This is a genomic window from Methyloversatilis sp. NSM2, assembly GCF_038066675.1.
GTDB classification, from domain to species: Bacteria; Pseudomonadota; Gammaproteobacteria; order Burkholderiales; family Rhodocyclaceae; genus Methyloversatilis; species Methyloversatilis discipulorum_A.
Genome location: NZ_JBBUKV010000002.1, coordinates 1 through 48359, shown reverse-complemented (window position 1 = coordinate 48359; position 48359 = coordinate 1). Strand labels below are relative to the sequence as shown.

The following is a 48359-nucleotide window of genomic DNA, read 5'->3' as shown; positions in this document are numbered from 1 at the left end:
GATAAGCCCAAGGAGGGGTGCGGCATCCACCTGCTCGTCCCGAGGTGCCCCTCGGGAGGTAAAGACAATACAAGGAGCGGTCTTCTGACCGCGACGGAGCCTGTGATCGCGCGCCGACTCCTTGACCTTCGCTGCGGTCGCGGTCAGACGACCGGTCCTACAGCGCCACCAGCTGATGCCGCGCGGCGAAGCTCACCAGTTCGACCGGGTTCTTGATGTCGAGTTTTTCGAACAGCCGCGCCCGGTATGTGCTGATGGTATTCGCCGACAGCGACAGTTCCCGTGCGATATCACCGACCGTCTGACCGCTGGCGAGCAGCTTGAGCACCTGCATTTCCCGATTGGACAGACTGTCGAGTGGACTGGCCGGCGTGTCGGCGCGCACGCCGAAGGCGAGGCGTTCGGCCAGTTCCGGGGTGACGAACAGATGGCCGGCGGCGACGCGGGCGATGGCGTCGAACAGCTGGTCCGGCGAGCAGCCCTTGTTCAGGTAGCCGGCGGCGCCACTCTTCAGTGCGCGCACGCCGAACTGCGATTCCGGGTAGGTCGACAGCATCAGCACGGCGACCTTCGGAAACTCGGCGCGCAACTGCTTCAGCACGTCGAAGCCGTCGCGGTCGTTCAGTGCGATGTCGAGCAGCACGACGTCGGCGCCGTCGCCGCGCAGCAGGCGCATCAGATCGGGCCCGCCTGCCGCTTCGCCGACCACGGAGATGGCCGGGTTCTCGCCGAGGATCTGCGCGATGCCCCGGCGCAGCATCAGGTGGTCGTCGACGATGATCACGCGCACCGGCTTCATCGCGTCGACTCCGGTACCCGCAGGTGCACGGTGGTGCCGGCGCCCGGCGTGCTGTCGATGCGCAGTTCGCCGCCGAGTGCGCGGGCGCGTTCGTACATGCCGAGCAGGCCGAAGGAGGTCGGTTGCGCCGGCACTTGCATGCCGCGGCCGTTGTCGCGGATGCACAGTTCGATCGCGCTGGCCTGGCCGGTCACCTCGACATTCACCTCGCTCGCCTCGGCGTGCCGGGCGACGTTGGTGAGCACTTCCTGAACGATGCGATAGACGGCGATTTCGGCGCTGCGGCCGAGGCGTCGTTCGGGCTCAGCGTCGTTCAGCGTCAGCGTGCAGCGCAGGCCGCGGCGCGACTGCATTTCCTGCAACTGCCATTCGATCGCGGCCCACAGGCCGAGGTGGTCGAGAACGCCGGGGCGCAGGTCGGTCAGTATCCGCCGCACCGCGCCCAGCGCCTGCTGGGTGACCGACATCATGTCGTCGAGCTTGTTCTCCAGCGCATCGTCGTGCGCGAGGCGCGGGCGCAGCCAGTTCAAGTCGAACTGCAGCGCGGTCAGCGAGGCGCCCAGTTCGTCGTGTACCTCGCGCGCGATGTGCGTGCGCTCGTCTTCGCGCACCTGCTGCAGGTGCGCGGACAGCCGTTGCAATGCGCTGTGCGACTGCTGCAGTCGCGCGTTGGCGTCCTGCAGCGCGGCGGTGCGCTCGGACACGCGGCGCTCCAGTTCAACCTGGTTGGCACGCAGCACCGCCTCGGCGCGCTTGCGTTCGGTGATGTCGGCGAAGGTGACGACGGCACCGACGATCTGGCCGGCGTCGCGTATCGGGTAGCTGGTGTATTCGGCCGGGAAGGCGCTGCCGTCGCGTCGCCACAGCACCTCGGATTCGATGCGCACGCCCTGGCCTTCCTGGAAGGCGCGGAAGATCGGGCACTCATGGACGTCGTAGTTGCGACCGTCGGAATGCGCGTGGTGGATCAGGTAGTGCATGTTGCGGCCGAGCACCTCGTCCGGCTCGAAGCCGATCAGCTCGGCGCCGGCGCGGTTGATGAAGATGCAGCGGCCGTTCTGGTCCACGCCATAGATGCCTTCGCCAGCCGACTCGAGCAGCATTTCGAGCTGATGGCGCCAGGCGGCGTGGTGCGACAGGTGGTGAAGGTTGGCGAACACGTCGTTGCGTCGGCACAGGGGTGCCGCAGCCTTGCATCAAGCGTGCCACGCGGTTCGCCGCGCGGACAGCACCGCGTGGCGCGGGTTTGCGCGGGGCGCGACCGGCTGGTGCCGGTGCCGTGCCCCGTTGTGGTGCGCTCAGGCCGGTACGTCGCGCACGCGCAGTGCGCCGTCGGCCTCGTCCGCTTCGATCAGGCCCTGTTCTTCGTAGCGGCGCAGCTTGCGCCACAGCGACACGCGGTCGATGCCGAGCAGGCGGGCGGCCAGCGCGCGGTTGCCGCCGACACCGGCCAATACGTCGAGGATGTGGTTGCGCTCGACCGCCTCCAATGTGCGCACCTCGTTGCCGCCGCGACCGGCGGCGTGGCCGGCCGGGGTGCCGAGGCCGGGCGGCAGGTCCTCCTCGGCCAGCATGGTGCCGCCGGCCAGCGCGACGCCGCGCTCGATGATGTTCTCCAGCTCGCGCACATTGCCCGGGTAATCGTAGGCGCACAGCTTCTGCATTGCCGGCGGCGCGATGGCGGTGACTTTCTTGCCCATGGCCTGTGCTGCGCGGCGCACGAACTGCTGGGCCAGCAGCGGAATGTCGTCGCGCCGGTCGCGCAGCGGCGGCAACTGCAGCGTCACGACGTTGAGGCGGAAGTAGATGTCCTGCCGGAACTGGCCAGCCTCGACCGCGGCGCGCGGTTCGCGGTTGGTGGCGGCGAGGAAGCGGACGTCGGCGCGCACCGGCTCGGTACCGCCGACGCGCAGGTATTCGCGCTCCTGCAGAAGACGCAGCAGCTTCACCTGCATCGCCGCCGACATTTCGGTCACTTCGTCGAGAAACAGCGTGCCGCCCTGGGCCGCCTCGACCAGACCGCCGCGCGACTGCTGGGCGCCGGTGTAGGCGCCTTTCTCGTGGCCAAACAGTTCGTTGGCCAGCAGTTCCTCGTTCAGCGCGCCGCAGTTGATCGCGACGAAGGGCCCGCTGGCACGGCGGCTGTGCGCATGCACGTGGCGCGCGAGCAGTTCCTTGCCGGTGCCGGTTTCGCCGACGATGAGCACATTGCAGTCAGTGGGCGCCACACCGCGCGCGATGTCGAGGATGGCGCGCATGCCTTCGTCGCGCGTGATGATGCGTTCGTCGGCGGCGTGCTCGACCAGCTGGCGCAGGCGCTGGTTCTCGGCGCGCAGCTGCGCCTTGTCGGCCGCCTCGCGCACCAGCTTGCGCACTTCGCCGAGGCGGAAGGGCTTGGATACGTAATAGAAGGCGCCGGTGCGCATCGCCTCGACCGCCGATTCGGTGGTGGCGAAGCCGGTCACCACCAGCACCTCCATCGCGGGCCAGGCCTCTCGCGCGCGACGCAGCAGTTCCAGCCCGTCCATGCCGGGCATCTTGACGTCCGTCAGCAGCACCTCGTAATCGTTCTGGCGCAGCAGCGCCAGCGCGGCGTCGCCGTTGTCGGCGGTGGTGACGTCGAGGCCGTCGCGGCGCAGCGCGGTGGCCAGGCCCTCGCGCGCAACCGCTTCGTCGTCGACCAGCAGGACATGTGCAGTACTCATGCTTTCTCCTCCGCCGGTATCCAGAGCGTGACGCAGGTCCCGCCGTCCGGTTCGTTGTGTATGCCTGCTTTGCCGCCGTGTTCGGCGGCGATTTCATGCACCACGAAAAGCCCGAGCCCCGAGCCCTTGCCGACCGGTTTCGTGGTGAAGAAGGGGTCGAACACGCGCGGCAGGTTGCGTGGTTCGATGCCGGGGCCGTTGTCGCACACCGAAATTTCGGTGCCGCCGTCACGCGCGCTGCCGCGCACCGTGATGTGTGGCGCAATGCCTGCCTCGACGCAGGCTTCGAGCGCGTTGCGGATCAGGTTCAGCAGCGCCTGCTGAATGCGCTGGCCGTCGGCGTGGATGTGCAGCTCGGGCGCGATCTGCAGCGTCACGGCGTCGGCGGCGTCGGGCCGCTCGGCGCGCAGCAGTGCGACGGTTTCCTCGACCAACGGCCGCAGCGGCTGGCGCACCAGCGCGAAGCGGCTGTCGCGCGCGAAGTCGAGCAGGGTGCGCACGATGCGTTGCGCGCGTTGCACCTGGTCGTCGATCTGCTCGACGAAGCCATTGATCTGCGCCGGGTCGCACACGTCGCGCTCTTCCAGCAGCAGCTGCGCGTTCAGCGAAATGTTGGAAAGCGGATTGTTCAGCTCGTGCGCGACGCCGGACAGCATGGTGCCGAGCGAGGCCAGCCGTGCCGTGCGCAGTACCGCGAGCTGGCGCTCCTCGAGGTCGCCGAGCGCGCGGTTGAAGGCGGCGACCAGCGCGGCGATCTCGTCGTCGCGGTCGCGCGGCGTCAGGCGCGCGAGATTGCCGGTGCCGATGCGCGCCAGATCGCTTTCGACCTCGCGCAGCGGTGCCACGACGCGCCGCGTCACCAGCTGGCCTATCACCAGCACCAGCGCGACGGCGGCGATCATGATCGTGTACAGCTGCGATTCCTGGCCGGACAGCGCGCGCCGCATCGCCTCGCGCGCCTGGTCGGACAGGCGCTCGCTTTCTTCGAACGCCTGCTTGCCGACCTCGGTCATGCGCTCTTCAAGCGGTGAGATCGGATCGGTCGGGCGGATGCGGCGCTGCAGCCGGTCGTCGAGCAGGTCGCGCCAGTCGTGCAGCGACTGTTCCAGGTCCTCCAGCGAGAAACCGGGCGCAGCGCGCTGCATCAACGCGCGGTCGCGCGCGATCAGCGTGAGCGCCTCTTCCGCCTTGCCGACCGCCGACTTGAGTTCGGACGGCTTGCGGAACAGCAGGTAGTTCTTTTCCAGCCGCCGCGCTTCGCGCACCACGTCGTGCATGCGCGTGACGTGGTGTTCGTCGTCAACGCGCGACAGCAGCAGGCGCACCTGTTCCAGCGCGGCGAACACCAGCAGCACGAACAGCGCGCCGAGCACGATGTAGCCGAGCAGGATCTTGCCGTGCAGGGAACGGGGCAGCAGTTTCATGAATTGCATGCTGCAACGTCGCGTTGCGAATTTCAACAGCGACCACATGCGCGCAAGCGCCTGTTTCATGTGGACTTTCGGCGGGCGGTCGCAGGGGCGAGCGTGCACGCGCTGCAAGTTGCAACGAGTGCTGGCGGTCCATACGAGGGGTGGGTTGTAAAGCATAAATAAATCAATGCTTTGCGTTTTTCGCTAGAGGTGGCACAGCGCCTGCTAGGAAATCTGTGCCAGTCTCGCAGTGACGATTTTGAAGGCTCCTCGGGTCGTTGCTGTGGCGAGGCTTGCAATGGGGAGGCCGGTCGACCTAGCGGACAGCACCGGTTCTTTTGGCGGCTCGCGAGCAATCGCGAGCCGTTTTTCTTTGCGCCGCACGCCGCCTGGCGGATTCGGCGATAATTCGCCGCCTTTCAACGCCCCGCACCCCGCCTCCCGCATGGCCGATCCCGCTGTTCCGCTGATTTCTACGCACGCACTGGCCTGCACGCGCGGCTCGGCACGCCTGTTCGCCGGGCTGGATCTGGCGGTGGGCGAGGGTGAGTTGCTGCACGTGGCCGGCGCCAACGGCAGCGGCAAGACCAGTCTGCTGCGCATCCTGTGCGGGCTGTCGGAAGCCGAATCCGGCGAGCTGCGCTGGTGCGGCCAGCCGGCGCGTAAGGTGAAGGACGACTGGCGCGCCGGCCTGCTCTATCTCGGTCACCGCAACGCGGTGAAGGACGATTTCACGCCGCTGGAGAACCTGCGGGCCAGCGCGGCCATCGCCGGTGAGGCCATGGAAGAGGAGACGGCGCTGCGCGCGCTGGTCGACATCGGCCTCGGCGCACGCCTCGACGTGCCGGCGCGCAGCCTGTCGCAGGGGCAGCGCCGTCGCGTCGCGCTGGCCCGCCTGCTGTGCGGCACACGCGCCCGGCTGTGGATACTGGACGAGCCGTTCACTGCACTTGACGTGCGCGCGGTGGCGCAGCTCGCTGAGGCGATGGCCGCGCACATCCGTCGCGGCGGCGCCGTCATCTACACCACGCACCAGCCGGTGGATATCGACGTGCCGCGCCGCGCGCTGCTCAATCTGGACGACTACTCATGCTGAGCGTGTTCGCCGCCGTGCTGCGTCGCGACCTGCTGCTGGCCTGGCGCCGCCGTTCCGACGTGCTGACCGCGCTCGGCTTCTTCCTGCTGGTGACCAGCCTGTTTCCGCTCGGCGTCGGGCCGGAACCTGACCAGCTGGCGCAGATCGCGGCCGGCGTCATGTGGGTCGCCGCACTGCTTGCCACGCTGCTGTCGGTCAGCCGGCTGTTCGAAGCGGATGAGGCGGACGGAACCCTTGAGCAGATGCTGCTGTCCGTGGAGCCGCTGGCAGTGATCGTGCTGGCCAAGGTGTGCGCCTACTGGTTGCTGACCGGATTGCCGCTGGTGCTGATCGCGCCGCTGATCGCGCTGCAGTTCAGCCTGACGCCGGACGAGACGCTCATCGTCTGCGCGACGCTGCTGATCGGCACGCCGACGCTGTCACTGCTCGGCGCCGTCGGCGCGTCGCTGACGCTGGGCCTGCGCGGCGGTGGCGCGCTGATCGCGCTGCTGGTGCTGCCGCTGTACGTGCCGGTGCTCATCTTCGGTGCGGGGGCGATCGACGCCTGGCGCGCCGGCCTGGGCATCGCGCCGCACCTGGCCTTGCTCGGTGCCTGCCTGCTGGTGGCACTGGCGGTGGCACCGCTGGCGAGCGCGGCGGCGTTGCGCATCGCCCAAGATTGATAGGGGGCCAAACCGCACTCGGTTAAACTTGCGGTTTTGCCGTCGGCCCCCGCCGAGACACGCGCGTTATATCTGCGCACACCGAGTAATCAGAACCTGGGCTAGCCGCTTCGTTGATGTCCCAATCACAGTCTTCCGCCGCGCGCGCGCCGTCGTCCGGCTTCAGCTTCTTCCACTACGCCAGCCCGCAGACCTTCTTCCCGCTCGCCGGCAAGCTGCTGTGGCCGAGCTGGATTGCCGCCATCGTGCTGACGCTGGCCGGCCTCTACATCGGCTTCTTCGTCGCGCCGACCGACGCGACGCAGGGCGACAGCTACCGCATCATCTTCATCCACGTGCCGGCGGCCTGGATGTCCATGGTGGTCTATCTGGCGATGGCCTTCTGGTGTGCGGTCGGGCTGGTGTTCAACACGCGTCTGTCCTTCATGATGTCGACCGCACTCGCGCCGACCGGCGCGATGTGGGCCTTCGTCGCGCTGTGGACCGGCGCGCTGTGGGGCAAGCCGACCTGGGGTACCTACTGGGTGTGGGACGCGCGGCTCACGTCCGAACTGATCCTGTTCTTCCTCTACTGCGGCTACATGGCCCTGCAGGCAGCCATCGACGACCCGCGCCGGGCCGATCGGGCTGGTGCTCTGATCGCCATCGTCGGCGCGGTGAACGTGCCCATCATCTATTTTTCGGTGAAGTGGTGGAACACGCTGCATCAGGGCGCGTCTGTAAGCCTGACGGCGGCACCGACCATGGCCACCACCATGCTGACCGGCATGCTGGTGATGGCGCTGGCCGCCTGGGCCTACACGATAGGCGCGGCATTGGTGCGCGTGCGCGCCATCATGATTGAACGCGAGCGGAACACCGACTGGGTGCGCCAGCTCGCCAGCAACGGAGACAGCAAGACATGAACTGGGAAAGCGCCAGCCATTTCTGGGCGATGGGCGGCTACGGCTTCTTCGTCTGGGGTTCCTACGGCGTGACCGCCGCGGTCATTGCAGCCGAGCTGTTCGCGCTGTCGCGCCGCATGAAGAAGGCCCGCGCACAGGCCCGGCGCGATGTTGCGCTGGAGCGCATCGACGCCGACAAGCGGGGCCGCGCATGAAACCCCGCCACAAACGTTTCGCGCTGGTCGCCGCCGGCGTCGCGCTGCTGGTCGGCGCGGTCACGCTGGTGCTGAACACCTTCAGCGACAACATGGTGTTCTTCTTCAGCCCGACCCAGGTCGCCGCGAAGGAAGCGCCGCAGGGCCGCACCTTCCGCATCGGCGGCATGGTGCAGGATGGCAGTCTGGAGCGCGGTGCCGACGGCACGTCGGTCCGCTTCGTCGTCACCGATACCGCCAACACCATTACCGTCACCTACAAGGGCGCGCTGCCGGACCTGTTCAAAGAAGGCAAGGGCGTGGTCGCGCAGGGCAAGCTCGGCGAGGACGGCGTGTTCGCCGCCAGCGAGGTGCTGGCCAAGCACGACGAGAACTACATGCCGCCCGAGGCCGCGCACGCGCTGGAACAGGCAAAGAAGGCGCAGAGCACGGTCGTTCAGTAAGCCGCATCCACTCCGCTTCGGCGCCTCGGGCCGGAGCACCACGTTTCACGGGCAGGAGCCATCATGTTTCCCGAACTGGGCAATTTTTCGCTGTCGATCGCGCTGGCGCTGTCGGTGCTGGTCGGCATCATTCCGCTGGTCGGCGCGCAGCGCGGCGACGCGCGGCTGATGGCGGTCGCGCGACCGCTGACGCAGGGCGTGTTCGTGTTCGTCGCTTTCGCCCTGTACTGTCAGATCCAGTCCTTCGTGCTGAACGACTTTTCGGTGCTGAATGTCGCTACCAATTCGAATTCGACGCTGCCGCTCGAATACCGCGTCGCCGCCGCCTGGGGCAGTCACGAAGGTTCGCTGCTGCTGTGGACCTTCATGCTGGCGCTGTGGGCGCTGGCCGTCAGCGTGTTTTCGCGCCGTCTGCCGCCGGACATGGTGGCGCGCGTGCTGGCCGTGCTGGGCTGGGTCGGCGTGGGCTTCCTCGCCTTCATGCTGGCCAGTTCCAACCCCTTCGACCGCCTGCTGCCGGCGGCCGCCGATGGCCGCGACCTGAATCCGCTGCTGCAGGACCCGGGCATGATCTTCCACCCGCCCATGCTCTACATGGGCTACGTCGGCTTCTCGGTCGCCTTCGCCTTCGCCATTGCGGCGCTGATCGGTGGCCGGCTCGACGCCGCTTGGGCGCGCTGGTCGCGCCCGTGGACCACGGTGGCCTGGATGTTCCTGACGCTGGGCATCGCGCTCGGCAGCTACTGGGCCTACTACGAACTGGGCTGGGGCGGCTGGTGGTTCTGGGACCCGGTCGAGAACGCGTCCTTCATGCCCTGGCTGGTCGGCACCGCGCTGATACATTCGCTGGCGGTGACCGAGAAGCGCGGCGCGTTCAAGAGCTGGACCGTGCTGCTGGCCATCGCCGCCTTCTCGCTGTCGCTGCTCGGCACCTTCCTCGTGCGTTCGGGCGTGCTGACCTCGGTACACGCCTTCGCGACCGATCCGGAGCGCGGTGTGTTCATCCTTGCGCTGCTGGTGTTCGTGATCGGCGGCTCGCTGCTGCTGTTCGCGATCCGCGCGCCGTCGGTCGGCCTGGGTGGCGGCTTCGCACTGCTGTCGCGCGAAACTTCGCTGCTCGCCAACAACGTGCTGCTGGCCGTGGCGACGTCAGCGGTGCTGCTCGGTACGCTGTACCCGCTGTTCCTCGACGCGCTGGGCATGGGCAAGATTTCGGTGGGCGCGCCTTACTTCGACGCGGTGTTCGTGCCACTGATGACGCCGGTGCTGTTCCTGATGGCCATCGGTCCCTTCGTGCGCTGGAAGAAGGACGAGGCGCCTGGGCTGGTGGCGCGCCTGCGCTGGGCCTTCGCGGTCAGCGTCGCCGCCACGCTGGTGATGATGGTGGCGACCGGGCATTACACGCCGATGCTGGGGCTGGGCGCCTTCACCGTCGTGTGGATCGCTGCCACCAGCGTGCAGCATCTGGTCGAACGTCTGCGCGGTCGCAATGGCGAGGGCAGCTGGATGGCCCGCGCCCGCGCGTTGCCCGGCGGCTGGTGGGGCATGTGGCTGGCCCACCTCGGGGTGGCGGTGAGCATCGTCGGCATCACGCTGGTCAAGGGCTTCGAACAGAACGCCGACCTCAAGATGGCGCCGGGCCAGACGGCGACGCTGGCCGGCTATACCTTCAAGTTCCACGGCGCCTTCGAGCACGCGGGCCCGAACTACGACGCCGCCCGCGGCCGCATCGAAGTCACGCGCGACGGCAAGCCGGTGACGATGATGCATCCGGAAAAGCGCATGTACCGCGTGTCGCAGATGCCGATGACCGAAGCGGCCATCGACTCCGGTTTCACCCGCGACGTCTATGTGTCGATGGGCGAGCCGCTGCCCGATGGCCAGGCCTGGATCGTCCGCATCTTCTACAAGCCCTTCGTGAACTGGATCTGGGTGGGCGCCCTCATCATGGCGCTGGGCGGCATCATCGCCGCTGCCGATCGCCGCTACCGCAAGCTCGCCCAGCGCGACGCGAAACAGGGCGCGCGCGACGGTGTGGCGCCGCCGGTGCGGGAGCAGCACGCATGAAACGCTATCTTTGGCCGCTGGGCCTTTTCCTGGTGCTGGCGGGTTTCCTGTTCGCCGGCCTCTACCTGAACCCGCGCGAAGTGCCCAGTCCGCTGATCGGCAAGGCTGTGCCGGCCTTCTCCATCCCCCAGCTGGCGGCGCCCGACAAGACCTTCTCGCCGGCTGACATGAAGGGCAAGGTGTGGCTGGTGAACGTGTGGGCGTCCTGGTGCGTGTCCTGTCGGCAGGAGCATCCGCTGCTGGTCGAGCTGGCGAAAACCGGACTGGTACCGATGGTCGGCCTGCACTACAAGGACGAGCGCGATGCCGGCATGAAGTGGCTGGCCGAACACGGTGACCCCTACCTGCTGTCTGCACATGATCGCGATGGCCGCGTGGCCATCGATTTCGGTGTCTATGGCACGCCGGAAACCTTCATCGTCGACAAGACTGGCGTCATCCGCTACAAGCACACCGGCCCGCTGACGCCGCAACTGCTGCGCGACGACATCCTGCCGCGCGTCAAGCAGCTCGAGGCATCCTGACATGCGACGTCTGATGGTGTTGCTGGCAGCGCTGATGCTGCCGCTTTCCTCACTGCATGCCGAAGAGGCGAAACCGCTGGCTGACGACCCGGCAGTCGAGGCGCGTGTGCAGAAGCTGGGCGAGGAACTGCGTTGCCTGGTCTGCCAGAACCAGAACATCGCCGATTCGCACGCCGATCTGGCGATGGACCTGAAGAAGCAGTTGCGCGAACAGATTGCCGCCGGGCGCAGCGATCGCGAAATCAAGGACTTCATGGTCGAGCGCTACGGCGATTTCGTGCTCTACCGCCCGCCGCTGAAGGCCACCACCGTGCTGCTGTGGGCAGGCCCCTTCGCGCTGCTGCTGATCGTCATCGTGTTGCTGCTGCGCCGCCTGCGCAGCCGTGCCGAACGTGCGGCCGTCGCCAACACACTGAGCGCCGATGAACACGAGCGCGCCCGCGCGCTGCTCGCCGGCGAGGAGAACAAGGTTTGACCACATTCATGATGGGCGCGGCGGCGATGCTTGCCGTCGCGCTGGCTTTTGTCGTCCTGCCGCTGCTGCGCGGCCGCAGCACTCAACCGGCGGACGCGCAGCGCGCGCTGACGCTCGCCATCCACCGCGATGCGCTGGCGGAACTGGACCGTGATCTGGCGGCCGGCCTGATCGATGACGCGCAATACCGCATTTCCTGCGCCGAACTGGAGCGCCGGGTGCTCGACGAGGCCGGCGTTGCGCCGTCGGCCCCAGCGAAGGGCAGCGGCCGCTGGGTGGCCGTCGTGTCGGCGCTGATGGTGCCGGTGATCGCTGTTCCGGTGTATCTGGCGCTCGGTCACCCGCAGGCCATCGATGCACCGCGGAGCAGCCCCCCGCAGGCCGAGGGCGAGGTGACACCGGAACAGATAGAGGCCATGGTCGCGCGACTGGCCGAGCGGATGAAGGCGGAGCCGGACAACGCCGAGGGCTGGTCGATGCTGGCGCGTTCGTACTTTGCGATGGGGCGCTTCGACGAAGCTGCTGACGCCTATTCCAGACTGGTGAAGATCGTCGACGGCGACGCCCAGGTGTGGACCGATTATGCGGACGCAGTCGCCATGAAGCAGGGGCGCAATCTGGCCGGTGAACCCGAGCAGATGCTGAAGAGGGCGCTCGAACTGGACCCGGACAACGTGAAGGCGCTGGCACTGGCCGGTAGTGCAGCGATGCAGCGGGGTGACGCTGCCGCCGCGCGTGTCCATTGGGAGCGTCTGCTGAAACTGCTGCCGGCGGATTCGCCGTTGATCCAGCCCATCAAGGAAAGCATGGGAGAGGTTGCCGCGGGCGCTGCGGCGAAGTAGGTGCCCGGGTAGCGCTGGCCGCGGCGGGCGAACGCTGCGGCGATGCGAAAAGGTCTTGCGATGACTGAAGCACAAAAGAAAAAAGCCGGCTTGCGCCGGCTTTTTTCATGCTCGCGGAGAAGGATTACTTCTTCTCTTCAGCCGGGGCAGCCGGAGCAGCAGCGTCAGCCGGAGCGGCCGGAGCAGCGTCAGCCGGAGCAGCCGGGGCAGCGTCAGCCGGAGCGGCCGGAGCAGCATCAGCCGGAGCAGCCGGGGCAGCGTCAGCCGGAGCGGCCGGGGCAGCAGCCGGAGCGGGTTCGGCGGCCGGAGCCGGAGCTTCTTCCGGCTTCGAGCAAGCGGCCAGGGCAGCGGCGAGGATGGCGGCGAGGAGGAGGGACTTTTGCATTTTGATTTCCTTGGCTGTTGGCTACAACGTGAATTCGGTACAACACCCGATCGAGCTAGCGACCTCGATCAGCCCAAAATAGTAGCACGAGCGTCACGGATCAAGTTGCAGCGCTGGAAACAAGGTCTTACAAGCCAAGCTTTGTTGTGCTTATGCAACATGAACAATTGTCCCAGATCTCGGCGAATCGACCGCTGTAGCCGGCGATCTCGGCGGCATCGGCGCGCACGTGCTTGCCGCGCCAGTGCGCGTGATGAGTCCGGATCACCGCGTCAGCCGAGCCATTCAGCATGAAGGTTTCGCTCAGATGCCGCAGCGTACGCGGCAACTGACGGATGTGCAGACGGTGCGATTGTGCGGCGCACAGCGCCCACAGGCGAGGCATGTGGTGCTGCAGCGGTCCGGCGTCGAGCAGCACGATGCGCACCGCGGCGCGCGGCGACTGTGCCAATGCCCGGGTCAGGGCGTCGACCGCGAGGCGCGAATCGAGTGCGGTGGCGCGCAGATCGGTGTCAAAGATGTCGAGCGATCGATCGATCTGCGCGATCAATGCGCCGATCGCCGCCTGGTAGCCGGCGCGATCGTCGAAACGGAAGACACCCGTTTCCTCAGTCAATGGCGGCTCCGGTGTGCAGGAAGCCGTCGCAATACCAGTCGTAGAGCAGGTCAAGCGTGCCTTCGTGGTCGGCGATTCGGGCGACGCTGCGGGCGCTTGCCAGCTCGCGCAGGGTGTCGGTACTGCCCGCCGGCAGTTCCACCGGTTCGCCGTTGATCCAGAACTGGCGGCCACTGCGCAGCAGCAGCGTCCGTCCGTCCAGTCGCACGCCGTGCTTCGACACCTGCTGCGCAAAACGCTTCGGTGACAGCGGGTCGTCCAGCGGATCGAAGAACACGTGCGGCTTCGGTTCGCTCAGATAGCCGCCAAGGAAGGCCTCGACGTCCTTGCGCGACCATTTGATGGTGTTCAGCACCGCCTCGACCCTGTCTATCATCGCCGCCGGCAGCTGGGCCGGATCAGCCTGCAGTGCGAGGTCGGGGTCGGCGTACATGCCGGGCATGCAGATCTCGTCGCGCAGGTAGTCGAGGAAGCCGGTCGCCAGTTCCTGCATCGACGGCGTGCGGAAGCCGATCGAGTAGGTGGTGCATTCGCCCTCGGCGATGCCGTTGTGCGCGCACTTGGGCGGCAGGTAGAGCATGTCGCCCGGTTCCAGCACCCATTCGTGTTCCGGCACGAAGTTCTTCAGGATGCGCAGCGGTGCGTCCTCGATCAGCGTGAGGTCGGTCTGTTCGCTGATCTGCCAGCGGCGGCGGCCGGTGCCCTGCAGCAGGAACACGTCGTAGGAATCGAAGTGCGGACCGACGCCGCCGCCGTCAGTGGCGTAACTCACCATCACGTCGTCCAGCCGGGCATAGGGCACGAAGCTGAAACGGCGCATCAGTGCGTCGGCTTCCGGCAGCAGCATGTTCAGACCCTGCACCAGCACGGTCCACGGCTTCGTTTTCGGTCGCCGGATCAGCGAGGCCGGCAGCGGGCCGCGCTCCATTTCCCAGTTGCGGCCGTCGTGCGCGATGAAACGAGATTCGACGTCTTCGTCGCGCGCGAGATCGAGCAATTGTTCGCGCGGCAGCAGGCCGTTGAAGCCGGGAATGGCGCCGCGGATGAGCAGCGGTCTCTTCTGCCAGTAGTCGCGCAGGAAGGTACGCGGGCTCAGCCCGCCGAGCAGTGTCTTGTCCATGGGTGCGGATTATCCGCGATGGCGCGGCCGCGGCGCACGCAGCAGGTAAAATCGCGCCCTTTCGCTCTCGCAGGACACGTCATGCCGGTCGCCCGCATCGAATCGCTGGACCACGAAGGTCGCGGCGTCACCCATTACGAAGGCAAGGTCATCTTCGTCGATGGCGCCTTGCCGGGCGAAACCATCGATTTCTCTCCCTACCGCAAGAAGGCGTCCTACGAACTTGCGCAGATCAGCCGCATCGTGAAACCGAGTGCGCAGCGCGTGACGCCGCGCTGCCGTCATTTCGGCAATTGCGGCGGCTGCAGCATGCAGCACCTCGATGTCGCCGCGCAGGCGTCCGCCAAGCAGCGCGTGCTCGAGGACGCGCTGTGGCACGTCGGCCGGGTGAAGCCTGAAACCGTGTTCGCGCCGCTGGTCGGGCCGGGCTGGGGCTATCGCTACCGCGCGCGACTGTCGGTGCGCTACGTACCCCGCAAGGGCGGCGTGCTGGTCGGCTTCCGCGAGAAGAAATCCAGCTACGTGGCCGACATGGATTCCTGTGAGGTGCTGCCGCCGCACGTGTCGGCGCTGCTGCTGCCGTTGCGTGCGCTGATCGATGGCTTCTCGTTGCGCGACCGCCTGCCGCAGATCGAGATCGCCATCGGCGGCGAGCGCGAGGAACAGATGACGGTGCTGGTGTTCCGCATCCTCGAGAAGATGACCGCCGACGACGAGGCTGCACTGCGCGCCTTTGCCGACGCGCACCGGCTGCACATCTACGTGCAGCCGGGCGGCCCGGACACGGTGCTGCCGTTCTGGCCGATTCCGATGCCCGAACTGGCCTACTCGCTGCCGGATTTCGGCGTGAAGCTGGCGTTTGCGCCGACCGAATTCACCCAGGTGAATCACGGCATCAACCGCTCGTTGCTGCGTCGCGCGATGTCGCTGCTGGCGCCACAAAAGGGCGAGCGCATCGCCGACATGTTCTGTGGTCTCGGCAATTTCTCGCTGCCGATTGCCTCGCTAGGCGCCGACGTGGTCGGTATCGAAGGTGCCGATGCGCTGGTGAAGCGCGCAGCGCGCAACGCCGCGGCCAACGGGCTGGCCGAGCGGTCGAGCTTTGCCGTGGCCAACCTGTTCGAAATCACGCCGGAGTCGTACGCCGCGCTCGGCCGCTTCGACAAGATGCTGATCGATCCGCCGCGCGAGGGCGCGATGGAACTGGTGAAGTCGCTGCCGCATTCGGCCGACGATGCGGCACCGTCGCGCATCGTCTACGTGTCGTGCAACCCGGCCACGCTGGCGCGCGACCTCGAAGTGCTCATCGTGCAGAAGGGCTACCGCCTGCGCGGCGCCGGCATCGCCAACATGTTCCCGCAGACCTCGCACGTCGAGTCGATCGCACTGATCGAGCGCGCCTGAGGCCTCGGCCGGACGGTGCGGGCGTCGGGCGCGATTCGCGTCCGCCGTAAAAGCAAAAGCCCCGGAGGCGTGAGCCCCCGGGGCCTTCGTTCAGGGCACGCGGTGATCAGTCGCGCTGACCGGTCAGTGCCATCAGCAGGTGCAGCAGGCTGATGAACATGTTGTACAGGTTCAGATACACCGACAGCGACGCCGACACGTAGTTGGTTTCGCCGCCGCGCACGATGCGCTGGATGTCATACAGCATCCAGGCGGCCGAGATCAGCACGATGGCGGCCGAGATCGCCAGTTGAAGGCCGGGCATCTGCAGGAAGATGTTGGCGACGATGGCCAGCAGGATGACGACCATGCCGATCATCAGGAAGCTGCCCATGTTCGAGAAATCGCGCTTGGTGGTCGCTGCGACCGACGACAGCACGAGGAAGGTGACTGCGGTACCGCCGGCGGCCATGGCGATGATGGACCCGCCATTCGAGAAACCCAGCGCCACCTGCAGGATGCGGCTCAGCATCAGCCCCATGAAGAAGGTGAAGCCGAGCAGCAGGGCGACACCGAGGCCGCTGTTCTTGTTCTTCTCGATCCCCCACATGAAGCCCCAGGCGATGCCGAGGAAGAGCAGGAAGGAAATGAGCGGGCTGCCGGAGAAGAAGCTGAAGCGCATCTGTATGCCGACCAGCGCGCCAAGCAGCGTCGGCACCATGGACACCGCCAGCATCATGTAGGTGTTGCGCAGCACGCGGTTCTGGCCGGCGGACAGCGAACCGGTGGTCTGCATGCTCTGGAATTGCGGTTGCATCAAGGTCTCCCGAAGGATGATTAGTGTTCTAAAGACTATCGCACAGGGTGCGAAGTTTCAACGCTGCTCATCATGCTAGACTGCGCGCCTCATCCGTAACCCTTGTCTGGCGCCATTGTGCGCATGACAGGCGGCATCCAGGAAGCGTGGCAGAGTGGTTGAATGCACCGGTCTTGAAAACCGGCAACGTCGCAAGGCGTTCGTGAGTTCGAATCTCACCGCTTCCGCCAGCACCATAGAAAACGGCGCCATCGGCGCCGTTTTTGTTTGATTCCTCGTCAGCGTTTCCCGCTGCCGCCGAGCAGTGCGGCGACCTGACGCTTGCCGCTGCGCTTGGCCGGCGTCGGTGCCGATGTGCCGTCGCCACCGTCAGCGGGGGCGTCAGGCGTCGACGATTCGTAGGGCTTGCTGAAGTCGAAGCCGTCGGCAGCGACCGTCGATGCACTGGCGCGGGGCGCACGCGGGGCGCGTGGCGCGTCGCTGGCTGACGGGCGGCTGCGGCGTTCGCCACGCTCACCGCGTTCGCTGCGCGCTGCACGTTCCGGACGCTCTGAACGCGTTTCGCGTGCTCGCGCACGCGCCGGGTCGAAACCTTCGGGCACGACGATCTCGATCGGCTTGCGGATCAGCTTTTCGATGTCCGCCACACGACCCTTCTCTTCCGGAGCGGCCAGCGAGATGGCTTCACCCGAGCGGCCGGCACGACCGGTACGGCCGATGCGGTGCACGTAGTCTTCGGCGTTGTGTGGCAGTTCGAAATTGATCACGAAGGGCAGGTCTTCGATGTCGAGACCGCGGGCGGCGACGTCGGTCGCCACCAGCACGCGCACGCTGCCGTTCTTGAACGCTTCCAGTGCTTCGGTGCGTTGCTGTTGGCTCTTGTCGCCATGGATGGCGTCGGCGGCCACGCCCTGGCGTACCAGGTGGTGGGCGAGGCGGCTGGCGCCGAACTTGGTGTTCACGAACACCAGCGCCTGGCGGTCGGCGTAGCTGTCCTGCGTCAGCAGATGGGTCAGCAGCGCGCGCTTGTCATCGGTGCTGCAGGCGTGCACGCGGTGGGTGATGGTTTCCGCGGTGGCGTTGCGGCGCGCGACCTCGATCAGCTGCGGGTCGCGCAGCATGGCCTGGGCGAGTTTCTTGATCTCTTCCGAGAAGGTGGCCGAAAACAGCAGGCTCTGGCGTTGCGCAGGCAGCAGCGCAAGGATGCGCTTGATGTCCGGGATGAAGCCCATGTCCAGCATGCGGTCGGCTTCGTCCAGCACCAGCATCTGCACCTGGCTCAGGCTGATGGTCTTGCCTTCGACGTGGTCGAGCAGGCGGCCCGGGGTGGCGACGACGATCTCACGGCCCTGGCGCAGTTCGGCGACTTGCGCCTTCATGTCCACGCCGCCGTAGATGCAGACCGAGCGCAGCGGCAGGTGCTTCGAATAGGTCTTGACGCTCTCGTGCACCTGCATCGCCAGTTCGCGCGTCGGGCAAACGATGAGTGCGCGCACCGGGTGGCGGGCGGGCGAGGGCGAGCTGCTGGCGTGCGGCGCGAGGCGCTGCAGCAGCGGCAGCGTGAAGCTGGCGGTCTTGCCGGTACCGGTCTGGGCGCCGCCCATCACGTCACGGCCGGCGAGCACGATGGGGATGGCCTGCGCCTGGATGGGGGTGGGCGTGGTGTAGCCGGTATCGGCCACGGCACGCAGCAGTTCGGGAATCAACCCGAGTTCTTCAAACGACATGGATGCGAAGCTCTCTTGTGCAGAAGCGCGCGCCGGGCACACTGCCGCGGTACGTGTTGCTTCTGTGGACTTCCGCCTGGCATGCCGGTTCAGGCTGGGGAAATCGGTTCCGGAAAACCCGGCGCGAGGCGCGCGGCGAGGGTGCCTGCGCGAATGTCGTGCCCGGGGGCGCAGGCGCCAGGGCGGGGGAAGTGGGGATCGGCCGTGGATTCATGGCCGGATCGGAAACTCCGGGCCGCGCCATAACCGGCGAGGCGACTGCGCGCGCATTATCGCACAGCCGGGGCGGGCGCTTGTGGCTGATCTTGCGGCCGGGCGGCCGCCCGGCCGCAGAGCGGCTCAGCGCTTGCGCTTGCGGCCGCCGCCTGCCTTGCCCGGCACGCCGAGGTAGCAGGTCACTTCCTCGCGGTCGTGGTAGAGCTGGCGGCAGCGCAGTTCGTGCTTCTTGTCGACCGAGGCCAGCGCTTCGCCGATCAGGTCGGTACAGAGCTGCAACTCGTCATAGCGCCGCTTCATCGGCAGCTTGAGGTTGAAAATGGCGTGCTGGCACAGGCCCTGGGCAATCCAGCGCGCCACCAGCGCAGCGACGCGGCGCGGCTGTTCGACCATGTCGCAGACCAGCCAGTCGACCGGCTTGCGCGGCACGAAGCGGAAGCCGTCTTCGCGCTTGTGGATCACCAGGCCCGATTCCAGCAGTTCCGGATTCATGCGGCCGTTGTCGACAGCGGTCACGTGGATGTGGCGCGACACCAGCTGCCAGGTCCAGCCGCCGGGGGCCGCACCGAGGTCGACGGCGGTCATGCCCGGTTTGAGCAGGCGCTCCTGTTCGTCCTCGCTGAGCAGGGTGTGGAAGGCTTCGGCCAGCTTCAGCGTCGAGCGCGACGGCGCTTCGCGCGGCATGCGCAGGCGCGGAATGCCGTTCAGCCATTCGCTGCGGCGGTTCGGCCAGCTCAGCGCGACGGTGGCCCGGTCGGCCGCGGTGAACAGCACGTGCAGGCGCGGCGCCGACGGATCGTCGGTGAAGGCGCCCGCCTGTTCCAGCGCCTCGCCCATGTGCGGCTCCAGCTTCTTGGTCATCGACGACAGCGACTTCGCGCCGTCGGTGTCCGGCGTTTCGATCAGGAAGTCGCTGTAGCCGTCGCACAGCGCGCGCGCCGCGTCGACGACCGGCGTCACGCGGTCGCCCGGGCTCATGCCTTCCACCGTGCGGCCGGACCACAGCAGCTGGCGGGCGAAACAGAGATCCTGCCAGCGCAGTACGCGGGTCAGCGCCCACAGCGCGCCGCCTTCGGCACGCGCTTCGACCCAGCCACTGTTGGCTTCTGCCTGCACCTCGACCAGATGGCCGGCCTCGCCGCAGCGGTCGGCGATTTCCTGTGCGCATTCGCGCTCGAAGCCGGGGCGGCAGTACAGCAGCAGGCCGTGAAGATTAGTTTTCAAGGTATTTCCGATCAGCGGGAATCGACGCCGCGGGCCGTGGTCTGTGGTACATGTCTGGCCTTCGCCGGACGACACAGCGTTTCACGACACGCAACGAAATGAACAGCAAGGATATCGCGCGACGCCAGCTCGGGCGCTCCGCGCTCAGGGTGCCGGCCGTCGGCCTGGGCACCATGACCTTCGGCCAGCAGGTCGACGAACGCAGCGCACACGCGCTGATGGACGAAGCCTTCGAAGCGGGCATCGATCTGCTCGACGCGGCCGAAATGTACCCGGTCCCGGCGCGCGCCGAAACCTCCGGCGCCACCGAACGCATCGTCGGCAGCTGGCTGGCGAAGAAGCCGCGTGACAAGGTGATCGTCGCCACCAAGGTGGCCGGACCTGCGCGCGGCATGCCGTGGATACGCGGCGGTCCGCTGGCGCTGGACGCGGCGAACATCCGCGAGGCGGTGGAAGGATCGTTGCGCCGGCTGGGCACCGACTACATCGACCTCTACCAGATCCACTGGCCGGCGCGCAACGTGCCGATGTTCGGCCAGTACGAGTACGACCCGTCGGCCGAGCGCGAGGCGTCGCCCCTGCGAAGCCAGCTGGAAGCGCTCGCGAAGCTGATCGACGAGGGCAAGGTGCGCCACGTCGGCGTGTCGAACGAAACGCCGTGGGGTCTGATGAGCTGCCTGCAGCTGGCCGACGAAGGCCTGCCGCGCGTGGTCAGCATCCAGAACGCCTACCACCTGATGAACCGCACCTTCGACATGGGTCTGTCCGAAGTGTGCGAGCGCGAACAGGTGTCGTTGCTGGCCTATTCGCCGCTCGGCTTCGGTCATCTCAGCGGCAAGTACATCGATGACGCCGACGCCGCCGGGCGCATCACCGCCTTTCCGCAGTTCGGTCAGCGCTACTTCAAGGAGAATGTCGCGCCGGCTTCACGTGCCTACGCCGAACTGGCGCGCGCGCGCGGTCTGACACCGGCGCAGCTCGCGCTGGCCTTCTGCTACCGCCGGCGCACCGTCGCCTGCACGTTGATCGGCGTGACGTCGGCGACGCAGTTGCGCGAAAATATAGGTGCGTGGACAGTGGCGCTGACCGATGACGTCATCGCCGCCATCGACGCCATTCATCTTCGCTACACCAACCCGGCACCCTGACCGGGCCCAGCAGCCGTGTCGCACGGCTGCGAACAGGAGAACAACTGATGCTCAAGAAGTCGTTTGCCGCGCTGCTCGCGGCCAGCGTCGTGTCGTGGCCACTGGCGGCCGCGGCAGCTACCGAAGTGAAGAAGCCGGCGGCCAAGTCGACCAAGTCGGCGACCAAGCCCGCCGCCAAGTCGACGGCAAAGTCGGCCGCGAAGCCGGCGGCGCCGCAGGAACCGGCCGAGATCGAACTGGCGCACGGGCTGGACGAAGCCGGCGCCTCCGCGCTGCAGACGCTGGTCGATGAATTCAACGCCAGTGGCAAGGGCAAGCAGAAGATCGTGCTGGCGCCGCTGGGCGGCACCGGCGAGAAGCCGCCAGCGATGCAGGTGCTCGACGATGAGGCGCGCCAGCTCTTCCTCGAAGGCAAGCCGCGCTATACGCCGCTGCACGAGGTGATGACCAAGGCGAAGGAGAAGTTCGCCGCCGTACCGATTCCGGCGCCGATGCCGCCTTACCTCGCCGGCACCAAGGGCCGTCTGAATGCACTGCCTATCGGTCTCACCACGCCGGTCATGTTCTACAACAAGGACGCCTTCGCCCGCGTCGGCCTCGACCCGGCCGCGCCGCCGGACCACTGGTTCACGCTGCAGGCCGCACTCGGCCAGCTGCGCGACGGCGGTTACGCCTGCCCCTACACCAGCGCACGGCCGACGCAGATCCACGTCGACAACATCAGCGCCTGGCACAACGAGCCCTTCGCCCGCAAGAACGGCAAGAAGGGCGAAGCGCTGGCGATCAACGGCCTGGTGCAGGTGAAGCATCTGGCGCTGATGTCGTCCTGGTACAAGAGCCGCTACCTGCACATCTTCGGCCGCGGCGACGAGGCGGTGCCGATGTTCTCCGGCGGCCAGTGCCAGGTGCTCACCGCGCGCTCGTCGGCCTGGCCGCAGATCAAGCGCGACGCCAAGTTCGAGGTCGGTGTCGCTGCGCTGCCCTACCACGACGACATCCGTCAGGCGCCGCGTCACACGCTGGCCGACGGCGCCAGCCTGTGGGTGAGCGCCGGCCGCAGCGCCAGCGAAACGCAGACCATCGCGCGCTTCGTCACCTTCGTGCTCGACCCGGACCGTCAGGCCCAGTGGGCGCGTGCCACCGGCTTCATTCCGCTGAACCGTGCCGGCATGGTGGCGATCAGCCCGGTCGACGCGCCGACGATAGACGGCGTTGCGCGCGTGGCGCTGCGCCAGCTCGCCAGCAAGCCGGGCACCGCCGAGTCGCACCAGAGTCCGGTGGCCGACAACCCGAAGGTGCGCGCTGTGCTCGACGAGGAACTGGAAGAGCTGTGGGCCGACCGCAAGCCGGCCAAGGCCGTTCTCGATACCGCAGTGCAGAGGGTGGGCCCATGTGCGGCAGCGACCAGCTTGTCCTGCTGATCCGCGCAGCGCGCGAGGACGCGTCGGTGCGCGAGCCGCTGCTCAAGCTGCTCGCGCTGGATGATGCCGCCCGCGTGCGGGCGATCGAGAAGTGGGTGAAGGAGGGCGTGGCCGCCGGGCAGTCGATCGAACTGCTGTCGGCCATCGCCTGGCTGACCGACGACGACGTGGCGCGTGAAGCGCGCGACGTACTGGCGCAGTCGTGAGCGCCTGGCCCCGGCCGCTGTGGATCGCCCACCGCGGCGGCGGGGCCGCCGCACCCGAGAATACGCTGGCCGCCATCCGCGCCGGCGCGACGGCGGGCTTCCGCATGGTCGAGTTCGACGTGATGCTCAGCCGCGACGGCGTGCCGTTGCTGATCCACGACGAGACGCTTGAGCGGACGACCGATGGCCACGGTCTGGTGTGCGAGCACGATTTTGCAGTGCTGCAGCGACTCGATGCGGGCCGCTGGCATGGTCCCGCCTTCGCCGGCGAACGCCTGCCCGCACTCGAACAGGCACTCGACCTGTTGCTGGCGCTGGATCTGGACGCCAATATCGAAATCAAGCCTGCCCGTGGTTTCGAGCGGGCGACCGGCGAAACGGCAGCGCGACTGATCGCAGCGCGCTGGCCCGCAGACCGCCGTCCACCCCTGCTGTCCTCCTTCGACTTTCCGGCGCTCGACGCCGCCCGTCGCGTCGCACCGCAGTTGCCGCGCGGCCTGCTGTTCGAGGAAGTGCCCGCGGACTGGCGTGCGCAGATGCAGGCGCACGAGGCGGTGTCGCTGCACTGCGACCACAGCCGGCTGAGCCCAGAGCGCATGCGCGACATCGTGTCGGCCGGTGTGCCCGTACTCTGCTACACCGTCAATGACGCCGCACGTGCGGCGGCGCTGGTTGCGGCCGGCGTCAGCGGGCTGTTTACCGACCGCCTCGATCTGCTGACCTGACGCTTACAGCGGCGGCATGCGCGTAACCGCGTGCTGCTTGAAGATGCGGTCCAGCGTGCCGTCGCGCTCCATGTCCGCGAGCGCCGACTGCAGCGCCTGCGCGAGCGCCTCGTCACTGGCGCCGACCGCCAGCCCGAGCGCCCATCCGGCCTGCGGCAGGCCGGGCAGCGCCGGCGGCATGCTCATCGTGAAGCGCTTGCCGGTCGCAGCCATCATCGGCTCGATCTGGCTGCGCATGCCGAGAAAGCCGGCGATGCGCCCTTCCTCCAGCGCACGGCGCGCGTCGTCCATCGAGTGGAAATGCTGCACCTGACTGCGCAGTCGCCCGCCATCCGACGACAGCAGCGCCATCGACATGATGGATTCGCTCTCGGCCCCCAGTGCCTGTCCGTCGATGTCGGCCACTTTGTCGAGCTTGGGCAGCAGCTCTGTCGAGCGGATGGCGGCCAGGGTTTCGCGGTGGTAGGCGCCGAAGATCTTCACCTGCGGATTGCGTGCACTCATCGTTGCATCGACCGGCACGTGCATCATCACGTCGGACACGCCAGGACCGAGAACGGTGCCTTTCCAGACGATGTTGCGCAGGTCGTCGTTCATATTCTCGTCAGCGTCGTAGCTGCGCACGTCAGGCTTCACGCCCAGCCGCTCGGCCAATGCACGGCCGAGGTCGACGTCGATGCCGCGGCCGGCGTCGGCGTAGGGCGAGAAATCCTTGTAGACCCCGATGCGCAATGTGCCGCTTGAGCGGACTTCGGCGAGGTCGCGCGCCTCGGCGCTTGCGCTGGTGAAGGCGCAGGCGGCGACGATCAGTGCGGTGGCGAGGGGCAGGGCAGACATCGGCAGACTCCAGTGGTGAGGTAGCGCGAGCTTATGGGCCCGCCCGCCCGCCGGCACCGGCGTTCTGCAGTGCGCCAGCCAGTCAATTTGCCCGCAGTGCGTTCGGAGCGTCCGGCCTATCATTGCCGCCGCTGCCGCCCTGTGCGCCGACAGCGTGCCCCGGTCACCCTCTCGATTGTCCCTGCCGATGAAACGCGTCGACCTCAAGCGCATCCTGCTGATGCGCATCACGCTGTTCGCGCTCGTGCTGCTGTTCTGCGCCATCGCGGTCACGCTGAAACAGACCCGAGATCGCCTGCATGCGGATATCCCGCGTACCGGCGGCACGATGAAGCAGCTGATCGAAACCGAGATCGCGCGCGCGACGCCGCCCTTCGTGCGCGATCTGCACGGCATCGAGCTGACCGGACTGGAAGGCATAGGCCGGCTCGTGCACTTCTGTGCTGCGGTGACCGACATCTACAGCCGGCCGGTGGTGCAGCGCTGCTTTGGCGACGCCGAGGCGCCGCGCTGGCTGCCGGCCTCGCTGATGCGCAGCGTGGTCGGCGAGGAGGCGCGCTATATCGGCCCGGTCGGCAAGTATCCGGGCATCAAGGTGGGCGAACTGACGGTGACGCCCAATTTCGCCAGCGTCGCCCAGTCCGTGTGGTCGGACATCCGCAACCTGCTCATCATCACCGCCGGCGTGCTGCTGCTCAATGTGCTGGTCTATCTGCCGGTGCGCCGCGTGCTGCGGCCGACCGACGACATCCTGCGCGGGCTCGGGCGCATGGAGGCGGGTGACCTGTCGGTGCGCTTGCCGTCCTTCGAGCTGATCGAACTGCAGCGCATCAGCGATGTGTTCAACCACCTTGCCGAGCGGCTGGAGAACACGATGGGCGAGCAGCGCGAACTGGCTCGCCGGTTGCTCGAAGTGCGCGAGGAAGAGCGGCGCCGGCTGGCGCGCGAGCTGCACGACGAACTGGGACAGTGCCTCACCTCGATACAGGCCGAGGCGGCCTACGCGCGCGAACTGGCGCACGACCAGCTGCCGGCGCTGACGCCCAGTGCCGAGGCGATTTCGCGCATCACCGCGCACATGATGGAGGTGCTGCAGCTCATCCTGCGCGAACTGCGGCCGGTCGGGCTGGAAGCCTTCGGCCTGGCGGCCAGCCTGGAACAGCTGATCGACAGCCGCAACCGCAGCAGTCACGGCCGCTGCCTGCACACGCTGACGATTGATGGCGACGTCGGCGGTCTGGCCGACAATCTGAACGTGAGCCTCTACCGCATCGTTCAGGAAAGCCTGACCAATGCGCAGAAGCATGCCGACGCGCGCCACATCGCGGTGACGCTGCGCTGCGACGGCAACGAACTGCGGCTGTGCGTGGACGACGACGGCCGCTCGGAACCGGGTTCGACCTTCGACGGCGGGCTGGGCGTGCTCGGCATGCGCGAGCGCGTGCAGGCCCTCGGTGGACGGCTGACACTGACGCTGCGCGATGTGGGCGGGCTGCGCGTCGAAGTCGTGGTGCCGGCCGATGCAGGGCGGCCGAGTCCGGCCGCGAACGTACAGGAGATGCACGCATGATCCGTCTGCTTCTGGTCGATGACCACGCCGTGGTGCGCGAGGGCTACCGGCGCCTACTCGAACGTCGGGCCGACCTGCGCATCGAGGCCGAGGCGGCCACTGCGAATGAGGCGCTGACCGCTTTCCGCGCGGTGGCGCCTGACGTCGTCATCCTCGATCTCGGGTTGCCCGACATGGGCGGTGTCGAACTGGTGCGCCGGCTCGTGCAGCGCGACGCCCGCGCGCGCATTCTGGTGTTCAGCATGCACCGTGACCCGCTGTTCGCCTCGCAGGCGCTGCGCGCCGGTGCGCTCGGCTACGTCACCAAGAGTTGCGCCCCCGACGTGCTGATCGACGCCGTCTATCAGGTCGCGGCGCGGCGCCGTGTGCTCAGCCCGGACATCGCGCCGGAACTGGCGCTGGCGCTGCTGAATGACGCCGACAATCCGCTCGACGCGCTGTCGCCGCGCGAATTCGAGGTGCTGCGCATGCTGCTCGACGGCCGTTCGGCCGACGAGATCGGCCAGGCGCTGCACATCAGCCCGAAGACCGCGCAGAACACGCATTACCAGATCAAGGCCAAGCTCGGCACGCGCACCGACATCGATCTGGTGCGGCTGGCGATGAAGTGGGGGCTCGGCGCCTCCGAGGGGGCGTCCGAGCCGTGAGCCGCCGTCAGCCGACGGCGCGCGCGTAGTCCAGCGTGGCGGCGATGGCCGCCTGCCAGCGCGGTGCCAGGCGCGCGTACAGGTCATCCGCCTGTGCAGTGAAGTCGCGGCCCTCGCCCTGTGGCAGCGCCATGTCGACGCCGCAGCCGCGCGCCGCCAGCAGGGCGGCGCCGAGCGCCGTCGTTTCCTGTGTCGGCGCCACGCGCACGGTGCAGCCCAGCAGGTCGGCCTGCATCTGCATCAGCAGCGCATTGGCGGTGCCGCCGCCATCGACGCGCAATTCGCGCAGTGCGGCGCCAGCGTCCGCTTCCATCGCCCGCATCACGTCCAGCGTCTGCAGCGCAATCGATTCGAGCGCGGCGCGCGCGATGTGCGCCCGCGTCGTGCCCCGGCTGAGGCCGAACACGGTGCCGCGCGCCGTGGCTGACCAGTGCGGCGCACCCAGACCGGTGAACGCCGGCACCACGGTGACGCCGCCGCTGTCCGGCACGCTGGCGGCCAGTGCCTCGACATCGCCGGAACGTGCGATCAGGCCGAGGCCGTCGCGCAGCCACTGCACCAGTGCGCCAGTGACGAACACGCTGCCTTCGAGCGCGTACTCGATCGTGTCCGCCGTCTGCGCGGCGCAGGTGGTGAGCAGGCCGTGGCGCGAAACGATGGCCTTGCGGCCGGTGTGCATGAGCATGAAGCAGCCGGTGCCGTAGGTGTTCTTGGCCAGACCGGGTGATGCGCAGCCCTGGCCATACAGCGCCGCCTGCTGGTCGCCGGCGATGCCGCAGACAGGCAGCGCGCGCCCGAACAGCGCGGGATCGGTTTCGGCAAGTTGGCCGCTCGAGGGCACGACCTCGGGCAGCAGCGCGCGGGGCACGCGGAACAGCTCGAGCAGGGTGTCGTCCCAGCGGCCGCTGCGGATGTCCAGCAGCTGGGTGCGGCTGGCGTTGGTCAGATCGGTGAGGTGGCGGCGACCACCGGTGAGCTGCCACACCAGCCAGCTGTCCATCGTGCCGCAGGCCAGTTCGCCGCGTTCCGCCCGGTCGCGCGCACCCGGTACGGTGTCGAGCAGCCAGGCGATCTTGGTGGCCGAGAAGTAGGGGTCGAGCACCAGGCCGGTCTGTTCGCGGATGCGGTCCTCATGGCCGTCGGCGCGCAGGCGTTCGCAGATGTCGGCGGTCCGTCGGTCCTGCCAGACGATGGCCGGGCCCAGCGGCGTACCGGTCGCGCGTTCCCACAGCAGTACGGTTTCGCGCTGGTTGGTGATGCCGATGGCGGCGATTCCGTCGGCCTTCACCGCGGCGCGCATCAGGGCTTCGCGCGCGCAGGCCAGGGTGTCCGTCCAGATGCGCAGTGCGTCGTGCTCGACCCAGCCTGGCTGCGGATAGCTTTGCGGCAGCTCGCGCTGCGCCATGCCGACGACGTGTCCGTGCGGATCGAACACCAGCGCACGCGAACTGGTCGTACCCTGGTCGAGCGCAAGGATGAAGCGCTGTTCAGTGACAATGTCCGGAGAGGCGGTCACGGCAGAAATCCTCCATCCGCGGGTGGATGTGACGGGGGGCGGGGGTGTGCGTGCTGACGACAGCCTCCGACGATACCGGCCCGGCCCGCGCTTGCAAACGTCCGCGTCGCCCCGATATGCAGTGTCATGCCGTCATGCCGCCCCGGCAGGTCGCTGCGTGCCATTCCCATTCTCGTCGCACCATATTCAAGCTGGAGTTCCGATGTCCGAACCGTTCAACATTCCGCTGTCCATGCTCGATCTGGTGCCGGTCCGCCACGGCGGCAGCGTGGCCGATGCGCTGCAGGAATCCGTCGCACTGGCGCGCCACGTCGAGCAACTCGGCTTCCAGCGATACTGGCTGGCCGAGCACCACAATATGGACGGCATCGCCAGCGCGGCGACCGCGGTGCTGATCGGCCACGTGGCGGGCCAGACCTCGCGCATCCGCGTCGGCTCGGGCGGCGTCATGCTGCCCAATCACGCACCGCTGGTGGTGGCGGAAAACTTCGGCACGCTGGCGACGCTTTACCCGGGGCGCATCGACCTCGGGCTCGGCCGTGCGCCGGGCGCTGACCGCGCGACCATGCGCGCCCTGCGCCGCGATCTGGCGGGCAACGGCGACGACTTCCCGGAGCAGGTGGCGGAGCTGCGTGCCTTGCTGGCCCCGGCGCAGCCCGGTCAGGCAGTGCGCGCGATGCCGGGCGAGGGCACGGAAGTGCCGGTGTGGCTGCTGGGCTCCAGCCTGTTCAGTGCGCAGCTGGCGGCCCAGCTGGGCCTGCCCTATGCCTTCGCCGCCCATTTCGCACCGCGCATGATGCTGGAGGCCGCACGCCTGTACCGCACGCTGTTCCGGCCGTCCGCCGTGCTCGACCGCCCGCACCTGATGCTGGGCGTGCCGGTGGTCGCCGCCGACAGCGACGACGAGGCACGCTGGCTCGCCACCTCGACGCAGCAGCGCGTGCTGGCGCTGATGCGTGGCGAGTCGCTGCGGCTGCGCCCGCCGGTGGCCGACATGACGCCGCTGTGGGCCGGGCACGAGAAGGCGTCGGTCGATGCCTTCCTCGCCGAAGCGGTGGTCGGCGGGCCGGATACGGTTCGCCGGGGCCTCGAATCACTGGTCGAGCGCACCGGTGCGGACGAGCTGATGGTGGTGACCGACATCCACGACTTTGCGCTGCGGCTGCGTTCCTGCCGCATCGTCGCCGAGGTGGCCGGGGTGAGCGCGGAGCCGGCCGCCGCCTGAACGCTGCTGCGGTGATCCGGCCGGTGGCGGCGCGAATGCTAGAATCCGCGACTGTTTTCGCGCCGCAGCGCGCGCCCTGAAATCCTGATTGCCGACCATGAACAGCGCCGATATCCGCTCCGCCTTCCTCAATTTCTTCGCTTCCAAGGGCCACCATATCGTGGCTTCCAGCTCGCTGGTGCCGCACGAGGACCCGACGCTGCTGTTCACCAACGCCGGCATGAACCAGTTCAAGGACGTGTTCCTCGGCTTCGACAAGCGCAGCTACAACCGCGCCACCACCTCGCAGAAATGCGTGCGTGCCGGCGGCAAGCACAACGACCTGGAAAACGTCGGCTACACCGCGCGCCACCACACCTTCTTCGAAATGCTGGGCAACTTCAGCTTCGGCGACTACTTCAAGCGCGACGCCATCGCGTTTGCGTGGGAACTGCTGACCGAAGTGTTCAAGCTGCCGAAAGACAAGCTCACGATCACTGTCTATGCCGAGGACGACGAAGCCTTCGACATCTGGACGAAGGACATCGGCGTGCCAGCCGAGCGCGTCATCCGCATCGGCGACAACAAGGGCGCGCGCTACGCCTCCGACAACTTCTGGATGATGGGCGACACCGGCCCGTGCGGCCCGTGTACCGAAATCTTCTACGATCACGGCGCCGACATTCCGGGTGGCCCGCCGGGTTCGCCTGACGAGGACGGCGACCGTTTCATCGAAATCTGGAACAACGTGTTCATGCAGTACAACCGCGACGAAGCGGGCGTGCTGCATCCGCTGCCCAAGCCCAGCGTGGACACCGGCATGGGTCTGGAGCGCATCGCCGCCGTGCTGCAGGGCGTGCACAGCAATTACGAGATCGACCTGTTCGTCGCACTGATCGCGGCGGCCGCGCGTGAAACGAACACCACCGACCTCGACACGCCGTCGCTGAAGGTGCTGGCCGACCACATCCGTGCCTGTTCCTTCCTGATCGCCGACGGCGTCATCCCGGGCAACGAAGGCCGCGGCTACGTGCTCCGCCGCATCATCCGCCGCGCCATCCGCCACGGCTACAAGCTGGGCGCGCGCGCCGCCTTCTTCCATCGCATGGTGCCGGACCTGGTGGCGCAGATGGGCGCCGCCTACCCGGATCTGGCGGCGGCGCAGCAGAAGGTGATGGACGTGCTGCGACAGGAGGAAGAGCGCTTCTTCGCCACCATCGCCAACGGCATGGACATCCTCGAATCCGCACTGGCCGCGCTGGCGCAGGGCGCAGCGCTGGATGGCGAGACCGCGTTCAAGCTGCACGACACCTACGGCTTCCCGCTCGACCTGACCGCCGACATCTGCCGCGAGCGCGGCGTGACGGTGGATACCGAAGGCTTCGACGCCGCGATGGCGCGACAGAAGGAACAGGCGCGCGCCGCGGGCAAGTTCAAGATGGCGACCGCGCTGGAATACGACGGCGTGCAGACCACCTTCCGTGGCTACGACACGCTGGAAGCGGCGGGCAAGGTGGTCGCGCTGTACCGCGACGGCGCGCCGGTGAATGAGCTGCACGAAGGCGAACTGGGCGTCGTCGTGCTCGACGAGACGCCGTTCTACGCCGAATCCGGCGGTCAGGTTGGCGACCGCGGCGAACTGCGCGCGGCACAGGGCATCTTCAAGGTCGAGGACACGCTGAAGATACAGGCGGCGGTGTTCGGCCACCACGGAGTGGTGGGCACCGGCCGCATCGCGGTCGGCGACAGCGTCAGCGCGCGCGTCGATGTGCGCGCCCGCGCCGCGACCGCACGCAACCACTCGGTCACCCACCTGATGCACAAGGCGCTGCGCGAGGTGCTCGGTGATCACGTGCAGCAGAAGGGCTCGCTGGTCGATGCCGACAAGACCCGTTTCGACTTCGTGCATAACGCGCCGATGAGCGACGACGAGATCAGCCGCGTCGAACGCATCGTCAATGCCGAAATCCTCGCCAACGCGGCCACCCAGGCGCGCGTGATGGGCATCGAGGACGCGCAGAAGTCGGGCGCCATGATGCTGTTCGGCGAGAAGTACGGCGACGAGGTGCGCGTGCTCGACATCGGTTCGTCGCGCGAACTGTGCGGCGGCACCCACGTCGCGCGCACCGGCGACATCGGCCTGTTCAAGATCACGGTTGAAGCCGGTGTGGCCGCCGGCGTCCGCCGCGTCGAGGCGATCACCGGCGAGAACGCGGTGGCTTTCGTGCAGCGTCAGGACAGGCTGGTGTCGGAAGCGGCCGCCGCGTTCAAGGCGCCGGCCAACGAACTGCCGGCCAAGATCGCCCAGGTGATCGACAACGTGCGCGCGCTGGAAAAGGAGATCGCCCGCCTGAAGAGCAAGCTCGCCGCCAGCCAGGGCGACGAACTGGCCGCGCAGGCGGTGGCGATCGGCGGCGCCAAGGTGCTGGCCGCGGTGATGGAAGGTGCCGACGTGCCGGCGCTGCGCGAAACGCTGGACAAGCTGCGCGACAAGCTCGGCTCGGCCGCCATCGTGCTGGCGGCCGTGAACGACGGCAAGGTGAGCCTGATCGCTGGCGTCACGCCGGATCTGACGGCGAAGGTGAAGGCCGGCGAGCTGGTCAATTTCGTCGCTGCCCAGGTCGGCGGCAAGGGTGGCGGCAAGCCGGACATGGCGCAGGCCGGCGGCACCCAGCCGGAAAACCTGCCGGCAGCGCTGGCTGGCGTCGGCAAATGGGTGGAAGGAAAGCTCGGATGAAAATCGCTGCAGTGTTGCTGATGGTGCTGGCTTCGGCCGGCGCGCTGGCCGGCGAGGGCGCGGTGATCGAGGCGACCACGGCCAGTGGCGACAAGGTCGAACTGATGCCGGACGGCCGCTGGCATTTCGTCGATCAGGCGAAGCAGGCCGAGGCGAAGAAGGTGGCCGACACCTACCCGCAGAATCACCTGCGGCCCGAAGGTGCGCAGGGCGGCTGGTTCGGCACCCGCACCATCCTGCCCGGTGACAAGGACTACAACCGCGGCACGCTGAACCCGAAGATGCGCTGAACGCCTTAACGAAGATGCCGCCCTCGGGCGGCATTTTTCATCGCGGGGCGGGCCGGATGCCTTCAGTCCGCCTGTTCGTCACTGGCCGCGCGCTCCGCGCAGCTGCGGATGTCCTGCAGGATGCCGGCGGGGTCGAGTCCACACATGTCGGTCACCGTGTTGTCGAGCCGCTGCACGATGTCCTCGGGCGCGGTCTGCTGTTCGAGTTCGAAGGCGCACTGCGCGGCCAGATGGGCCAGACGGGCGAGCAGACTGGCGTCCGGATTGCGCGGCTGGCAGTAGTACTCGAGCGCGGCTGCAATATCGTCCGGGAAGTTCCAGCGCATCGCCAGTTCGGCACCGACCTCGCAGTGATGGGTGTTCAGCTTGTGCTGTTCCACCGTCGCACGCTCGGTCATGCCCAGCCCCTGGCACTCGCGCAGGATTTCGTCGGCGACGCGCGGGAAGGCGATGTGGATCATCAGCTGGCCGACGCGCAGCATCAGGCCGGCGCTGTAGGCGCGCTCGGCGTTCTCGCCGGCGCGTCGCGCCAGCTGCGATGTGATCGATGCCGTCAGCAGCGCGTGGCGCCAGAACGACTGCAGGTCGACGCCCGGCACTTTGGGGAAACTGCTGCTGACGCCGGCCGAGATCACCAGCGTGCGCATCGCGCGGGTGCCGATCAGCGACACCGCTTCGTCGATCGACCCCACCGCGCGGCGGCTGCCGTAATAGCCCGAGTTGGCAAGTTTCAGCACACGCGCGGAAATGGTCGGATCAGTGCGGATCTCGCCGATCAGCGGCAGCAGATCGGCGTCTTCGTCGCGCAGCGTCTCTATCATCTTCTGCACGACGCGCGGAATGCTCGGCAACTGGCCAGCCGCGGCGAACAGGCGTTCGATGGCATGTGTTCGGGAAATCATTGCTGCGTCTTTCCGGCAGTCATTGTCCGAGGCCGGCGGCCCAGCCCATGGCTTCGGACACGGCAAGGGTGAAATCTTCGCCGGTCAGCGGCGGCAGAGCGGCCAGCTTGGCGGCGAAGTCGGTCGTGGCGTCTTCCTCCCAGCAGCGCAGCAGCCGGAGCAGTGCGCCCAGCGTGCCCGAGCCGTCGGTCAACGCGCTGTGGATGCAGCGATCGACAGTCAGCGTCTTCAGCACTTCGTCCATCGACACGCCGAGCAGCGCCGGCAGCAGCGACAGGATGCCGGTCAGGAAAGCGCTGTCGGGGTCACCGTCACGCATGTCGCAGCGTTCGGCGAGCAGTTCCATCGTGCGTGCGCGGGTCGCCACCATGTTGAGCAGCGGCGTGTGCGCCTTGCCGCTGCCCTGCGTACAGAACAACAGCAGTTGCAGCCAGCGCTGAAGCTGACGCCGACCGAGCAGCGTGATCGCCTCGCGTGCGGTCGATATCTGGCGCTTGCTGCCACTGCCGACCGAATTGGTGATGCGCATCAGGTTCACCAGCAGCGCCGGCTCCTGCTTGATCAGCGGTTCCATGGCCGACGTGTCGGCGTCGCCGATCACCATGCCGAGCAGGCGCAGCAGGGTCGTTTCGCCTGCGCTCAGCGTGCGGGTGCTCAGCACGCTCGGACGGGCGAAGAAATAGCCCTGGAAATAGGCGAACCCAAGTTCGTGGCAGCGCCGGGCCTGTTCGGCGCTGTCGACCTTTTCGGCCAGCAGCTTGGCCGAATAGGGCCGGAAGCGTTCGACCAGATCGGGCAGCGCGTCGGGGGCGACGCCCAGCAGGTCGATCTTGATGAAGGAAGCGATCTCGATCAGTGGCTTGTAGTCCTCTTCCAGATCGAGCACGTCGTCGAGCGCCAGCCGGAAGCCTTTGCGCACCAGTTCGCGCGCCCGCGCGATGACTGCAGGTTTTGGCGGAACGGTTTCAAGCAGTTCGATGACGATCTTGTCCGCCGGCAGCAGTTCGAGCGCCTCGGACATCAGCATGTCCTCGCTGACGTTGATGAAGCCGAAGGCGTCGCCGAGCGCCTGTTCGAGACCGAGTTCGTTGAACACCGAGGTGATCACCCGCGCGGTGGCGCTGACGTCGCAGTGAAATTCGGCCTGTTCGACGTTTCCGGAGCGGAACAGCAGCTCGTAGGCGTAGATCGCCTGACTCCGGTCCAGTATGGGCTGGCGGCCTACGTAGATGTTGTTTGTGGCGGCAATGAGCATGCTTCTGTTGTCGGCATGCCGGCCGCCACATTTAGGGTGCGAGCGGGGTTTATTTCATGGCGATGACGGCGTCGGCCGAGCGCCGGAAACCGGCACCCGATCAGGTGCCGGGGGAGGGGGCCGTCAGAAGGGCAGGGCGAGGTCCGGGCGGGCGCTACCGAGCACGCGGCGGAAATCCGCCTGGATGCGTTCGAGCGCCTTGGCGTCGTCCGCCTCGAAGCGCAGCACGACCACCGGCGTCGTGTTCGACGCCCGCATCAGCCCGAAGCCGTCGGCGTATTCGACGCGCAGGCCGTCGATCTTGATGATGTCGCGCGCACCGTCGAACTGAGCGGTCCGCTGCATCTCGGCGATCAGCGCGTGCGGTTCGCCCTCGTTCATCTTCAGGTTCAGTTCGGGCGTCGAGGTGGCGGTCGGCAGCGCCTTCAGCACGGCATTGCCATCCGGCGCGGCGGACAGGATTTCCAGCAGACGGGCTCCGGCGTACAGACCGTCGTCGAAACCGAACCAGCGCTCCTTGAAGAACATGTGGCCGCTCATCTCGCCGGCCAGCGCGGCGCCGCTCTGCTTCAGCTTGGCCTTGATCAGCGCGTGGCCGGTGTTCCACATGACCGGTTCGCCGCCGTGCTCGCGGATCCACGGTGCCAGCAGGCGGGTGCATTTGACGTCGTAAACGATCTGCGCGCCGGGCTGGCGCGACAGCACGTCGGCGGCGAACAGCATGAGCTGGCGGTCCGGGTAGATGATCTCACCATCGCGGGTGACCACGCCCAGGCGGTCGCCGTCGCCGTCGAAAGCGAGGCCGATCTCGGCGTCGCCGGCGGCCAGCACGCGGATCACGTCTTCCAGGTTTTCCGGCTTGGACGGGTCCGGGTGGTGGTTGGGGAAATTGCCGTCCACTTCGCAGAACAGTGGCACGACTTCGCAGCCCAGCGCTTCGAACAGGCGCGGCGTGATGTCGCCAGCGACGCCGTTGCCGCAGTCGATCACCACCTTCATCCGGCGCTTGAGCTTCACGTCGCCTGTGACGCGGGTGATGTAGGTATCGCGCACGTCGGCGTGGCGCGTCGTGCCCTGGCCGTGAACCAGATCGTTGTCGAGGATGCGGCGGCGCAGGTCCTGAATCATGTCGCCATACAGCGTCTGACCGCCCAGCACCATCTTCAGGCCGTTGTAGTCGGGCGGGTTGTGGCTGCCGGTCACGCTGACCGCGCTGTCGGTGCCGAGGTCGAAGGCGGCGAAGTAGGACAGCGGCGTCGGCACGCAGCCGATATCCAGCACATCGACGCCCGCGGCATTGATGCCTTCGGCCAGCGCACCGGCCAGTTCAGGGCCGGACAGGCGGCCGTCGCGGCCGACGGCGATGGTGCGCTGGCCGCGCTTCACCGCCTCGGAGCCCAGCGCGTGGCCGATGGCGCGCACCGCGTCGGCGGTCAGCGTCTTGTCCACGATGCCGCGGATGTCGTAGGCCTTGAAGATTTCGGGTGCCGGGAAGGACATCGGTTTTCCTTTCTGCGTTCTGTTCTGTTGTAGGCCCGCACGGATGCGGCATTGCATCAATTATCCCGTGCGAACGATGACGGCCGCGCGGCATTGTTTTGCAAAATATCAACGACCCGTGATCAGGTTGGCGATGAACTGGCGTGCCGCCGCCGGTCTCGCCGTGTCACGCGGCACATCCATCATGCCCAGGCCGAACACATAGGCATACAGCAGCAGGCTGCGATTGGTCGCTTCGTCGGCGTCGCAGCCGGCGGCGCGGAACAGCGCGGCAGCGCATTCCAGCCGCACGCTGTCCACGGCATCGACCGCCGCGCGCGCCGCTTCGTCGTGGCGCGCCCAGTCGCGCAGTGCCAGTTCGATCTGCATGCCACGGCGGTTGCGCGCCAGACTGTAAGTGTCGATCACATGCTGCAGTTGCGCGATTTCGTCGCCGGGCGCAGATTGCGTGCGGCTGCGGATGTCGTCGATGCGGCCGTCGCGCCAGTGCTCCAGTACGGCGTCGAGCAGGGCGCGGCGGTCCTTGAAGTGCCAGTAGAAACTGCCCTTGGTCAGACCGAGACCGCGCGCCAGCGTTTCCACCCTGACGCCGTCGACACCGCTGTCGGCCAGGGTCTGGGTGGCCGCCCGCACCCAGGTGTCGCGGTCGGTCTGCGGGCGGGCGTCGGCGTCGGGCATGGTGGTATTCCTGCGGCGTGGTTGACCTCTAACGGAAGCATACGGTAGCGTATGGCCTGAACATACGCATCCGTATGGGTGCGTGCAACCGTGCAGCGGCACACAGGAGACACAGGCATGAAGATTGTGGTCCCGGTCAAGCGGGTGATCGATTACAACGTGAAGATCCGCGTTGCCGCCGATGGCAGCGGCGTCGAAACTGCGAACGTGAAGATGTCGATGAATCCGTTCGACGAGATCGCGGTGGAAGAGGCGGTGCGGCTGAAGGAGGCGGGTGTGGCGACCGAGGTGGTCGCGGTGTCCTGCGGCGTCGCCGGCTGCGTCGATACGCTGCGCACTGCACTGGCACTGGGTGCCGACCGCGCGATCCATGTGAATACCGATGTCGAACTGCAACCGCTGGCGGTGGCCAAGCTGCTCAAGGCGGTGGCCGGTCGCGAACAGCCGCAGCTGGTGATCTGCGGCAAGCAGGCGATCGACGATGACGCCAACCAGACCGGCCAGATGCTGGCCGCGCTGCTCGGCTGGGGGCAGGCCACCTTCGCATCCAAGGTCGGCGTTGCAGACGGCCGTGCGACCGTGACGCGCGAAATCGACGGCGGCCTGGAAACGGTCAGCGTGGCGCTGCCGGCGGTGGTCACCACCGACCTGCGGCTGAACGAACCCCGCTTCGCCAGCCTGCCCAACATCATGAAGGCGAAGAAGAAGCCGCTCGACACGGTGACGCCGGACGAACTGGGCGTCGATGTCGCGCCGCGCCTGAAGGTGCTGAAGGTGGCCGAGCCACCGAAGCGTCAGGCCGGCGTCAAGGTGGCCTCGGTGGTCGAACTGGTCGCCAAGCTGCGCGACGAAGCCAAAGTGCTGCGCTGAGGAGCCCGTCATGAGCATTCTGGTCATTGCAGAACACGACAACGCCGGCCTGCGCCCGGCGACGCTGAACACGCTGGCTGCCGCGGCGAAGATCGGCGGTGACATCACCGTGCTGGTCGCCGGCAGCGGCTGCGCGGGCGCCGCTGCCGCCGCTGCCGCGGTACAGGGCGTTGCCCGGGTGTTGAGCGCCGATGCCGCCCACCTGGCGCACCCGACCGCGGAAGACCTCGCCGCAGTGGTGCTGGCGGTCGCCGCCGGCCACAGCCACGTGCTGGCTCCGGCCGGCAGCTTCGGCAAGAACTTCATGCCGCGCGTCGCGGCCACACTCGACGTGGCGCAGATTTCCGACATCGTCGAGGTGGTGTCGGCCGACACTTTCGTGCGCCCGATCTACGCCGGCAATGCGCTGGCCACGGTGCAGAGCGGCGATACGGTCAGGGTGATCACGGTGCGCGCGACCGCCTTCGACCCGCTGCCGGCGAGCGGCGGTGCGGCGCCGGTCGAGGCGGTGACGCCGCCGGCGGCGACCGGCTTGTCTGCCCACGTGTCGCAGGAACTGTCGCAGTCGGCCCGCCCGGAACTGGGTGCCGCGCGCGTCGTCGTGTCCGGCGGACGCGGGCTGGGCAGTGCCGAGGCCTATCACCGCGTGCTCGAACCGCTGGCCGACCGGCTCGGCGCCGCACTTGGCGCCAGCCGCGCTGCGGTCGATTCCGGTTACGCACCGAACGATTACCAGGTCGGCCAGACCGGCAAGATCGTCGCGCCCGACATCTATATTGCAGTCGGGCTGTCGGGTGCCATCCAGCACCTGGCCGGCATGAAGGATTCCAAGGTGATCGTCGCGATCAACAAGGATCCGGACGCGCCCATCTTCCAGGTGGCCGACTACGGTCTGGTTGGCGACCTGTTCGAACTGGTACCGCAGCTGGTGCAGGCACTGGACTGATCGACAGCGGGCGGCACTCGCCCGCTGCCGTCATCGATCAATTTCGAGGGCCGTCAGAGCCCGATGGAGGAGAGGCTCATGAGCGAATACGTCGCGCCGCTACAGGACATGCGTTTTGCGCTGGAACTGGCTGGCCTGAACGAAGTGGTGACCTTGCCCGGCTACGAGGACGCGAGCCCGGACGTCGTTGACGCGGTGCTCGAAGAGGCCGCCCGATTCACCGGCGAGGTGCTGTCGCCACTGAATCGGGTGGGGGATCGCGTCGGCGCGAAGCTCGGAGACGACGGTCGCGTCGCCATGCCGGACGGATTCGCGGAGGCTTATCGCGCCTATGCCGACAACGGCTGGAACGGCATGGGCTGCGATCCGGCGCACGGGGGCGCCGGCATGCCGCACCTCGTGGTGGCGCAGATCCAGGAGATGGTGATGGGCGCCAATATGGCGTTCTCGCTGTGTCCGCTGCTGACCGCCGGCGCCATCGAGGCGCTGGCGCTGTGCGGCTCCGACGAGCAGAAGGCGCTGTACCTCGAACGCATGGTGAGCGGCGAATGGACCGGCACCATGAATCTGACCGAGCCGCAGGCCGGTTCCGATCTGGCCGCCGTGCGCAGCCGCGCCGAACCGCAGCCTGACGGCAGTTACCGCGTCTTCGGGCAGAAGATATTCATCACCTTCGGCGAGCACGAACTGGCGTCCAACATCGTGCATCTGGTGCTGGCGCGCACGCCGGGTGCGCCCGACGGGGTGAAGGGCATTTCGCTGTTCATCGTGCCCAAGTTCATTCCCGATGCCGACGGCAATCCGGGCGCGCGCAACGACGTGCGTTGCGTGTCGCTCGAACACAAGCTGGGCATACATGCCAGCCCGACCTGCGTGATGGCCTTCGGCGATGCCGGCGGCGCGACCGGCTGGCTGTGCGGCGAAGAGAACCGCGGCATCGAGTACATGTTCATCATGATGAACGCCGCGCGCTACGCGGTCGGCCTGCAGGGCATCGCGGTGGCCGAGCGCGCATTTCAGCAGGCGCGCGAGTACGCCAACGAGCGGCGTCAGGGCGGTGAGGCGGGCGTGAAGGGCGGCGGCAGTGTGGCCATCGTGCGCCACCCGGACGTGCGCCGCATGCTGCTGCGCATGAAGTCGCAGGTCGAGGCGATGCGCGCGCTGGCCGCGGTCACCGCAGCGGCACGCGACCGCGCGGCGCGCCACGCGGACCAGGACGAACGGACGCGCGCCCAGGCTTTCGTCGAGCTGATGATTCCGCTGGTGAAAGGCTGGAGCACCGAAACCGCGAACGAGATCGCCTCGCTCGGCGTGCAGGTGCACGGCGGCATGGGCTATGTCGAGGAAACCGGCGCGGCCCAGTACCTGCGTGATGCGCGCATCACCAATATCTACGAGGGCACGACCGGCATACAGGCGAACGATCTGGTCGGCCGCAAGATCGCGCGCGACGGCGGTGCGGCCGCGCGCGCGGTGATCGCCGACATGCGCGATGTCGTCGCGGCGCTCGATGCTGCACGGCTGCAGGCGTTGTCCGCGCCGCTGGGCGAGGCGGCGTCGGCGCTCGAACGCAGCGTCGATTTCGTCGTCGCGCACTGGCGCAGCGATGTGCGCGCCGCGCTGGCCGGCGCAGTGCCCCTGCTGATGCTGTTCGGCCGCGTGGCGGGCGGTTGGCAGCTCGCGCGTGGCGCCCTGCTGGCGCAGCAGCGTCTGGCCGCCGGTGACGGCGATGCCGACTTCCTGCGCTCCAAGATCGTCACCGCGCGCTTCTATGCCGATCACGTGCTGAGCGAGTGCGGCGGTCTGGCGCACATGGTGTGCTGCGGCGCCGCGGCCACGCTGGACGACGCGGCAGGTCTGTAGTCTGGTCGCCATCCCGGAACCGGGATGCCGTGGGGGGGCTTATGACCCCGATACCGGCGGTGGGCTGGGCGCGGGGCCTCGCACTGGCCCGAAGCGAAGACCTTGGGAGCGAGCTTGCTCGCGATGGCGGCCTTTATCGAAGCCAGTGGGCCACGACGGCCGTGTCGCGGCCAAGGCCGCTCCCACAGGGGTTGCGCCCGCCTCGCCGCCGGAGCCTGGACGGGAATTCTGTGGGAGGGGTCTTCTGACCCCGACAGGTACCTGCATCGAAGCTGGCGGACTGCAGCGGCCCTGTCGCGGCCAAGGCCGCTCCCACAGGGGTTGTGCCTGCCCCCCGCCGGAGCATGGACCGGAATTCTGTGGGAGGGGTCTTCCGACCCCGACAGCAGCGGTGAATGTGCGCGGCGCTACTTCCTCGCCGCCAGTACCTGCGCCAGTTCCACCGCAGACCGCACGCCCATCTTCTCGAAGATGCGGGCGCGATGGACCTCGACTGTGCGCATGGTGACGCCGAGGTCGCTGGCGATCACCTTGTTCATCTGGCCGGCCAGCACGCGCTCCATCACTTCGATCTCGCGCTGCGTGAGCTGGGCGACGCGCTCATCGATGGCCTGTGCGGCGGCGCGTTTCGACAATTGCTGCTGATGCATGGCCAGCGCGGCCAGCGCACGGTCCACCAGTTCGTTGTCGTTGAACGGTTTCTCGACGAAATCGAAGGCGCCCTGCTTGATCGCGCCCACCGCCATCGGCACGTCGCCGTGGCCGGTCAGGAAGATGACCGGCATGTCGTGGCCGTGCTCGTGCAGCCAGCCGAACAGTTCGAGCCCGCTCATGCCGTCCATGCGGATGTCCAGCAGCAGACAGCCGCAATGCGCGATCTCGCCACTGCCGATCAGCGCCTCGGCCGAGGGCCAGGTACGCACCGCGTGGCCGCGCGAACGGAACAGCCAGCCCAGTGCGTCGCGGATGGCTTCGTCGTCGTCGACGATGAAAATCTGGCTCATCGGCTCACTCCCCGGCTGGCAGCTTCAGGATGAACACGGTACCGCCGCCTTCGGCGGATTCGAACCACAGTCGGCCGCGGTGCAGTTCGACGATCGAGCGGCAGATGTTGAGGCCCATGCCCATGCCGTCCGGTTTGGTGGTGAAGAAGGGCGCGAACAGCTTGTCCGCCACCTCGGGCGGGATGCCGCTGCCGCTGTCGCGCACCGACACCTGCACGCCCTCGGCGTCGGCGCTGGTCTGGATCAGCAGGCGCCGCCGCTCGGGCGGGCAGGCGGCCATTGCGTCCATGCCGTTGCGGATCAGGTTCAGCAAGACCTGTTCGATCATGACGCGATCGGCGCTGACCGCGGGCAGGGCGCCGGCCAGTGAGCTGGAGATGCGGATGTCGCGCTTGCGTGCGTCGGCCTCGATCAGGCCCAGCGCTTCCTCGACCACGTCGTTCAGCGAACAGGCGACGCGCTTCGGCTCGGAGCGGCGGACGAATTCGTGCACGCGGCGGATGATGGTGCCGGCGCGGCGCGCCTGCGCGTTCATCTTTGCCAGCGGTTCCTTCAGGTCGGCCAGCGTGCCGCTGCCGTTATCGACCATGTTCAGACAGGCGGTGCTGTAGCTGGCGATGGCCGACAGCGGCTGGTTCAGTTCGTGCGCCAGCGTCGATGCCATTTCGCCCATGGTGATCAGACGGCCGGTGAACTGCAGCTTTTCCTGCTGCTGCCGGTACAGCTCCTCCGCCTGCTTGCGTTCGGTGATGTCGAGCACCGAACTCATCCAGCCAACGTGACGGCCGTCGGCGTCGACCAGCGGCGCCTCCGAAATGAGCACGTCGAAGCGCTCGCCATTGCGGCGGATGAACTTCAGTTCCAGCGCTTCGTGCGAGGTCGCGCCGCCGGCCAGGATGCCGTCGTGCAGCGCACGGATGTGTTCGGCCTCTTCCGGCGCCCAGTAGGGCATGGGCGGGCTCATCGCCATCAGTTCCTCGGCGCTCCAGCCGACCATGCGACAGAAGGCCGGGTTCACGTGGGTGATGCGGCCGCTCAGGTCGCGCGCGCGCAGACCGATGCTGAGCGAATTTTCCATCGCCGAACGGAAGGTGTGTTCCTCGCGCAGCGCCTGTTCAGCCTCCAGCCGGCGCACCAGGTGACGGCGCAGCGCCCACAGGCTCCAAAGCATCGTGAATGCCAGACCGACGATGGTGACCACGAGCAGCGCCGGCAGCAGTCGGGTGTCGCTGCGGTAGGCGGTGACACGCAGCCGCAGGCCGTGGCCGGGCGGGTCGAACACCAGCGCGTAGTTCACTTCGTCGTGTTCGGCCGCCACCTTGGACTTGCTGGCCAGCACCGTTTCGGTGTTGTCGATCACGTCCAGCTTGTAGCGCTCGGCGAACCACCAGGGCACCGACTGCGACAGCATCTGCTCGATCGAGTAGGTCCCGCGCATCCAGCCCTGGCCGCCGCCCAGCGGCACCAGAACGTCGAAATGCACGTCGCCGTCGGCGGTCGCGTAAGGCGGCAGATAGGCCGCGCGGCCCAATTGTTCGGCCAGCCGCGCCGGGCCCGACATATCCGGGTCGTCGGCGTTGATGTGCGCGATGGTATCGACGCGCAGCAGGCCGTGGCCGTTGGCGATCATGTTGCGCTGGCGTGCCTCGATCACCCGCGCATCGAGCCGGCCGTCGGCCGCCTCGCGCCCGATCTGCGCCATCTGCTCGGCGTTGCGGTCGAGATGGAAGCGCAGGTCCTGCTCCATCCACAGCACGTCGTTGATCATGGTCGCGCGCTGCTCGTCCAGATCGTTGCGGTGCAGCCACCACACCAGCGTGCCGATGGCCAGCAGGAAGAGCGCGATGGCGACGCGCGGCACCATCCAGTACCAGCCCGGTGCTGCGACCGGGGTTGCGCGGGGACGGAATGTGGACACGAACGAAGGACTGTTCATCTGGGACGGGGGCCCTGGTGGTGCAGACGGCGCCGACAGGTATCAGCAGCAATCATACGTTCATGGAAGCGGCCGCCGATGTCGGATATCCACAGTGCGCGGCCGCATTGCGCAGCGGGAAAAGATCCCGCTTCCAGGCGGTGCCAGGCCGCATATGAAGTTTTCAAAAAAGACGCCGGAGCGACCTAAAGTCCATGGACATCCCGACCGTTAGCCTGAACGTGGCCACAGTGTCAATTACATATATAACAAGGCCCGGCCCGTAAATGTCTGCCATGTGAAACGGGAGAGTGAGTTGAACAGAACGATAGTCAGCGTGACCCACACGGTGGTCGCAACGCTGGTCGGAGCCTGGGCGGTTGCGCCGATCGAAGTGCCTCTCTGGGTGCGTCTGGCGGTCGGCATAACAGCGGGCTGTGGTCTCGTGTGGTCGATGGTCGTGCTTGGGCGCCGCGATGCGGCTGCACCGGCGGCACTCACCCAAGAAGCGCCGCAACCCGATCCGCTTGCGCAAGCCCTGCATGGCAGTCTGGTACTGGTGTCGTCCGAGGCGGCGCCGATCTGGAAGCGACAGATCAACGGCGTGCGCAAGCAGGCCGAGGTAGCCATCGGAGAGCTCATCCAGCGCTTCTCCGGTCTCGTATCCAAGCTCGATGCGGCCGTTGCCGCTTCGTCCGGAGCAGGATCTTCGGCGGCGCAAGGCGGCGTGGATACCGTACTGAAGACTTCCCAGACGCAGCTTACCCAGGTGCTGGACAGCATGTCCGGCGCGCTTACGGACAAGAATCTCGTGCTGGCACAGATACGCGAACTGGCCAGTTACGCGGACGATCTGCGCGGCATGGCGACCTCGGTGCAGCAGGTTGCCGATCAGACCAATCTGCTCGCCCTCAACGCCGCCATCGAAGCCGCCCGTGCTGGCGAGGCTGGTCGCGGCTTTGCCGTCGTGGCCGACGAGGTACGCAAGCTGTCGACGGCCTCGGGCGATACCGGCAAAAAGATCGCCGAGAAGGCCAAGCTGGTCAGCGACGCCATCCTGGCGTCGGCCCGCCTGGTCGAAAGCTCGACCAGCCGCGACATCGAATCCTTCAAGGTTTCCGAAGCCAGCATCCAGGGGGTGCTCGGCGATTTTTCCGGGCTGCTCGACGTGCTGGCCGCGTCCAACGCCGAACTGCGTCGCCAGGCAGAGGGCATCCAGCACGAGATCGCCGAAACCCTGCCGCACCTGCAGTTCCAGGATCGCATCGACCAGGTGCTCGCCCACGTCTGCGAAAGCCTGGACGAACTGGAGCAGCAAGTGGCCGCCATCCCCGCCGATCAGGCGCCCGACTTGCGACCGCTGGTCGCCAACCTCGAACGCAGCTACACCACGCCCGAAGAGCGCGGCAATCACGGCGGCTCGGGTAGTGCGTCCAGCACGGCCAGCGACGATCTCGTTTTCTTTTGAGGAGTAGTGACACATGGCAAAGACAATCATGGTCGTGGATGACTCATCGTCATTGCGCCAGGTGGTCAGCATCGCGTTGAAGGGCGCGGGCTACGACGTTTTCGAGGCCTGCGACGGCAAGGACGCGCTGTCCAAGCTCACCGGCCAGAAGGTGCATCTCGTCGTAAGCGACGTGAATATGCCGAACATGGACGGCATCACCTTCGTCAAGGAGATGCGCAAGCTGCCGGCCTACAAGTTCACGCCGGTCATCATGCTGACCACCGAGAACCAGGAGTCGAAGAAGGCCGAAGGCCAGGCGGCAGGAGCGAAGGCGTGGATGGTGAAGCCGTTCAAGCCGGACCAGATGCTGATGGCCGTGTCCAAGCTCTGCCTGCCCTGAAGCGAAGCGGAGCCGACGACATGGAAATCGAACGCACCGACGACGGTGACGTGACCGAACTTAAGGTGGTCGGCGAACTGACCATATTCGGTGCTGCAGAAGCCTACGGCTTCCTCACGCGCGCGTTGTCGGAACGACGCGATCTGCGCGTCAATCTCGCGCAGGTCAGCGAGGTGGACAGCAGCGGCGTGCAGCTGCTGCTGGCAGCCAAACGGGCGGCCGAGAAGCAGGGGCACAGTCTCGAACTGGTGGCGCACAGCGAAGCCATGCTCGAAGTGATGGAACTGCTGCAGCTGAGCCACGTATTCGGCGATCCGCTCGTGATGCCGGCGCAGGCCGCCTGAACAGGACGAGGAATTCACAGATGAATCTTGAACCCGCCCTCGAAGCCTTCTTCGCCGAAGCAGACGAACTGCTGACGCGGATGGAGGAATCCCTGCTGCAGCTCGAAAGCGAGCCGGACAACGACGAACTGATCAACGACATCTTCCGTGCGGCCCACACCATAAAGGGCACGGCCGGCGTGTTCGGCTTCGACGATATCGTTCATTTCACGCACGAGGTCGAAAGCGTGCTGGACCGCGTCCGCGACGGCCAGATGCAGGTCAGCAATGACGTGATCGGCCTGCTTCTGCGCAACAAGGACCACATCGGCGCGCTGGTGCGCGCGGTGGCCGAAAAGCGCGAACTCGATGCCGCCCAGCGCGCCGAAGGTGAAGCGCAGATGGCGGCTCTGCTTGCCTTGCTCGGCAAGCAGCCGGAAAAGGCGGCCGCGACAGCCGTGGTCGCTGCTGCGGCCGATGTCAGCCGCAGCGAGTCGGCTGGTTCCGACAATTGCGCGAACGAGAACTGGCATCTGTCGATCCGCTTTGGTGCCGACGTACTGCGCGGCGGCATGGATCCGCTGTCTTTCATACGGTATCTGTGCACGCTGGGTGAAATCGTTCACCTCGATACGCTGTTCGATGCGCTGCCTCAGTGGCTGCAACTCGATCCGGAGTCCTGCTACCTCGGCTTCGAGATCGATTTCCGCAGTGAGGCGTCGAAGGCCGAGATCGAAGGCGTGTTCGAGTTCGTCCGCGACGAATGCGTGCTTCACATCATTCCGCCGCACTCGCAGATTTCCGAGTACATCAACGTTCTGCGCGCACTGCCCGAGGACGAGCTGAAGCTGGGCGAGATGCTCGTGCTCAGCGGCGCGCTGACCCGTGCCGAACTCGATCGCGGCCTGTCGCTGCAGTCGGAAGCGGCATCCGCGGCCGCCAGTGAAGCCGAGGCCGGCTCACCGGCAACGACGCCGCAGCTCGGCGAGATACTCATCGAGAGCGGCGCGGTCGGCGCCGGCGTGGTCGACGCTGCGCTCGTCAAGCAGAAGCAGGTCAAGGACACCAAGGCGCAGGAAGCCCGTTCACTGCGCATCGACGCGGACAAGCTTGATCAGCTGATCGAACTGGTCGGCGAACTGGTGGTGGCCAGCGCCGGCGTGCAGAACGTCGCGCAGATGCTTGCGCAGGCCCAGCTGACCGAAGCGAGCGAAGTGCTCACGCGTCTGGTCGAGGAGGTGCGAGACCAGGCGCTGTCGCTGCGCATGGTGCAGATCGGCGCCACCTTCCAGCGCTTCCAGCGCGTCGTGCGCGATGTCAGTCGCGAGCTGGGCAAGGACATCGAGCTGCAGATCAGCGGTGGCGAGACCGATCTGGACAAGACCGTAGTGGAGCGCATCGGCGATCCGTTGATGCATCTGGTCCGCAACTCGATGGACCACGGTATCGAAGCCACAGAGGTCCGTCTTGCCGCCGGCAAACCGGCACGCGCCAAGGTCATGCTGAACGCCTATCACGAGGCGGGCAGTATCGTGATCGACGTAGCGGACGACGGCGGTGGCCTGAACCGTCAGAAGATCCTGCGCAAGGCGATCGAGCGCGGGCTGGTGGCGGAGGACGCGCAGCTCAGCGAACGCGAGATCGACCGTCTGATATTCGCCCCCGGTTTTTCAACCGCCGACCAGGTGAGCAATCTGTCGGGCCGCGGCGTCGGCATGGACGTGGTTCGCCGTGACATCGAAGCGCTGCGCGGCACCGTCGATATCGATACCGAGCCGGGCAAGGGCACGCGCATCCGGATACGGCTGCCACTGACGCTGGCCATCATCGATGGCTTCCGGGTCGGCATCGACAAGGCGAGCTTCGTGCTGCCGGTCGACATGATCGTCGAGTGCGTCGAACTGGCCGGCTCGATCCGCGATGCCGCCCGCGCCCGCGGCTATCTGGACATGCGTGGAGAAGTGCTGCCGCTGCTCTGGCTGCGCGAAGTGTTCGATATCGACAGTCCGGCCCCCGAGCGACGGGAGAACGTGGTGGTCGTCCATTTCGGGCAGACCAAGGCCGGCATCGTCGTCGATCAGCTGATGGGCGAACACCAGACCGTCATCCGCCCGCTGGGCAAGCTGTTCAGCGCACTTCGCGGAGTCAGCGGCTCGACCATTCTCGGCAGTGGTGAGATCGCGCTCATCCTCGATGTCGCGGGGCTGATGAAGATGGCCGGTAGTACCGGCACGACAGCCGCGGGCATCACTGAAATGCAGGGGCAGAACTCGCGGGAGATGAGCGCGCCGAGCTGACGGCGCCAGACCGCAGGTGTAATGCATACGTGGTGGAGCCTCGCCAGCGCGGGGGGTGAAACCGAAATGAATCTTTTCGGATATGGCTTTACCGGACTCATGGAGCCCCAAGCCGATTCTGAATGCTGTTGAAGGAAGGGGTATTAGCCATGTTGTCCAACATGAAGATCGGGATCCGACTGATCCTCGCGTTTGTCGCTCTGGTGATCATCACCGCTGTCGTGGGTTGGGTCGGGATCTCGAATTCGGGAAAGATCAACGCGCTCGCCGATGATCTTTACTACAAGGAACTGCTCGGCCTCTCGTACATCAAGGAGGCAAACATCAATCTCATCTACGTCGGCCGTGCCCGGGGCAATGCCCTGCTCGCCGAGACGAAGGAAGAGCGCGAGCGGCATCTGGCGGCCATCGACAAGTATTCGGCCGCGATACAGGACTATGTGCAGAAGTCGAAGGACCTGTTCGTCACCGACGAAGCCAAGCGGCTCTTCTCCGTGTTCGATAGCACGTGGGCGACATACCAGCAGGAGATGCAGCAGGCGGTGACGCTGATCCGCGCGCAGTCACTGTCGGACAAGGACGCCGTACTGACCGAGACCCTTGCCAATGTCCGCAAGAGTGCGAATACCCTCGATGACACGCTGACCGCGCTGACCAAGTCGAAGGAAGCGCGCGCACTGCAGGCGTCGAACGAAACGACGCAGATCTACGAAAGTGGTCGCACGACCATGATCGTATTGATCATCGGCGGGATGATCGTGGGCATCGTCCTGGGTCTTCTGATCAGCCGCAGCGTGACGAAACCGCTGGGTGTGGCGGTCAATGTGGCGAATCGTCTGTCGGAAGGCGATTTGACCGTGTCCATCGACGCGACGTCGAAGGACGAGACCGGTCAGTTGCTGCTGGCGATGAAGAACATGGTGCTCAAGCTCGAGTCCGTCGTGTCCGAGGTGAACGGCGGGGCCAACGGTCTTGCGAGCGCGTCGGAAGAGGTGTCGGCGACGGCGCAGTCGCTGAGCCAGGGCGCAAGCGAGCAGTCGGCG

44 protein-coding genes and 1 tRNA gene are annotated in these 48359 nt (G+C 67.1%); 28 read left to right on the top strand and 17 right to left on the bottom strand.

The window, feature by feature from the left end; translation table 11 throughout:
* Nucleotides 1-157 precede the first annotated feature (157 nt).
* From WJU27_RS07535 to WJU27_RS07520, 4 genes are all read right to left on the bottom strand, one after another.
* Nucleotides 158-799, bottom strand: coding sequence for a response regulator (locus WJU27_RS07535; protein ID WP_296810580.1), 642 nt, complete (start codon nucleotides 797-799; stop codon nucleotides 158-160).
* A complete protein-coding gene (locus WJU27_RS07530) occupies nucleotides 796-1959 on the bottom strand; it encodes a sensor histidine kinase (protein ID WP_020164235.1) in 1164 nt (387 codons plus the stop codon). The genes WJU27_RS07535 and WJU27_RS07530 overlap by 4 nt, the downstream gene beginning before the upstream one ends.
* A 138-nt stretch (nucleotides 1960-2097) precedes the next feature.
* Nucleotides 2098-3504: a sigma-54-dependent transcriptional regulator gene (locus WJU27_RS07525; RefSeq protein ID WP_020164236.1), complete on the bottom strand. Its 1407-nt coding sequence runs from the start codon at nucleotides 3502-3504 to the stop codon at nucleotides 2098-2100.
* The gene (locus WJU27_RS07520) at nucleotides 3501-4928 is read right to left on the bottom strand and encodes a sensor histidine kinase (RefSeq protein ID WP_029143627.1); all 1428 of its coding nucleotides are present in this window, start codon (nucleotides 4926-4928) and stop codon (nucleotides 3501-3503) included. Before WJU27_RS07520 ends, WJU27_RS07525 begins: the two co-directional genes overlap by 4 nt.
* 433 nt (nucleotides 4929-5361) lie before the next feature.
* Here WJU27_RS07520 and ccmA point away from each other — a divergent pair, with 433 nt between their 5' ends.
* The 9 genes from ccmA (at nucleotide 5362) to ccmI (ending at nucleotide 12124) form a co-directional block, all read left to right on the top strand.
* Nucleotides 5362-6012, top strand: coding sequence for a cytochrome c biogenesis heme-transporting ATPase CcmA (gene ccmA / locus WJU27_RS07515; protein WP_020164238.1), 651 nt, complete (start codon nucleotides 5362-5364; stop codon nucleotides 6010-6012).
* Nucleotides 6006-6674 (top strand): heme exporter protein CcmB, encoded by a 669-nt coding sequence (ccmB, locus tag WJU27_RS07510; protein ID WP_020164239.1) that lies wholly within the window; start codon nucleotides 6006-6008, stop codon nucleotides 6672-6674. The genes ccmA and ccmB overlap by 7 nt, the downstream gene beginning before the upstream one ends.
* 116 nt (nucleotides 6675-6790) lie before the next feature.
* Nucleotides 6791-7579, top strand: coding sequence for a heme ABC transporter permease CcmC (ccmC, locus tag WJU27_RS07505; RefSeq protein WP_020164240.1), 789 nt, complete (start codon nucleotides 6791-6793; stop codon nucleotides 7577-7579).
* Nucleotides 7576-7773, top strand: coding sequence for a heme exporter protein CcmD (gene ccmD / locus WJU27_RS07500; RefSeq protein ID WP_020164241.1), 198 nt, complete (start codon nucleotides 7576-7578; stop codon nucleotides 7771-7773). The genes ccmC and ccmD overlap by 4 nt, the downstream gene beginning before the upstream one ends.
* Nucleotides 7770-8216: a cytochrome c maturation protein CcmE gene (gene ccmE / locus WJU27_RS07495; protein ID WP_020164242.1), complete on the top strand. Its 447-nt coding sequence runs from the start codon at nucleotides 7770-7772 to the stop codon at nucleotides 8214-8216. The genes ccmD and ccmE overlap by 4 nt, the downstream gene beginning before the upstream one ends.
* A 63-nt stretch (nucleotides 8217-8279) precedes the next feature.
* Complete coding sequence (locus WJU27_RS07490; protein WP_341421658.1) at nucleotides 8280-10283, top strand: heme lyase CcmF/NrfE family subunit; 2004 nt, start codon at nucleotides 8280-8282, stop codon at nucleotides 10281-10283.
* A complete protein-coding gene (locus WJU27_RS07485) occupies nucleotides 10280-10807 on the top strand; it encodes a DsbE family thiol:disulfide interchange protein (protein ID WP_020164244.1) in 528 nt (175 codons plus the stop codon). The genes WJU27_RS07490 and WJU27_RS07485 overlap by 4 nt, the downstream gene beginning before the upstream one ends.
* Nucleotide 10808: 1 nt before the next feature.
* The gene (locus WJU27_RS07480; protein WP_341421657.1) at nucleotides 10809-11282 is read left to right on the top strand and encodes a cytochrome c-type biogenesis protein; all 474 of its coding nucleotides are present in this window, start codon (nucleotides 10809-10811) and stop codon (nucleotides 11280-11282) included.
* Nucleotides 11279-12124, top strand: a complete 846-nt coding sequence (gene ccmI, locus WJU27_RS07475) for a c-type cytochrome biogenesis protein CcmI (protein WP_341421656.1) — start codon at nucleotides 11279-11281, stop codon at nucleotides 12122-12124. Before WJU27_RS07480 ends, ccmI begins: the two co-directional genes overlap by 4 nt.
* A gap of 512 nt (nucleotides 12125-12636) precedes the next feature.
* Here the strand turns inward: ccmI and WJU27_RS07470 are convergent.
* Nucleotides 12637-13125, bottom strand: coding sequence for a DUF7931 domain-containing protein (locus WJU27_RS07470; protein ID WP_296810603.1), 489 nt, complete (start codon nucleotides 13123-13125; stop codon nucleotides 12637-12639).
* A complete protein-coding gene (locus WJU27_RS07465; RefSeq protein ID WP_341421655.1) occupies nucleotides 13118-14245 on the bottom strand; it encodes a cupin domain-containing protein in 1128 nt (375 codons plus the stop codon). The genes WJU27_RS07470 and WJU27_RS07465 overlap by 8 nt, the downstream gene beginning before the upstream one ends.
* Before the next feature lie 81 nt (nucleotides 14246-14326).
* Between WJU27_RS07465 and rlmD the strand changes: the two genes are divergently transcribed.
* Nucleotides 14327-15649, top strand: coding sequence for a 23S rRNA (uracil(1939)-C(5))-methyltransferase RlmD (gene rlmD / locus WJU27_RS07460; RefSeq protein ID WP_341421654.1), 1323 nt, complete (start codon nucleotides 14327-14329; stop codon nucleotides 15647-15649).
* Between the two features lie 106 nt (nucleotides 15650-15755).
* Here the strand turns inward: rlmD and WJU27_RS07455 are convergent, their stop codons facing one another.
* Nucleotides 15756-16445 carry a Bax inhibitor-1/YccA family protein gene (locus WJU27_RS07455; RefSeq protein WP_304005979.1) on the bottom strand — a complete coding sequence of 230 codons (690 nt, stop codon included), beginning with the start codon at nucleotides 16443-16445 and terminating at the stop codon, nucleotides 15756-15758.
* Between the two features lie 140 nt (nucleotides 16446-16585).
* Here WJU27_RS07455 and WJU27_RS07450 point away from each other — a divergent pair.
* Nucleotides 16586-16675: transfer RNA gene (locus WJU27_RS07450), tRNA-Ser, on the top strand.
* 48 nt (nucleotides 16676-16723) lie between these two features.
* Here WJU27_RS07450 and WJU27_RS07445 read toward each other — a convergent pair.
* On the bottom strand, nucleotides 16724-18172 hold the full coding sequence (locus WJU27_RS07445; protein ID WP_341421653.1) for a DEAD/DEAH box helicase: 1449 nt from the start codon (nucleotides 18170-18172) through the stop codon (nucleotides 16724-16726).
* A 339-nt stretch (nucleotides 18173-18511) separates the two neighbouring features.
* A complete protein-coding gene (rlmM, locus tag WJU27_RS07440) occupies nucleotides 18512-19612 on the bottom strand; it encodes a 23S rRNA (cytidine(2498)-2'-O)-methyltransferase RlmM (RefSeq protein ID WP_341421652.1) in 1101 nt (366 codons plus the stop codon).
* A gap of 98 nt (nucleotides 19613-19710) precedes the next feature.
* Here rlmM and WJU27_RS07435 point away from each other — a divergent pair, with 98 nt between their 5' ends.
* From WJU27_RS07435 to ugpQ, 4 genes are read left to right on the top strand one after another with little or no spacing between them, the layout of a single operon-like run.
* On the top strand, nucleotides 19711-20760 hold the full coding sequence (locus WJU27_RS07435) for an aldo/keto reductase (RefSeq protein WP_341421651.1): 1050 nt from the start codon (nucleotides 19711-19713) through the stop codon (nucleotides 20758-20760).
* A gap of 47 nt (nucleotides 20761-20807) precedes the next feature.
* On the top strand, nucleotides 20808-22181 hold the full coding sequence (locus WJU27_RS07430; RefSeq protein WP_020164254.1) for an extracellular solute-binding protein: 1374 nt from the start codon (nucleotides 20808-20810) through the stop codon (nucleotides 22179-22181).
* Nucleotides 22151-22387: a hypothetical protein gene (locus WJU27_RS07425; RefSeq protein ID WP_020164255.1), complete on the top strand. Its 237-nt coding sequence runs from the start codon at nucleotides 22151-22153 to the stop codon at nucleotides 22385-22387. The genes WJU27_RS07430 and WJU27_RS07425 overlap by 31 nt, the downstream gene beginning before the upstream one ends.
* Complete coding sequence (ugpQ, locus tag WJU27_RS07420; RefSeq protein WP_341421650.1) at nucleotides 22384-23112, top strand: glycerophosphodiester phosphodiesterase; 729 nt, start codon at nucleotides 22384-22386, stop codon at nucleotides 23110-23112. The genes WJU27_RS07425 and ugpQ overlap by 4 nt, the downstream gene beginning before the upstream one ends.
* Before the next feature lie 3 nt (nucleotides 23113-23115).
* Here ugpQ and WJU27_RS07415 read toward each other — a convergent pair whose 3' ends face one another.
* The gene (locus tag WJU27_RS07415) at nucleotides 23116-23949 is read right to left on the bottom strand and encodes a substrate-binding periplasmic protein (RefSeq protein ID WP_020164257.1); all 834 of its coding nucleotides are present in this window, start codon (nucleotides 23947-23949) and stop codon (nucleotides 23116-23118) included.
* Nucleotides 23950-24136: 187 nt separating this feature from the next.
* On the opposite strand from WJU27_RS07415, the gene WJU27_RS07410 reads away from it, so the two are divergent.
* Together WJU27_RS07410 and WJU27_RS07405 are read left to right on the top strand one after the other, a co-directional pair.
* A complete protein-coding gene (locus WJU27_RS07410; RefSeq protein ID WP_341421649.1) occupies nucleotides 24137-25519 on the top strand; it encodes a HAMP domain-containing sensor histidine kinase in 1383 nt (460 codons plus the stop codon).
* Nucleotides 25516-26166: a response regulator transcription factor gene (locus WJU27_RS07405; protein WP_341421648.1), complete on the top strand. Its 651-nt coding sequence runs from the start codon at nucleotides 25516-25518 to the stop codon at nucleotides 26164-26166. Before WJU27_RS07410 ends, WJU27_RS07405 begins: the two co-directional genes overlap by 4 nt.
* Before the next feature lie 7 nt (nucleotides 26167-26173).
* Here the strand turns inward: WJU27_RS07405 and glpK are convergent, their stop codons facing one another.
* Nucleotides 26174-27682: a glycerol kinase GlpK gene (gene glpK / locus WJU27_RS07400; protein ID WP_341421647.1), complete on the bottom strand. Its 1509-nt coding sequence runs from the start codon at nucleotides 27680-27682 to the stop codon at nucleotides 26174-26176.
* A gap of 202 nt (nucleotides 27683-27884) precedes the next feature.
* Between glpK and WJU27_RS07395 the strand changes: the two genes are divergently transcribed.
* From WJU27_RS07395 to WJU27_RS07385, 3 genes are all read left to right on the top strand, one after another.
* Nucleotides 27885-28907 carry an LLM class flavin-dependent oxidoreductase gene (locus tag WJU27_RS07395; protein ID WP_341421646.1) on the top strand — a complete coding sequence of 341 codons (1023 nt, stop codon included), beginning with the start codon at nucleotides 27885-27887 and terminating at the stop codon, nucleotides 28905-28907.
* Between the two features lie 97 nt (nucleotides 28908-29004).
* Nucleotides 29005-31623, top strand: a complete 2619-nt coding sequence (alaS, locus tag WJU27_RS07390; RefSeq protein ID WP_341421645.1) for an alanine--tRNA ligase — start codon at nucleotides 29005-29007, stop codon at nucleotides 31621-31623.
* On the top strand, nucleotides 31620-31913 hold the full coding sequence (locus tag WJU27_RS07385) for a hypothetical protein (protein ID WP_341421644.1): 294 nt from the start codon (nucleotides 31620-31622) through the stop codon (nucleotides 31911-31913). Before alaS ends, WJU27_RS07385 begins: the two co-directional genes overlap by 4 nt.
* Nucleotides 31914-31975: 62 nt before the next feature.
* Here WJU27_RS07385 and WJU27_RS07380 read toward each other — a convergent pair whose 3' ends face one another.
* From WJU27_RS07380 to WJU27_RS07365, 4 genes are all read right to left on the bottom strand, one after another.
* The gene (locus WJU27_RS07380) at nucleotides 31976-32815 is read right to left on the bottom strand and encodes an HDOD domain-containing protein (RefSeq protein WP_341421643.1); all 840 of its coding nucleotides are present in this window, start codon (nucleotides 32813-32815) and stop codon (nucleotides 31976-31978) included.
* 19 nt (nucleotides 32816-32834) lie between these two features.
* Nucleotides 32835-34070, bottom strand: a complete 1236-nt coding sequence (locus WJU27_RS07375; protein WP_341421642.1) for an EAL and HDOD domain-containing protein — start codon at nucleotides 34068-34070, stop codon at nucleotides 32835-32837.
* Nucleotides 34071-34193: 123 nt separating this feature from the next.
* Nucleotides 34194-35570: a phosphomannomutase/phosphoglucomutase gene (locus WJU27_RS07370; RefSeq protein WP_341421641.1), complete on the bottom strand. Its 1377-nt coding sequence runs from the start codon at nucleotides 35568-35570 to the stop codon at nucleotides 34194-34196.
* Between the two features lie 108 nt (nucleotides 35571-35678).
* A complete protein-coding gene (locus WJU27_RS07365; RefSeq protein WP_341421640.1) occupies nucleotides 35679-36248 on the bottom strand; it encodes a TetR/AcrR family transcriptional regulator in 570 nt (189 codons plus the stop codon).
* Between the two features lie 117 nt (nucleotides 36249-36365).
* On the opposite strand from WJU27_RS07365, the gene WJU27_RS07360 reads away from it, so the two are divergent.
* The 3 genes from WJU27_RS07360 (at nucleotide 36366) to WJU27_RS07350 (ending at nucleotide 39927) form a co-directional block, all read left to right on the top strand.
* A complete protein-coding gene (locus tag WJU27_RS07360) occupies nucleotides 36366-37118 on the top strand; it encodes an electron transfer flavoprotein subunit beta/FixA family protein (protein WP_341421639.1) in 753 nt (250 codons plus the stop codon).
* A 10-nt stretch (nucleotides 37119-37128) separates the two neighbouring features.
* Nucleotides 37129-38064, top strand: a complete 936-nt coding sequence (locus tag WJU27_RS07355) for an FAD-binding protein (protein WP_341421638.1) — start codon at nucleotides 37129-37131, stop codon at nucleotides 38062-38064.
* Nucleotides 38065-38142: 78 nt separating this feature from the next.
* Nucleotides 38143-39927, top strand: a complete 1785-nt coding sequence (locus WJU27_RS07350; protein ID WP_341421637.1) for an acyl-CoA dehydrogenase — start codon at nucleotides 38143-38145, stop codon at nucleotides 39925-39927.
* Nucleotides 39928-40334: 407 nt separating this feature from the next.
* Here WJU27_RS07350 and WJU27_RS07345 read toward each other — a convergent pair whose 3' ends face one another.
* Both WJU27_RS07345 and WJU27_RS07340 read right to left on the bottom strand, forming a co-directional pair.
* Nucleotides 40335-40931, bottom strand: coding sequence for a response regulator transcription factor (locus WJU27_RS07345; RefSeq protein WP_341421636.1), 597 nt, complete (start codon nucleotides 40929-40931; stop codon nucleotides 40335-40337).
* A gap of 4 nt (nucleotides 40932-40935) precedes the next feature.
* Nucleotides 40936-42849: a sensor histidine kinase gene (locus WJU27_RS07340; RefSeq protein WP_341421635.1), complete on the bottom strand. Its 1914-nt coding sequence runs from the start codon at nucleotides 42847-42849 to the stop codon at nucleotides 40936-40938.
* Nucleotides 42850-43162: 313 nt separating this feature from the next.
* Here WJU27_RS07340 and WJU27_RS07335 point away from each other — a divergent pair, with 313 nt between their 5' ends.
* From WJU27_RS07335 to WJU27_RS07315, 5 genes are all read left to right on the top strand, one after another.
* Entirely contained in the window at nucleotides 43163-44314 is a 1152-nt protein-coding gene (locus tag WJU27_RS07335) for a methyl-accepting chemotaxis protein (protein WP_341421634.1), read from the top strand.
* A 13-nt stretch (nucleotides 44315-44327) separates the two neighbouring features.
* Nucleotides 44328-44696: a response regulator gene (locus WJU27_RS07330; RefSeq protein ID WP_024300513.1), complete on the top strand. Its 369-nt coding sequence runs from the start codon at nucleotides 44328-44330 to the stop codon at nucleotides 44694-44696.
* 20 nt (nucleotides 44697-44716) lie between these two features.
* Entirely contained in the window at nucleotides 44717-45040 is a 324-nt protein-coding gene (locus WJU27_RS07325) for an STAS domain-containing protein (protein WP_341421633.1), read from the top strand.
* A 20-nt stretch (nucleotides 45041-45060) separates the two neighbouring features.
* A complete protein-coding gene (locus WJU27_RS07320; RefSeq protein WP_341421632.1) occupies nucleotides 45061-47316 on the top strand; it encodes a chemotaxis protein CheA in 2256 nt (751 codons plus the stop codon).
* A gap of 122 nt (nucleotides 47317-47438) precedes the next feature.
* Nucleotides 47439-48359: methyl-accepting chemotaxis protein (locus tag WJU27_RS07315; RefSeq protein ID WP_341421631.1), on the top strand; the 921-nt coding region annotated here is incomplete at its 3' end.

Excerpts from the sequence above, each read along its gene's own strand:
- ccmD (WP_020164241.1), top strand. The coding sequence starts at position 7,576 with ATGAACTGGGAAAGCGCCAGCCATTTCTGGGCGATGGGCGGCTACGGC.
- WJU27_RS07430 (WP_020164254.1), top strand. The coding sequence starts at position 20,808 with ATGCTCAAGAAGTCGTTTGCCGCGCTGCTCGCGGCCAGCGTCGTGTCG.
- WJU27_RS07535 (WP_296810580.1), bottom strand. The coding sequence starts at position 799 with ATGAAGCCGGTGCGCGTGATCATCGTCGACGACCACCTGATGCTGCGC.
- WJU27_RS07350 (WP_341421637.1), top strand. The coding sequence starts at position 38,143 with ATGAGCGAATACGTCGCGCCGCTACAGGACATGCGTTTTGCGCTGGAA.
- WJU27_RS07355 (WP_341421638.1), top strand. The coding sequence starts at position 37,129 with ATGAGCATTCTGGTCATTGCAGAACACGACAACGCCGGCCTGCGCCCG.
- WJU27_RS07375 (WP_341421642.1), bottom strand. The coding sequence starts at position 34,070 with ATGCTCATTGCCGCCACAAACAACATCTACGTAGGCCGCCAGCCCATA.
- WJU27_RS07325 (WP_341421633.1), top strand. The coding sequence starts at position 44,717 with ATGGAAATCGAACGCACCGACGACGGTGACGTGACCGAACTTAAGGTG.
- WJU27_RS07320 (WP_341421632.1), top strand. The coding sequence starts at position 45,061 with ATGAATCTTGAACCCGCCCTCGAAGCCTTCTTCGCCGAAGCAGACGAA.
- ccmB (WP_020164239.1), top strand. The coding sequence starts at position 6,006 with ATGCTGAGCGTGTTCGCCGCCGTGCTGCGTCGCGACCTGCTGCTGGCC.
- WJU27_RS07415 (WP_020164257.1), bottom strand. The coding sequence starts at position 23,949 with ATGTCTGCCCTGCCCCTCGCCACCGCACTGATCGTCGCCGCCTGCGCC.
- WJU27_RS07485 (WP_020164244.1), top strand. The coding sequence starts at position 10,280 with ATGAAACGCTATCTTTGGCCGCTGGGCCTTTTCCTGGTGCTGGCGGGT.
- WJU27_RS07365 (WP_341421640.1), bottom strand. The coding sequence starts at position 36,248 with ATGCCCGACGCCGACGCCCGCCCGCAGACCGACCGCGACACCTGGGTG.
- WJU27_RS07380 (WP_341421643.1), bottom strand. The coding sequence starts at position 32,815 with ATGATTTCCCGAACACATGCCATCGAACGCCTGTTCGCCGCGGCTGGC.
- ccmE (WP_020164242.1), top strand. The coding sequence starts at position 7,770 with ATGAAACCCCGCCACAAACGTTTCGCGCTGGTCGCCGCCGGCGTCGCG.
- WJU27_RS07480 (WP_341421657.1), top strand. The coding sequence starts at position 10,809 with ATGCGACGTCTGATGGTGTTGCTGGCAGCGCTGATGCTGCCGCTTTCC.
- alaS (WP_341421645.1), top strand. The coding sequence starts at position 29,005 with ATGAACAGCGCCGATATCCGCTCCGCCTTCCTCAATTTCTTCGCTTCC.
- WJU27_RS07370 (WP_341421641.1), bottom strand. The coding sequence starts at position 35,570 with ATGTCCTTCCCGGCACCCGAAATCTTCAAGGCCTACGACATCCGCGGC.
- WJU27_RS07385 (WP_341421644.1), top strand. The coding sequence starts at position 31,620 with ATGAAAATCGCTGCAGTGTTGCTGATGGTGCTGGCTTCGGCCGGCGCG.
- WJU27_RS07435 (WP_341421651.1), top strand. The coding sequence starts at position 19,711 with ATGAACAGCAAGGATATCGCGCGACGCCAGCTCGGGCGCTCCGCGCTC.
- WJU27_RS07405 (WP_341421648.1), top strand. The coding sequence starts at position 25,516 with ATGATCCGTCTGCTTCTGGTCGATGACCACGCCGTGGTGCGCGAGGGC.
- WJU27_RS07490 (WP_341421658.1), top strand. The coding sequence starts at position 8,280 with ATGTTTCCCGAACTGGGCAATTTTTCGCTGTCGATCGCGCTGGCGCTG.
- WJU27_RS07520 (WP_029143627.1), bottom strand. The coding sequence starts at position 4,928 with ATGAAACTGCTGCCCCGTTCCCTGCACGGCAAGATCCTGCTCGGCTAC.
- WJU27_RS07360 (WP_341421639.1), top strand. The coding sequence starts at position 36,366 with ATGAAGATTGTGGTCCCGGTCAAGCGGGTGATCGATTACAACGTGAAG.
- WJU27_RS07410 (WP_341421649.1), top strand. The coding sequence starts at position 24,137 with ATGAAACGCGTCGACCTCAAGCGCATCCTGCTGATGCGCATCACGCTG.
- WJU27_RS07425 (WP_020164255.1), top strand. The coding sequence starts at position 22,151 with ATGTGCGGCAGCGACCAGCTTGTCCTGCTGATCCGCGCAGCGCGCGAG.
- WJU27_RS07525 (WP_020164236.1), bottom strand. The coding sequence starts at position 3,504 with ATGAGTACTGCACATGTCCTGCTGGTCGACGACGAAGCGGTTGCGCGC.
- rlmD (WP_341421654.1), top strand. The coding sequence starts at position 14,327 with ATGCCGGTCGCCCGCATCGAATCGCTGGACCACGAAGGTCGCGGCGTC.
- WJU27_RS07445 (WP_341421653.1), bottom strand. The coding sequence starts at position 18,172 with ATGTCGTTTGAAGAACTCGGGTTGATTCCCGAACTGCTGCGTGCCGTG.
- WJU27_RS07330 (WP_024300513.1), top strand. The coding sequence starts at position 44,328 with ATGGCAAAGACAATCATGGTCGTGGATGACTCATCGTCATTGCGCCAG.
- ccmA (WP_020164238.1), top strand. The coding sequence starts at position 5,362 with ATGGCCGATCCCGCTGTTCCGCTGATTTCTACGCACGCACTGGCCTGC.
- WJU27_RS07455 (WP_304005979.1), bottom strand. The coding sequence starts at position 16,445 with ATGCAACCGCAATTCCAGAGCATGCAGACCACCGGTTCGCTGTCCGCC.
- WJU27_RS07465 (WP_341421655.1), bottom strand. The coding sequence starts at position 14,245 with ATGGACAAGACACTGCTCGGCGGGCTGAGCCCGCGTACCTTCCTGCGC.
- WJU27_RS07345 (WP_341421636.1), bottom strand. The coding sequence starts at position 40,931 with ATGAGCCAGATTTTCATCGTCGACGACGACGAAGCCATCCGCGACGCA.
- ccmC (WP_020164240.1), top strand. The coding sequence starts at position 6,791 with ATGTCCCAATCACAGTCTTCCGCCGCGCGCGCGCCGTCGTCCGGCTTC.
- WJU27_RS07395 (WP_341421646.1), top strand. The coding sequence starts at position 27,885 with ATGTCCGAACCGTTCAACATTCCGCTGTCCATGCTCGATCTGGTGCCG.